Annotated in this window: 47 protein-coding genes and 1 pseudogene (1 of these 48 running past the window's edge); 24 read left to right on the top strand and 24 right to left on the bottom strand. The window is 62.8% G+C overall.

The annotated features are described in order from the left end of the window. The 3 genes in view from ACCAA_RS13190 to ACCAA_RS13180 are tightly spaced (at most 37 nt apart) and all read right to left on the bottom strand, a layout consistent with a single transcriptional unit that may run on beyond the window. A protein-coding gene (locus ACCAA_RS13190; protein WP_186407709.1) for an alpha/beta fold hydrolase crosses the window boundary here: on the bottom strand, positions 1–139 show its start. 698 nt of this gene lie to the left of the window's left edge; 139 of the gene's 837 nt are visible here — the first part of the coding sequence; it begins with the start codon at positions 137–139; its stop codon lies off the left edge, out of view. A 37-nt stretch (positions 140–176) separates the two neighbouring features. After that, a complete protein-coding gene (locus tag ACCAA_RS13185) occupies positions 177–386 on the bottom strand; it encodes a DUF465 domain-containing protein (RefSeq protein WP_186407708.1) in 210 nt (69 codons plus the stop codon). Between the two features lie 32 nt (positions 387–418). Next, positions 419–577, bottom strand: a complete 159-nt coding sequence (locus ACCAA_RS13180) for an AzlD domain-containing protein (protein ID WP_186407707.1) — start codon at positions 575–577, stop codon at positions 419–421. A gap of 168 nt (positions 578–745) precedes the next feature. Here ACCAA_RS13180 and ACCAA_RS13175 point away from each other — a divergent pair, with 168 nt between their 5' ends. The 6 genes from ACCAA_RS13175 to ACCAA_RS13150 all read left to right on the top strand — a co-directional run bounded on the left by ACCAA_RS13175 (position 746) and on the right by ACCAA_RS13150 (position 5,798). Beyond that, complete coding sequence (locus ACCAA_RS13175) at positions 746–1,066, top strand: hypothetical protein (RefSeq protein WP_186407706.1); 321 nt, start codon at positions 746–748, stop codon at positions 1,064–1,066. Positions 1,067–1,088: 22 nt separating this feature from the next. Further along, positions 1,089–1,637, top strand: coding sequence for a transcription elongation factor GreB (greB, locus tag ACCAA_RS13170; RefSeq protein WP_245754568.1), 549 nt, complete (start codon positions 1,089–1,091; stop codon positions 1,635–1,637). A gap of 99 nt (positions 1,638–1,736) precedes the next feature. After that, positions 1,737–3,656, top strand: a complete 1,920-nt coding sequence (gene htpG, locus ACCAA_RS13165) for a molecular chaperone HtpG (RefSeq protein ID WP_186407705.1) — start codon at positions 1,737–1,739, stop codon at positions 3,654–3,656. Beyond that, a complete protein-coding gene (locus ACCAA_RS13160) occupies positions 3,656–4,147 on the top strand; it encodes a DNA-deoxyinosine glycosylase (RefSeq protein WP_245754567.1) in 492 nt (163 codons plus the stop codon). Before htpG ends, ACCAA_RS13160 begins: the two co-directional genes overlap by 1 nt. A 125-nt stretch (positions 4,148–4,272) precedes the next feature. Next, positions 4,273–4,623 carry a PEP-CTERM sorting domain-containing protein gene (locus ACCAA_RS13155; RefSeq protein WP_186407704.1) on the top strand — a complete coding sequence of 117 codons (351 nt, stop codon included), beginning with the start codon at positions 4,273–4,275 and terminating at the stop codon, positions 4,621–4,623. Then, positions 4,620–5,798, top strand: a complete 1,179-nt coding sequence (locus tag ACCAA_RS13150) for a cation:proton antiporter domain-containing protein (RefSeq protein ID WP_186407703.1) — start codon at positions 4,620–4,622, stop codon at positions 5,796–5,798. The genes ACCAA_RS13155 and ACCAA_RS13150 overlap by 4 nt, the downstream gene beginning before the upstream one ends. A 128-nt stretch (positions 5,799–5,926) precedes the next feature. Here ACCAA_RS13150 and ACCAA_RS13145 read toward each other — a convergent pair whose 3' ends face one another. Beyond that, entirely contained in the window at positions 5,927–6,451 is a 525-nt protein-coding gene (locus tag ACCAA_RS13145; RefSeq protein ID WP_186407702.1) for a MarR family winged helix-turn-helix transcriptional regulator, read from the bottom strand. Between the two features lie 93 nt (positions 6,452–6,544). Between ACCAA_RS13145 and treS the strand changes: the two genes are divergently transcribed. Genes treS through tfpB form a run of 6 tightly spaced genes read left to right on the top strand, consistent with a single transcriptional unit; the run spans position 6,545 to position 22,151 of the window. Next, positions 6,545–9,898: a maltose alpha-D-glucosyltransferase gene (gene treS, locus ACCAA_RS13140; protein ID WP_186407715.1), complete on the top strand. Its 3,354-nt coding sequence runs from the start codon at positions 6,545–6,547 to the stop codon at positions 9,896–9,898. Between the two features lie 31 nt (positions 9,899–9,929). Continuing rightward, positions 9,930–11,153: a glucose-1-phosphate adenylyltransferase gene (locus tag ACCAA_RS13135; protein WP_186407701.1), complete on the top strand. Its 1,224-nt coding sequence runs from the start codon at positions 9,930–9,932 to the stop codon at positions 11,151–11,153. 9 nt (positions 11,154–11,162) lie between these two features. Beyond that, complete coding sequence (gene glgX, locus ACCAA_RS13130; protein ID WP_186407700.1) at positions 11,163–13,295, top strand: glycogen debranching protein GlgX; 2,133 nt, start codon at positions 11,163–11,165, stop codon at positions 13,293–13,295. Then, complete coding sequence (gene treZ, locus ACCAA_RS13125) at positions 13,292–15,127, top strand: malto-oligosyltrehalose trehalohydrolase (RefSeq protein ID WP_186407699.1); 1,836 nt, start codon at positions 13,292–13,294, stop codon at positions 15,125–15,127. The genes glgX and treZ overlap by 4 nt, the downstream gene beginning before the upstream one ends. Then, the gene (locus ACCAA_RS13120) at positions 15,124–20,328 is read left to right on the top strand and encodes a malto-oligosyltrehalose synthase (RefSeq protein ID WP_186407698.1); all 5,205 of its coding nucleotides are present in this window, start codon (positions 15,124–15,126) and stop codon (positions 20,326–20,328) included. Before treZ ends, ACCAA_RS13120 begins: the two co-directional genes overlap by 4 nt. 29 nt (positions 20,329–20,357) lie before the next feature. Beyond that, complete coding sequence (gene tfpB, locus ACCAA_RS13115; RefSeq protein ID WP_186407697.1) at positions 20,358–22,151, top strand: type IV pilus assembly ATPase TfpB; 1,794 nt, start codon at positions 20,358–20,360, stop codon at positions 22,149–22,151. A gap of 106 nt (positions 22,152–22,257) precedes the next feature. Here the strand turns inward: tfpB and ACCAA_RS13110 are convergent, their stop codons facing one another. The 5 genes from ACCAA_RS13110 to ACCAA_RS13090 form a co-directional block, all read right to left on the bottom strand. After that, on the bottom strand, positions 22,258–24,402 hold the full coding sequence (locus ACCAA_RS13110) for an FAD-dependent oxidoreductase (RefSeq protein ID WP_186407696.1): 2,145 nt from the start codon (positions 24,400–24,402) through the stop codon (positions 22,258–22,260). A 126-nt stretch (positions 24,403–24,528) separates the two neighbouring features. Then, entirely contained in the window at positions 24,529–25,029 is a 501-nt protein-coding gene (locus tag ACCAA_RS13105; RefSeq protein WP_186407695.1) for a tetratricopeptide repeat protein, read from the bottom strand. An 88-nt stretch (positions 25,030–25,117) separates the two neighbouring features. After that, the gene (locus ACCAA_RS13100; protein ID WP_186407694.1) at positions 25,118–26,563 is read right to left on the bottom strand and encodes a DegQ family serine endoprotease; all 1,446 of its coding nucleotides are present in this window, start codon (positions 26,561–26,563) and stop codon (positions 25,118–25,120) included. A gap of 97 nt (positions 26,564–26,660) precedes the next feature. Continuing rightward, on the bottom strand, positions 26,661–27,977 hold the full coding sequence (locus ACCAA_RS13095) for an ATP-binding protein (RefSeq protein ID WP_186407714.1): 1,317 nt from the start codon (positions 27,975–27,977) through the stop codon (positions 26,661–26,663). Continuing rightward, on the bottom strand, positions 27,977–28,636 hold the full coding sequence (locus ACCAA_RS13090) for a response regulator (protein ID WP_186407693.1): 660 nt from the start codon (positions 28,634–28,636) through the stop codon (positions 27,977–27,979). The genes ACCAA_RS13095 and ACCAA_RS13090 overlap by 1 nt, the downstream gene beginning before the upstream one ends. Positions 28,637–28,951: 315 nt before the next feature. On the opposite strand from ACCAA_RS13090, the gene ACCAA_RS13085 reads away from it, so the two are divergent. Together ACCAA_RS13085 and ACCAA_RS13080 are read left to right on the top strand one after the other, a co-directional pair. Continuing rightward, the gene (locus tag ACCAA_RS13085; RefSeq protein WP_186407692.1) at positions 28,952–30,154 is read left to right on the top strand and encodes a MalY/PatB family protein; all 1,203 of its coding nucleotides are present in this window, start codon (positions 28,952–28,954) and stop codon (positions 30,152–30,154) included. A gap of 52 nt (positions 30,155–30,206) precedes the next feature. Then, a complete protein-coding gene (locus ACCAA_RS13080) occupies positions 30,207–31,484 on the top strand; it encodes a TAXI family TRAP transporter solute-binding subunit (protein WP_186407691.1) in 1,278 nt (425 codons plus the stop codon). A 78-nt stretch (positions 31,485–31,562) separates the two neighbouring features. Here the strand turns inward: ACCAA_RS13080 and otnI are convergent, their stop codons facing one another. Continuing rightward, complete coding sequence (otnI, locus tag ACCAA_RS13075; RefSeq protein ID WP_186407690.1) at positions 31,563–32,351, bottom strand: 2-oxo-tetronate isomerase; 789 nt, start codon at positions 32,349–32,351, stop codon at positions 31,563–31,565. A 439-nt stretch (positions 32,352–32,790) separates the two neighbouring features. On the opposite strand from otnI, the gene ACCAA_RS13065 reads away from it, so the two are divergent. The 3 genes from ACCAA_RS13065 to ACCAA_RS13055 all read left to right on the top strand — a co-directional run bounded on the left by ACCAA_RS13065 (position 32,791) and on the right by ACCAA_RS13055 (position 34,969). Further along, entirely contained in the window at positions 32,791–33,234 is a 444-nt protein-coding gene (locus ACCAA_RS13065) for a PilZ domain-containing protein (protein WP_186407688.1), read from the top strand. 135 nt (positions 33,235–33,369) lie between these two features. Beyond that, the gene (locus tag ACCAA_RS13060; RefSeq protein WP_186407687.1) at positions 33,370–34,410 is read left to right on the top strand and encodes a phospholipase D-like domain-containing protein; all 1,041 of its coding nucleotides are present in this window, start codon (positions 33,370–33,372) and stop codon (positions 34,408–34,410) included. Positions 34,411–34,441: 31 nt separating this feature from the next. Further along, positions 34,442–34,969, top strand: a complete 528-nt coding sequence (locus ACCAA_RS13055) for a hypothetical protein (RefSeq protein ID WP_186407686.1) — start codon at positions 34,442–34,444, stop codon at positions 34,967–34,969. A gap of 59 nt (positions 34,970–35,028) precedes the next feature. Here the strand turns inward: ACCAA_RS13055 and ACCAA_RS13050 are convergent, their stop codons facing one another. The 3 genes from ACCAA_RS13050 to ACCAA_RS13040 form a co-directional block, all read right to left on the bottom strand. Then, the gene (locus ACCAA_RS13050; RefSeq protein WP_186407685.1) at positions 35,029–37,347 is read right to left on the bottom strand and encodes a mechanosensitive ion channel domain-containing protein; all 2,319 of its coding nucleotides are present in this window, start codon (positions 37,345–37,347) and stop codon (positions 35,029–35,031) included. Between the two features lie 70 nt (positions 37,348–37,417). Then, positions 37,418–38,350, bottom strand: coding sequence for a 2-dehydropantoate 2-reductase (gene panE / locus ACCAA_RS13045; RefSeq protein ID WP_186407684.1), 933 nt, complete (start codon positions 38,348–38,350; stop codon positions 37,418–37,420). Between the two features lie 307 nt (positions 38,351–38,657). Next, positions 38,658–39,776 (bottom strand): SGNH/GDSL hydrolase family protein, encoded by a 1,119-nt coding sequence (locus ACCAA_RS13040; protein WP_186407683.1) that lies wholly within the window; start codon positions 39,774–39,776, stop codon positions 38,658–38,660. 699 nt (positions 39,777–40,475) lie between these two features. On the opposite strand from ACCAA_RS13040, the gene ACCAA_RS22085 reads away from it, so the two are divergent. Then, entirely contained in the window at positions 40,476–41,159 is a 684-nt protein-coding gene (locus tag ACCAA_RS22085; protein WP_245754566.1) for a PEP-CTERM sorting domain-containing protein, read from the top strand. A 104-nt stretch (positions 41,160–41,263) separates the two neighbouring features. On the opposite strand, the gene ACCAA_RS13030 is transcribed toward ACCAA_RS22085, so the two are convergent. From ACCAA_RS13030 to ACCAA_RS13000, 7 genes are read right to left on the bottom strand one after another with little or no spacing between them, the layout of a single operon-like run. Next, positions 41,264–42,187, bottom strand: a complete 924-nt coding sequence (locus tag ACCAA_RS13030) for a polysaccharide deacetylase family protein (RefSeq protein WP_186407682.1) — start codon at positions 42,185–42,187, stop codon at positions 41,264–41,266. Between the two features lie 13 nt (positions 42,188–42,200). After that, a complete protein-coding gene (locus tag ACCAA_RS13025; protein ID WP_186407681.1) occupies positions 42,201–43,244 on the bottom strand; it encodes a bifunctional UDP-4-keto-pentose/UDP-xylose synthase in 1,044 nt (347 codons plus the stop codon). Further along, positions 43,241–44,182 carry a formyltransferase gene (locus ACCAA_RS13020; RefSeq protein ID WP_186407680.1) on the bottom strand — a complete coding sequence of 314 codons (942 nt, stop codon included), beginning with the start codon at positions 44,180–44,182 and terminating at the stop codon, positions 43,241–43,243. Before ACCAA_RS13020 ends, ACCAA_RS13025 begins: the two co-directional genes overlap by 4 nt. Further along, the gene (locus ACCAA_RS13015) at positions 44,179–45,117 is read right to left on the bottom strand and encodes a glycosyltransferase (RefSeq protein ID WP_186407679.1); all 939 of its coding nucleotides are present in this window, start codon (positions 45,115–45,117) and stop codon (positions 44,179–44,181) included. Before ACCAA_RS13015 ends, ACCAA_RS13020 begins: the two co-directional genes overlap by 4 nt. Positions 45,118–45,120: 3 nt before the next feature. After that, positions 45,121–46,257: a DegT/DnrJ/EryC1/StrS family aminotransferase gene (locus ACCAA_RS13010; RefSeq protein ID WP_186407678.1), complete on the bottom strand. Its 1,137-nt coding sequence runs from the start codon at positions 46,255–46,257 to the stop codon at positions 45,121–45,123. Further along, positions 46,254–46,625: an SMR family transporter gene (locus ACCAA_RS13005; protein ID WP_186407677.1), complete on the bottom strand. Its 372-nt coding sequence runs from the start codon at positions 46,623–46,625 to the stop codon at positions 46,254–46,256. Before ACCAA_RS13005 ends, ACCAA_RS13010 begins: the two co-directional genes overlap by 4 nt. A gap of 1 nt (position 46,626) precedes the next feature. Beyond that, positions 46,627–48,285 carry an ArnT family glycosyltransferase gene (locus ACCAA_RS13000; protein ID WP_186407676.1) on the bottom strand — a complete coding sequence of 553 codons (1,659 nt, stop codon included), beginning with the start codon at positions 48,283–48,285 and terminating at the stop codon, positions 46,627–46,629. Positions 48,286–48,588: 303 nt separating this feature from the next. On the opposite strand from ACCAA_RS13000, the gene ACCAA_RS12995 reads away from it, so the two are divergent. Together ACCAA_RS12995 and ugpQ are read left to right on the top strand one after the other, a co-directional pair. After that, entirely contained in the window at positions 48,589–49,848 is a 1,260-nt protein-coding gene (locus ACCAA_RS12995) for an extracellular solute-binding protein (RefSeq protein WP_186407675.1), read from the top strand. Continuing rightward, positions 49,845–50,609: a glycerophosphodiester phosphodiesterase gene (gene ugpQ, locus ACCAA_RS12990; RefSeq protein WP_186407674.1), complete on the top strand. Its 765-nt coding sequence runs from the start codon at positions 49,845–49,847 to the stop codon at positions 50,607–50,609. Before ACCAA_RS12995 ends, ugpQ begins: the two co-directional genes overlap by 4 nt. 27 nt (positions 50,610–50,636) lie before the next feature. Here the strand turns inward: ugpQ and ACCAA_RS12985 are convergent, their stop codons facing one another. Genes ACCAA_RS12985 through yiaA form a run of 3 tightly spaced genes read right to left on the bottom strand, consistent with a single transcriptional unit; the run spans position 50,637 to position 54,346 of the window. Next, positions 50,637–53,099, bottom strand: a complete 2,463-nt coding sequence (locus ACCAA_RS12985) for a bifunctional acetate--CoA ligase family protein/GNAT family N-acetyltransferase (RefSeq protein WP_186407673.1) — start codon at positions 53,097–53,099, stop codon at positions 50,637–50,639. Between the two features lie 17 nt (positions 53,100–53,116). Continuing rightward, entirely contained in the window at positions 53,117–53,884 is a 768-nt protein-coding gene (locus ACCAA_RS12980) for a metallophosphoesterase (protein WP_186407672.1), read from the bottom strand. A 24-nt stretch (positions 53,885–53,908) separates the two neighbouring features. After that, on the bottom strand, positions 53,909–54,346 hold the full coding sequence (gene yiaA, locus ACCAA_RS12975; RefSeq protein WP_186407671.1) for an inner membrane protein YiaA: 438 nt from the start codon (positions 54,344–54,346) through the stop codon (positions 53,909–53,911). Positions 54,347–54,578: 232 nt separating this feature from the next. Here yiaA and ACCAA_RS12970 point away from each other — a divergent pair, with 232 nt between their 5' ends. Beyond that, a complete protein-coding gene (locus ACCAA_RS12970; RefSeq protein ID WP_186407670.1) occupies positions 54,579–55,286 on the top strand; it encodes an SOS response-associated peptidase in 708 nt (235 codons plus the stop codon). Here ACCAA_RS12970 and ACCAA_RS22730 read toward each other — a convergent pair. Then, positions 55,283–55,637 (bottom strand): annotated as a pseudogene (locus ACCAA_RS22730) (transposase); the annotation flags it as partial. The gene ACCAA_RS12970 and the pseudogene ACCAA_RS22730 sit on opposite strands and share 4 nt — an antisense overlap. Before the next feature lie 241 nt (positions 55,638–55,878). On the opposite strand from ACCAA_RS22730, the gene ACCAA_RS12960 reads away from it, so the two are divergent. From ACCAA_RS12960 to ACCAA_RS12950, 3 genes are all read left to right on the top strand, one after another. Next, positions 55,879–56,214 (top strand): PepSY domain-containing protein, encoded by a 336-nt coding sequence (locus ACCAA_RS12960; RefSeq protein ID WP_186407713.1) that lies wholly within the window; start codon positions 55,879–55,881, stop codon positions 56,212–56,214. A gap of 152 nt (positions 56,215–56,366) precedes the next feature. Then, positions 56,367–57,164: a COG4705 family protein gene (locus ACCAA_RS12955; protein ID WP_186407669.1), complete on the top strand. Its 798-nt coding sequence runs from the start codon at positions 56,367–56,369 to the stop codon at positions 57,162–57,164. A 14-nt stretch (positions 57,165–57,178) separates the two neighbouring features. Next, a complete protein-coding gene (locus ACCAA_RS12950; protein ID WP_186407668.1) occupies positions 57,179–57,622 on the top strand; it encodes a hypothetical protein in 444 nt (147 codons plus the stop codon). Positions 57,623–57,671 lie beyond the last annotated feature (49 nt).

Raw genomic sequence — 57,671 nt, 5'->3', positions numbered from 1 at the left:
CGGCGACCGCGTGCCAGGCATCGCGGTCATTGGCAGCACCGTGGATCAGGAGCCATGGCGGCCACGGCGAACGGCTGGGGTCGAAGGGCTGGCCACCGGTGGCAATGCGGCAGCGGTGCCCGGCAACGATCAATTCCATGCCCTGTTCCGCGGCCGGTCGGCGCCAGTGGCCGTGGTCAGGCGAGAACGTCCGGCGTCAACATCTGCTCAAGGTGCGTGATGCGGTCCTTGAGCAGCAGCTTGCGTTTTTTCAGCCGCCGGATGAGGAGTTCGTCGGGCGGCTGGCTGAGCAGCAGGTGATCGATCACCAGATCGAGGTCGCGATGCTCGATATGCAGTTCATTAAGGGTGGCGCGGGTTTCAATCATCTGTTCTTCGGTGAGCATGGTCGGCGTTTATCCCCAGGTTCGTGATTCGGTTAGCCGAGCAGGGCTTGCGGCCCCCACCAGGCAAGCATGGCAAGAACGACGGTCAACAAGGCGCTGCGCGTCGGCCAGGCGATGAGGGCCGCGAGTACGGCAGCGGTGGTGCGCGGCAGGTCTGGAGATATGGTAGGCGCGCCACCGACAAAAAACAACGGCGGCGAAAGGAATGATGCTCATGCTCATCGGAGCGAAGGCACGGGCGCCGGCGATAAACTCGGCGCGCGCGCGTGCGGGACTTGCGGCATGAGGCGCTTTTGCGAATAGAATAGAGGGTGGAATTATAGTCTTGGTAACCTTGAGACACCGCCGGAAGGAGGCAGATGGTTTATCACATAATTGTCGCGTTTGCGCGGGACAGGCAGTATGACTTCAAGTTTTCCCCCGCCGAACTTGCTGCAGGCTCTCCCGAGGAAGCGCGTCGCTGGTTCGAGAAAGAGTTCGCGGACCTCGAGTGCGAACCCAGCAACCCGATGGGCAAGGTGCTGATTATCGACAAGATTCTCAATGTCGCCCGCTACGGCGGTGAGCAGCGCTTCATCGAGGGGAAGGATTGGGCGATACGCTTTGCCCGCTACACGGCGTTGGCGCTGGGGCGCGATACGGTACGCATTGACGTGGCGGCGTTCAATATCGGCTATTGACGAGAAAGGCATCCCCAGCGAAGTGGCGAGTGATGACGACGATGAGCACGATGGGGCTCTCGATCCCGCCTTCAGGCTGCCGCCGGGAACCCGCAACTACATCACGCCCGGCGGGCACGCGCGGATCAAGGAGGAACTCGAGCACCTGCTGCGCGTCGAGCGGCCGCAGGTAGTCGGTGTCGTCCAGTGGGCGGCATCGAACGGCGACCGTTCCGAGAATGCCGACTACATTTACGGCAAGCGCCGGTTGCGCGAGATCGACCGGAGAATCCGCTTCCTGACCAGGCGCCTGGATCTGGCAGAGATTGTCGATCCGGCGCGGCGTGAGGACAGCGAACAGGTATTTTTCGGGGCGACGGTGACCCTCTGCGACGAGCAGGGGGCGGAAAGCACCTATCAGATTGTCGGCGTCGACGAGACCGACTCTGCGCGCGCACGCATCAGTTGGGTTTCGCCGCTGGCGCGGGCACTGCTCAAGTCACGGCCGGGCGATACGGTGCGTTTTCAGAGTCCGGCCGGCTGGCGTCAGGTCGAGGTGCTGGCCGTCGAGTACCTGCGCATCGAGACTTGAAATGCCATCGACCGCCCCCATTTCCTACCCCATTGTGTGCTGCGCACGCTATCGCCTGGTTTGATTCCCTTTTCATCAACGCTTTTCACGGAGTTCTCAATGGGTGCCCAAAAGGAAACACTTGGTTTTCAGGCAGAAGTCAAACAACTGCTAAACCTGATGATCCACTCGCTGTACAGCAACAAGGAGATTTTTCTGCGCGAGCTGATCTCCAACGCTTCCGACGCGTGCGACAGGCTGCGCTTCGAGGCGCTGAACAACACCGCGCTCTACGGTGACGACGGCGACCTGAAAATCCGCGTCGCCTTCGACAAGGAGGCACGGACGCTCTCGATCACCGACAACGGCATCGGCCTGTCGCGTGACGAGGCGATCGAGCATCTCGGAACAATCGCCAAGTCGGGCACCCGCGAGTTCTTCTCGGCACTGACCGGCGATCAGGCCAAGGACGCGCACCTGATCGGCCAGTTCGGTGTCGGCTTCTATTCGTCGTACATCGTCGCCGACAAGGTGACCGTGATCTCGCGTCGAGCCGGCCTCGAAGCCAGCCAGGCGATCCGCTGGGAGTCGGCCGGGGAGGGCGACTTCACCATCGAGATGGTTGACCGGGCCGAGCGCGGCAGCGAAGTGATCCTGCACCTGCGCGACGGCGAGGACGAGTTCCTGTCGAGCTGGAAGGTCCGTCAGACGATTCGCAAGTACTCCGACCACATCACGCTTCCGATCGTGATGAAGAAGGAAGAATGGAGCGAGGAAAAGAAGGAACAGGTGGTCAGCGACGAAGACGAGACCGTCAACCAGGCGTCGGCCCTGTGGACTCGCCCCAAATCGGAGATCACCGACGAACAGTACAACGAGTTCTACAAGCACGTGGCGCATGATTTCGAGGACCCGCTGGCGCACATCCATGCCCGCGTCGAAGGCAAGCAGGAATACACGCAACTGCTTTACATTCCATCGAAAGCGCCGTTCGACCTCTTCGAGCGCACTTCGCGCCACGGCATCAAGCTCTACGTCCGCCGCGTCTTCATCATGGACGATGCCGAGCAACTGATGCCGCTCTACCTGCGCTTCGTGCGCGGCGTGGTCGACTCCAGCGACCTGCCGCTCAACGTCTCGCGTGAAATCCTGCAGCAGTCACGCGATATCGAAACGATTCGTGGCGGCTGCGTGAAGAAGGTCCTCGGCATGCTCGAAGGCCTCGCCGACAGTGACGACGCCGCCGACAAGGAAAAGTACGCGACCTTCTGGAAGGAGTTCGGCCGTGTGCTCAAGGAAGGCGCCGGCGAGGACTTCGCCAACAAGGAGCGGATCGCCAAGCTGCTGCGTTTTGCCTCGACGCATGCCGATACGCCGGAGGAAAATGTTTCGCTGGCTGACTACGTGGCGCGGATGAAGGAAGGGCAGGAGAAGATCTACTATGTCACCGCGGAAACCTTCACCTCTGCCAAGAACAGCCCGCACCTCGAAATCTTCCGCAAGAAGGGGATCGAAGTGCTGTTGCTCTCGGACCGGGTCGACGAGTGGGTGTCCGGTCATCTGACCGAGTTTGACGGCAAGCCGCTGCAGTCGGTAGCCAAGGGCGGGCTCGACCTCGGCAAGCTCGAGGATGCGGCCGAAAAGGAGGAGGCGGAAAAAGCCGCCGACGAGTACAAGGATCTGCTCGACAAGGTCAAGAAGACGCTGGGTGACAAGGTCAAAGACGTTCGCGTCACGCACCGTCTGACCGATTCGCCTTCGTGCATCGTCGCCGACGAGTACGACATCGGCGGCAACCTGCAGCGAATCCTCAAGGCCGCCGGCCAGCAGGCACCGGCCAACAAGCCGATCCTCGAGATCAATCCCAAGCATCCGGCGGTACAGCGGCTGAAGTATGAAGAAACGCGCTTCGACGACTGGGCCAACCTGCTGCTCGAACAGGCAACACTGGCCGAAGGTGGATCGCTCGATGATCCGGCAGGCTTCGTCAAGCGGATCAACGACCTGATGCTGGCCCTGTCGCTGGGCAGTAGCCGCTGATGAGCGGTGGCAGGCCGGAGCTGCTTTTCGGTCTGCCACCGATTCTCGATGCCGGCGTCAGCACCCTGATTCTCGGCAGCTTCCCGTCGCCGGCATCGCTCGCCGCGCAGCAGTACTACGCGCACCGCCAGAATCAGTTCTGGCGCTTGCTCGGCGCACTCCTCGGTGAGCCCCTCGCTGAACTCGACTACACCGAAAAGCAGCGCTGTCTGCTGCACCATGGCATCGGCGTGTGGGATGTCTATCGCCAGTGTCAGCGGCAGGGCGCGCTCGACTCGGCGATTCAGGCGCCACAGGTCAATGATTTCTCCCGCCTGCGGAGTGAAGCGCCGCAGCTCGCGCGCGTCTGCTTCAATGGCCAGACGGCCGGCAAGTTCGTCGCCTGGTTTGCGCAGAACGGCTACGAGGCCCTGGTGCTGCCGTCGAGCAGCCCGGCCTACACGCTGGCCTTCGAAAAGAAGCTCGCGCTCTGGCGGGCAACTGGGCTGTAGGCTGGGGTGAGAAACGAACCCCAACGAGCTCCAGGGCTGCTCTCACGGCAAGGTTCTTTACCCAAGTCAGGCGACAAGATAAGGTAGTGTCTTCAGAGGCGAATGAACAGGAAGGAGACAGAAATATGGAAGCCGTGCGCAAACCCTCGGTTCAGGTATTTTTGCGGGCCGTTCTGGCAGGAGCGGCTCTCTCGTCCAGCGCGGCATCAGTTTGGGCGCTGCCACAGCCAGACCATGTGGTCATCGTCGTCGAGGAAAATATGTGCGGGCTTGACTATCTCGGTGGTACGGCCAGCGTGCTCCCCATATCCGCTGTTTTCGGGGTTCCCGAACCCTCCTCAATCATCTTGGTTCTCTCTGTCCTCTTGTGTTTCCGCCGTTCGGTATCGTCGTGTCTGGTCGCGCATCCCCTGTTGCTCATCGCCGATCAGAAGTGGAAGTCGCGGCGCGAGCCGCATCATTCGGATATTTCATGACCTATCAAGCCATTTTCGTTGCCTCCGTATTCCTGCTGCTCGCCTTCGGCATGGAGCGGATGAGTCGTATCGTAGGCGTTCCCTCGGTCGTTGTGCTGATCGCCACCGGGTTGATCGGCAAACCGGTGCTCGCGGCACTCGATGTCTCCCTTGCCGGTATTGACGAGGCGGTCCCCGTCCTCGGTACCGTTGGCTTGGTGCTCATCGTTCTGGAGGGCGCGCTGGACATCGAGTTACGCCGCGAGCGGCTGCGAGCCGCGGCTGGTGCGTTCGTGATGGCCACTGCAGGTTTCGTCGTCTGTACTGCCGCGTTTGCATCTCTTGTTGCTTTTGTCTTGCCGCTGTCGATATTCCAGGCCACGATCCTGGCGGTACCCTTCGCCGTGATCAGCAGTGCCGTCGCCATTCCCAGCAGCGGCTTTCTGCCGCAGCACGGGCGCGAATTCGTACTCTACGAAAGCTCTGTGTCGGACATCCTGGGCGTCATGTTTTTTTTCGCACTGCTGCATTCCGACGGTTCGGCCATTGGCATCCTGACTGCGCTGGCCGGCGGTGGCATCATCTCTCTCGTGCTGGCGGTGCTGTGTGCCATCGGCCTGACCTTGATCATGTTGCGCATCGACGGCCATATCCGCTTTATCCCCTTGCTGGCAGGGATGTTCGGTCTCTATGCGGCTGGAAAACTACTGCACCTGTCGCCCCTGATCATGATCGTGCTGCTTGGTCTCGCTCTCAACAATCCGACTCTGATCACCCGGCTCCGTCCTTTCAGGCACCTGCTCGATGACCGCTATGAAGCGACCCTGGACGAATTCAAGCTGCTTACCAAGGAATTGACCTTCGCCGTGCGAGGCTTTTTCTTCATTCTGCTGGGTTGCTGGACCGACCTGTCGACCTTGATTTCCATCGAAGCCTGGGTGGCGGCTGGCGTGGTGCTGCTGGTAATCTATGTCAGTCGCTATGTCATATTGCGGCTGGCCTGCCTTGAGCTGATCGATCGGCTCATCTGGTTGGCCCCTCGCGGACTGATCACCGTGCTGCTTTTTCTTCCCGCCAAGGAGGCGATGAGTCTGCCTGCCTACGTTGATGGCGCCGTCATGCTGGTAGTGTTGATTTCATCGAGCCTGACTACCGTTGGTCGGCTACGTTGGGACAGGTTATCAACTGCGGGCTGACACTCAACACGCCTCGGCCACGTCGCAGCCCGATTTGACGACTGCCGAGTAATGACCGTTCCGACGAAGGCAAAGCCAACCTGACGAGCCGGCAAGAAACGATTCGTGAATCTTTGCCTTGCGCCTCGTCATGGCGTCTCTGGTCGGTCACTCACGAGATCAAGCAAAGACGCCAAGCCCGCGCGCAAGTTTGCCAAGAGCGGGGCGGGCATGCTGGCCAATGCGCCACGCAAGCGGCCATGCAGCGGGCCCGGGATGTCCATCATCTGCTTGCGGCCCGCCTGAGTCAGATGCAAACAGACAACGCGCGTGTCCTCGCCGTGCCTTTCGCGGCGAACCAACTGACGAACTTCGAGTTTGTCCAGGAGGTTGCTGGCGGTAGAAGGTTTGACGTGTAGTGCCTTGGCCAGCTCCGCAACGCGCACGCCAGGCTGCGCCGAAATTTGCCATAATGCCAATAGCTGCGCGCCACTCAGGCCATGACTGTCGTCAATGCTTTGCATGCCTTTTTGAACCACCCGCACAAGTTGCAGAATCTGGCCAAAGGTCTCGTCGGCAGCTTCAGAATTTTCCGCGCTTACCTCGGCGCGGCGGGTGCGATCATCGCCAGTCATCACCTGAGAATCGGCCAGCTTGGTAGTTTGGTTGTTCACCGGGCGAGCTCCCCGTTGTCAGTTAAATACATTTGTGCAATACTATTAGCCAGAAAACTGTTAGGCAAGTATTTTCTTTCCATGGAGGCCATGATGCAGCAGACCCACAACAGCTTCGCAACAGTCGCCCCGTCGGCCGACATCGAGTGGCAAAGCGATCCGCTTTGGTACAAGGATGCGATCATCTACGAGCTGCACGTCAAGGCCTTTTTCGATAGCAACGGCGACGGCATGGGCGACTTCAGGGGACTGACCGAGAAGCTCGACTACTTGCAGGATCTCGGCGTCAACACCCTGTGGCTACTGCCGTTCTATCCCTCGCCGTTCCGCGACGACGGCTACGACATTTCCGACTATCACAACGTCCACCCCGAATATGGTACCCGCGCCGACGTTCGCAACTTCATTCGAGAAGCGCATAGGCGCGGACTGAAGGTGATCACCGAACTGGTCATCAACCATACTTCCGACCAGCATCCCTGGTTTCAGGCGGCGCGCCGCGCACCGGCCGGGTCGTCGAAACGGGACTTCTACCTGTGGTCGGACACCGACAAGAAGTTTCCCGAAACGCGGATCATCTTCACCGATACGGAGAAATCCAACTGGGCCTGGGACGAGGTCGCCGGCGCTTACTACTGGCATCGCTTCTTCTCGCACCAGCCAGACCTGAACCACAACAATCCGGCGGTAGTACGCGCCGTGATCCGCATCATGCGCTTCTGGCTGGACCTCGGCGTCGATGGGCTGCGCCTGGACGCCATCCCCTACCTGTGCGTACGCGAGGGAACGGCCAACGAGAACCTGCCCGAGACCCACCACGTGATCAAGCAGATGCGTTCAGTGATCGACGCCCACTACCAGAATCGGATGTTGCTGGCCGAGGCCAACCAGTGGCCTGAAGACGTGCGCGAGTACTTCGGCGACGGTGACGAATGCCATATGGCGTACAACTTCCCGGTGATGCCGCGAATCTTCATGGCCGTCGCGCAGGAGGAGCGCCATCCGATCATCGAGATAATGAACCAGACACCGGAGATCCCCGATACCTGCCAGTGGGCGATCTTCCTGCGCAATCACGACGAACTGACGCTGGAAATGGTCACCCAGCGCGAACGCGACTACATGTACCAGATGTACGCCGCCGACCCGCGCATGCGGGTGAACGTCGGTATCCGCCGCCGCCTGGCTCCGCTGATGGAGAACAACCGCCACAAGATCGAGCTGGTAACCTTCCTGATCCTGACGCTGCCCGGGTCGCCGGTCCTCTACTACGGCGACGAAATCGGCATGGGCGACAACATCTATCTCGGCGACCGCAACGGCGTGCGCACACCGATGCAGTGGAGCCCCGACCGCAACGCTGGTTTTTCGAAAGCCGACCCGCAGCGGCTCTTTCTGCCGCCCAACATGGACCCGATCTACGGCTACGAAGCGATCAACGTCGAAGCGCAGGCGCGCAACCCGTCGTCGCTGCTGCACTGGACCAGGCGCCTGATCGCCGCGCGCAAGAGCTACAAGGCCTTCGGCCGCGGCAGCATCAGGTTTCTCGAACCCGGCAACCGCAAGATTCTCGCCTACGTCCGCGAGTATGAGGACGAGACCTTGCTCTGCGTCGTGAACCTGTCGCGCAATGCCCAACCCGTTGAACTCGACCTGGCCGCCTTCAAGGCGCGGGTACCTGTTGAACTACTCGGGCGCGCTGCCTTTCCGCCGATCGGCGAGCTGCCTTATCTGCTGACCCTGGCTGGCCACGGCACCTACTGCTTCCGCCTGGCGACCAACGTCGAGGTACCCTTCTGGCACGAGGAGCGCCTGGCACGGCCGGAATTGCCGGTGCTCGTACTCACCGAGGGTTGGCTCACTTTTTCCGGAGGCCGGGCCAGCGCCACCACCGTGCGCCGCGCGATCACGGCGACTACTCGCGAACAGTTCCAGAGCAAGGTGCTCGTGCCCTATCTGGAGACCAAACGCTGGTTCGCCGCCAAGGGCCACCAGATCAATCGCGTCAAGCTCCTGGAGCAGGCCGCGTGGGACACCGCCAGGGGTAGCTGGCTGCTCACCGTCGTCGAGGTGCAATGCGCCGGGCTGCCGTCGCAACTCTACTTCCTGCCGCTGGCCATTGGTTGGGACGAAGAAACCGCCGAGGAACAGCGTACAGCGCTGGCGGCATGGACTCTGGCACGAGTGAGACAAAAGGACCGGACCGGCCTCCTCTATGGAGCCTTCGGTGACGATGCCTTCTGCCGCGCCCTGGTCGACGGCATCGGCCAGAACCTGTCGCTTCCGTTTGGCCGCGGCCGCCTCGAATTTCGCGCGACCCCCGCCTTCGCCGGACTCGCCGGCAGCATCGAGGCGCCGGTGCGCCATCCGGCGGTGGAGCAGAGCAATACCGCGGTGTACTTCGGCAACCAGTTGTTCCTCAAAGGCTATCGTCGTCTCCAGTCGGGAGGCAACCCCGAAGTCGAACTGGGCCGCTTCCTGACCGAGCAGTCACCATTCGAACACATCGCGCCGCTCGCCGGATCCATCTATTTCCGGCGTGGCGACGGACAGGTAATGACCTTGGCGCTCCTCCAGGGCTACGTCGAAAATCAGGGTGACTGCTGGACGTTCGCCGTGGACTACCTCGAGCGCTTCCTGGCCGAACCCGAAGCTGGCTCCGACGCTCTCGCCGCCAATCCCCACAGCTACTTCTTCACCCTGATGCAGTTGCTGGGCCGCCGCACCGGGGAGCTGCATCAGGCGTTCGGCCGCTCGACCGGCGACCCCGCTTTCGAACCCGAGCCAATCACAGCGGCGGATCTCGCCGGTTGGGCGCGCGCGCTGCAGACAGAGGCTGTGGCGACGCTCGACGAACTCGAAAGGCGCCGCGATAGCCTGTCCGACGACTTGCGCATCGCCAGCAACCGCATCTCCTCACTTAGGCCAGCGCTGCTCGACCGCATTTCGCCGCAGGCACTGGCGGGAATTTCCGCCTTCAAGATGCGTCATCACGGCGATTACCACCTCGGCCAGGTGCTGAGGGTAGACAACGATTTCGTGATCACCGATTTCGAAGGCGAGCCAGCGCGTTCGCTCGACGAGCGCGGCCGCAAGCATTCGCCACTGCGTGACGTAGCCGGCATGCTGCGTTCGTTGAGCTATGCCGCGGCGGTTGCGTGCAGGCACGCCACCGCCGAAAGTCCTGCCGACCGCCAGCGTGTCGGCGTTCTCGTCGAGAACTGGGAAAACGGCGCGGGCGAAGCGTTCCTCGCGGGGTACCGCAAGGCTATACCAGGTTGTCCGGCCTGGCCTGCGGAGCCTGACGCCGCGGAACGGCTGATCGACTTTTTCCTGATCGACAAGGTGCTCTACGAGTTGCGCTACGAAATGGGCAACCGGCCGGACTGGCTGTCGATCCCGCTATTCAGCCTGCTAAGAACCTTGGGTCGCCAGGACGCGACCTGAACATGATGCAAACAACAACAGGAGGCCAGACATGAAAGTTCTCGCTATGGTCCTTGCCGGTGGCCAGGGCTCGCGACTGCATCCGCTGACGGCAGAGCGGTCGAAACCTGCGGTACCCTTCGGCGGCCGCTACCGGATCGCCGATTTTGTGCTGAGCAGTCTCACCAACTCCGGGATACAAGCCATCTATATCCTGGTGCAGTACAAGTCGCAGTCGCTGATCGAACACGTCAACAAGGCCTGGACGCGAGCCCCCGGGGTCGCCGGCCAGTTCATCACCATTGTGCCCCCACAGATGCGCGAGGGCCCGGAGTGGTTCCAGGGAACATCCGACGCCATTTTCCAGAACATCAATCTCATTCAGCGCCACAAACCCGACATGATTGCCGTTTTTGGCGCGGACCACATCTACCGCATGGACGTGCGGCAGATGATCGATTTCCACCGTCAGCACTCAGCCGACGCGTCGGTGGCTGCGCTTCCCGTTCCCTTGGCCGAAGCCTCCGGCTTCGGCGTTATTGACGCCGACGATCAAGGTCGCATCCGCGGCTTCCTCGAAAAACCGCAAAATCCCCCGCCAATGCCCGGCGACCCGGGCCGCGCCTACGCCTCCATGGGCAACTACCTGTTCGACACCGAGGTGCTGCTGACCGCCTTGCGCGAAGCGAACGAGAACGGCGAACACGATTTCGGGCATCACGTCTTGCCGCGGCTGATTCGCACTCACCGCGTGTTTGCCTACAACTTTGCCGACAACCGCGTTCCCGGTGTCGCCGACTACGAGGAGCAGGCCTATTGGCGCGACGTCGGCACCATCGACACCTTCTATGCTGCCCACTACGACCTGCTTGGCGTCGAGCCGCGCTTCAACCTCTTCAATCCACAGTGGTTCATCAATTCCAGTCCCTACCAGGGGCCGTCGCCACGCATCATCGCGGGCGAGATCGTGGACAGCGTGATCAGCGCCGGGTCGCTGATCAACGGTGGGCGCATCGACCACTCGATTCTACGACGCGAGGTGATCGTCGAAGAGGACGTGGAGATCGAGGACTGCATCGTCATGGACTACGCAGTCATCCGTAAGGGCGCACGCCTGAGACGCACCATTGTCGACCGCTACAACGAGATCGCGCCGAACACGCGCGTTGGTTTCGACGCCGCGGCAGACCGCCAACGCTACGTGGTCAGCGAGGGCGGTGTGGTGGTGCTGGGCAAGCGTCAATACGTACCCGATGTTACCCGCTATGCTACGTAGGGGAACGACATGAATCTGCCCTTCACCGCCATCTGGCCCGGCACACCTGCTCCACGCGGCGCGAGCTGGGATGGCGAAGGTGTCAACTTCGCACTTTTCTCGGAACACGCCGAGCGCGTCGAACTCTGCCTGTTCGATGCCAGCGGACGCCACGAAGTGCAGCGCATCGAAATGCGCGAACAGACCGATCTGATCTGGCACTGCTACCTGCCCGAGGCGCGCCCCGACCTGCTCTACGGCTATCGTGTGCACGGCCCGTACGACCCTGCGCGTGGCCATCGCTTCAACGCCCACAAGCTGCTGATCGAACCCTACGCCAAGGACATCGTCGGTCAGGTGATCTGGAGTGACGCTCACTTTGGCTACCGCGTCGGCGACCCCCGTCAGGACCTCTCCTTCGACAGCCGCGACAACCACCGCGGAATGCCCAAATGCCGGGTCATCGATCCGGCCTTCACCTGGGGCGGCGACCGAGCGCCGAGAATTCCCTGGTCGGACATGGTCATCTATGAGCTGCACGTGCGTGGCTTCACGATGAAGCATCCGGAAGTACCGCCGTCCTTGCGCGGCACCTATGCCGGGCTGGTCGCGGCGCCGGTGATCGACTACCTCAAACGCCTGGGAATCACTTCGGTCGAGCTCTTGCCGATCCACGCCTTTGTCATCGACCGCCACCTGGTCGAGCACGGGCTCAGCAACTACTGGGGCTACAACTCGATCGGTTTCTTCGCGCCGGACCACCGCTACAGTTCGTCGGGTTCGATCAGCGAATTCAAGACGATGGTCAAGGTCTTTCACTCGCACGGTATCGAGGTCATCCTCGACGTCGTCTACAATCACACCGCCGAAGGCAGCGAGCTCGGGCCAACGCTCTCGCTTCGCGGCATCGACAACGCTACCTACTACCGGCTGGTCGGCGACAATCCTCGCTACTACATGGACTATACGGGCTGCGGCAACACCCTGAACCTGCAGCAGCCACGGATGCTGCAACTGATCATGGACTCGCTGCGCTACTGGGTACTGGAGATGCACGTCGACGGCTTCCGTTTCGACCTGGCCTCGGCTCTGGCCCGCGAACTCCACGAAGTGAGCAAACTGGGCGCCTTCTTCGACATCCTGCTGCAGGATCCGGTGCTGTCGCAGGTCAAGCTCATCGCCGAACCCTGGGATCTTGGTGAAGGCGGTTACCAGGTGGGCAACTTTCCCGTCGGCTGGACCGAATGGAACGACCGCTACCGTGACACCATGCGCGCTTACTGGAAGGGCGACGGTGGCCTGATCGGCGACTTTGCCCGCCGGCTGACGGGTTCCAGCGATTTTTACGAGCACAGCGGCCGCAAGCCATACGCCAGCATCAACCTCATTACTGCCCACGACGGTTTCACGCTGCACGACCTGGTTAGCTACAACAACAAGCACAACGAAGCCAACGGTGAAGACAACCGCGACGGTTCCGACAATAACAACTCCTGGAATTGCGGCGCCGAAGGCCCGACCGATGATGCGCAAATCAACGAGCTGCGCGCGCGCCAGAAGCGCAACCTGCTGGCCACGCTCTTCTTCTCGCAGGGCGTTCCGATGCTGCTGGCCGGCGATGAGACGGGGCGCACGCAGAACGGCAACAACAACGCCTATTGCCAGGACAACGAGATGAGTTGGGTAAACTGGGATCTCTCGGCAGCCGACCGCGATTTGCTGACCTTCGTACAGCGCATCATCGCGCTACGCCGCGAGCATCCCGTTTTCCGGCGCCGCAAGTTCTTCCAGGGTCGCGCGATCCGCGGGTCGGAAGTCAAGGACCTGCATTGGTTCAAGCCCGACGGCAAGGAGATGGACGACGACGAATGGGACCACGATTTCGTGCGTTGTCTTGGCGTTTATCTGGATGGCGAAGGAATGGACGACCACGACGGGCGGGGCCGCCCGATCCGCGACGACAATTTCCTGCTGCTGATCAACGGCCACCACGAGGGCGTCGACTTCCGTCTGCCGGTAGTGCGGCCGGGGGACGAGTGGCACAGGGTTCTTGACACTCACGTCGAGGGCGGCTTGCTGGCCGGCGCTCGTTTCCAGGGTGGCGACACGGTGTTTCTGGAGAGCCGGTCGCTGGCGGTACTGAGCGAGGGCAAGCAGACATGAAGCGGTGGCAGCGCATGCCCTTCGGCGCCGAGCCGGTCGACACGGGAGGCGTGCGATTTCGTCTATGGGCGCCAGACGTAGACGCCGTCTGGTTGCAACTCGACGGAGGACAGGATCTGCCGATGGTCGCCGCGTCAGAGGGTTGGTTCGAACTGATGGTCCCGTCAGCGCGCGCCGGCAGCCGCTACCTCTATCGGTTGCCAAACGGGCTACGCGTTCCCGACCCCGCCTCACGCTTCAATCCGGATGACGTCCATGGCGCTTCCGAGGTCATCGCGCCGACGGCATTCGATTGGCCTGATGGCGACTGGCGCGGCCGGCCCTGGGAAACGGCGGTGGTGTACGAAATACACCTTGGCAGCTTCACGCCGGCGGGGAACTTCACCGGCGCCATCGAGCGGCTCGACTACCTCGTCCGGCTCGGCGTTACGGCCATCGAAATCATGCCCGTAGCCGATTTTCCCGGGCGCTGCAACTGGGGTTACGATGGAGTTCTGCCGTTCGCTCCGGACGCCGCCTACGGCCGGCCGGAGGACTTCAAACGGCTGATCGCCGCGGCACACAAGCGGGGGCTGATAGTTCTGCTCGATGTGGTCTACAACCACTTCGGACCCGAAGGCAACTATCTGCACGCGTACGCCCCGGACTTTTTCAATCCGCGCCATGCCACGCCCTGGGGCGCGGCAATCAACTTTGAAGCGGGCAACTGCCGTACGGTACGTGACTACTTCGTCGCCAACGCCCTGTACTGGCTGAACGAGTTCCATCTCGACGGCCTGCGCCTGGATGCCATCCATGCGATCTGTGACGACAGTTCGCCGGAGATCATCGAGGAAATCGCCGACGCCATCCGTTCGGGTCCGGGACGCGCGCGGCACGTACACCTGGTGCTGGAAAACGAGCGCAATCAGGCACGCTACCTGGGCCGCGACGACAGCAACCGGCCCACGCTGGCCACCGCACAATGGAACGATGACCTTCACCACACCCTGCATGTGCTGGCTACCGGCGAGACCGACGGCTACTATGCCGATTACGCTGCCCAACCGGCAAGACTGCTCGGGCGCTGTCTGAGCGAAGGCTTCGCCTATCAGGGCGAAGCCTCGGCGTTCGCGCACGGAGAACCGCGCGGCTACGCCAGCGGCCACCTGCCGCCGGCGGCGTTCATCAATTTCCTGCAGAACCACGACCAGATCGGCAACCGTGCCTTCGGCGAGCGCCTGTGCCACCTCGCCTCGCCGGCGGCGATGGAAGCGCTAACCGCGCTGCTGCTACTGGCGCCGCAGCCGCCGTTGTTGTTCATGGGTGAGGAATTTGCCGCCAGCCAACCTTTTCTCTTCTTCTGCGACTTCGGCCCGGAGTTGGCGCAAGCGGTCACCGAAGGCCGACGGCGAGAGTTCTCCCGCTTCGCGCGATTCGCCGACCCAGCGGTACGCGAAAGCATCCCCGATCCAAACGCCGCGGCGAGCTTCGAGGCCTGCGTGCTCGACTGGAGCGCCATCGAGCGCGTGCCGCATCGCGCGACGCTCGAACTCCACCGGCAATTGCTCACCCTGCGCCGGCAGTCGATCGTGCCGCGCCTGACGGGCATGGGTAACGGCGATCCGCACCTTTGCCTGTTGTCGGCGCACGCCCTGGCCATCGACTGGCGGCTCGGCGACGGTAGCCGACTGGCACTGCTCGCCAATCTCGGCGACGAGGCAACCGAAGCGATACCACCAATCGGAACCGCGATCTTCGCCACGGCCAACCTCGACGCTGCCACGCTGGCCAAGGGGCGGCTGCCGCCGTGGTCGGTGGCCTGGCATTTGCAGGAAGGAGACAGCACATGACCCATGCTGCCGGCAAGAGCCTCGATGCGCTGGCTCGACTCGCCGCCCATTACGGGATCGCCACCGCTTACGACGACGCCTGGGGAAAATCACATGCCACCTCTGCGCCGACTCTCCGCGCCCTGCTCGCCGCCATGCGCCTGCCTGCGGAAACTGACCCGCTGGCACAGCTCCAGGCGATCGAGGAAAGTGAGTGGCGGCGACCGCTGCCGCCGGTCAAGGTCTTGGTCACCGGCGCGACGCCAGGCATCCCTGTCTCGCTGGCTGCCGATCTCGGCAGCCAGCCGCACCGCTGGATCCTGACACAGGAGGATGGGACATCCAGTAGCGGCGAATTCCAGCCGTCCGAACTGACGCGACTGGGCGAAACGCGCCTCGGCAGTAGCGAATTCATACGTGGCGAGCTGCGCCTGCCCGCACTGAGCACGCCGGGCTACTACCGTCTCGAGGTCGAGCAGCCTGGGCGCAGCGGCATGTCGCTGGTGGCAATGACGCTGATCGTCGTCCCACCGAGGTGTTTCCAACCCGACGCCGTGCTCGGCGAGGGTCGTGTCTGGGGTCCGACGGTCCAGCTTTACGGGCTGCGCTCGCGGCGTAACTGGGGAATCGGCGACTTCGGCGACCTGCGCACCCTGGTCGATCTGTCGGCGGCAGCCGGCGGCGGTGTCATCGGGGTCAGTCCGCTGCACGCGCTGTTTCCGGACGACGCCATGCGGATCAGCCCCTACAGCCCGTCCAGCCGCTGCTTTGTCAACGTCATGTATGTCGACGTGGAAGCGATTCCGGAGTTCGCCGAGTGCGCAGCAGTGCGAAACCTGGTTGCCGCAGAGCGCTTCCAGAGCCGCCTCCGCCCCCTGCGGGCGGCCGAACAGGTGAACTACGAGGCGGTGTCGGCGGCCAAGCACGAGGTGCTGGCCACGCTCTACCGCCACTTCCGCGATCAGCACCTGGCCAATGACAGTCACCGGGCCCGCGCCTTCCGCCGTTTCCGTAGCGAGCAGGGGCAGGCGCTCGAATGGCACGCGCGCTTCGAGGCCTTGCAGGAACACTTCCGGCAAGACGACCCGAGTGTCTGGGGCTGGCCAGCCTGGCCCGAGGAATACCGCCGACCACAGGCGCCAGCAGTCGCTGCCTTCGCCAGCGAGCAGCCTGAGGCCGTCGAGTATTTTTCCTGGCTGCAGTGGCTCGCCGACGAGCAACTCACCGTTCTCCGCCAGCAGGCGTCCCGTCGCGGTCTCGGTGTTGGGCTCTACCAGGATCTTGCCGTGGGCGTGAATCCTGGCGGATCGGAGTCCTGGTCCTGGCAGGACGTTCTTGCCGACGGCGCCTACATCGGTGCGCCCCCCGACGAGCTCAATCCGGCTGGCCAGGACTGGGGGCTGCCGCCCTGGCTCCCGTATCGCCTTCGGGAAGCCGCCTACGCTCCGTTCATCGCCGTGCTGCGGGCCAACATGCGCCACTGCGGGGCGCTGCGAATCGACCATGTGATGGGGCTGATGCGTCTGTTCTGGGTTCCGGCCGGCCTACCGGCCAGCCAGGGCGCGTACGTCAGCTACCCGTTTGAAGACCTGCTCGGCATCGTCGCGCTGGAGAGCCAGCGCAACCGCTGCATGCTCATCGGCGAAGAACTGGGCACCGTTCCCGACGGTTTTCGGCCCCGCCTGGCCGCCGCCGGTGTGCTCGCCTACCGGACCTTCCTTTGCGAGCGCAACGCAGAGGGCAACTTCAAGCCACCAGCCGAATATCCGCGCCAGGCTCTGGTTGCGCTGAGCACTCACGACCTGCCGACCTTGCGCGGCTTCTGGTCAGCTCACGACCTCGACGCGCGGCATGCGCTGCAACTGTTTCGCTCGGAGGATCAGTACGACCTGATGGTCGTGGAACGTGCCCAGGATCGTGCCCGCTTCCTGATGGCGCTGAAGCACGCGCAGTTACTTCCGGAGGGAGCCAGCGGCCACCCGGTTTCGGTACCCGAGATGACGCAGGACTTCGTGGTCGGCGTGCACGCCTTCCTGGCACGGACGCCGGCACAGTTGCTGGTGGTTCAACCCGAAGACATCCTCGGTGTCCTCGAACAGGCCAACCTGCCGGGCAGCCGCGACGACCGCTATGCCAACTGGCGGCGGCGCTTGCCGCTGGACCTCGAGGACTGGCCGAACGACGGCCGCTTTGCTGCCGTCGGTGAAGCCCTGATCCGGGAGCGCGGCACCGCCGTCGTAGCGCGCGAAGAACCACCCCAGCCGCTGCGTGTCGCGGTGATTCCGCGCGCCACTTACCGTATGCAGTTCAACCGCGACTTCACCTTCGCGCAGGCCGCTGCGCTGGCACCCTATCTCGCGGCCCTGGGAGTGAGTCATTGCTACGCTTCGCCCTACCTCACAGCACGCCCAGGCAGCACGCACGGCTACGACATCGTCGACCACACAGCGTTGAATCCGGAAATCGGAACGCCGCAAGAATACGAGGATTTTGCCGCCGCGCTGAGGGCCAGCAGCCTGGGCCAGGTGATCGATGTCGTCCCCAACCACATGGGTGTCATGGGGTCAGACAATGCCTGGTGGCTGGACGTGCTGGAGAACGGGCCGGCGTCGGCCTGGGGCGCGTTCTTCGACATCGACTGGGAGCCGCTCAACCCGGAGCTCAAGGGCAAGGTGCTCCTGCCACTGCTGGGCGATCACTACGGCCGGGTCCTCAAACGGGGTGAACTGCGTCTGGAGTACGACGCGGTACGCGGAGAGTTCAGCATCTTCTACTACGAGCACCGGCTGCCGGTAGACCCGGCGAGCTATCCGCGCATCCTCGGCCACCGTCGAGAACGCCTGGCGGCGGTGCTCGGTGAAGGTCACCATCGCTACGGCGAAATGGAGACCCTGCTTACCGCTTTCGACCACCTGCCAGCCCGCACCACCGGCAAACCAGCGCGCATGACCGAACGTCAGCGGGACAAGGAGGTACATAAACGTCAGCTCGCGGAGCTGACGGCAGCCAGCGACGACATCGCTCATCATATCGCCGAGAATCTGGTGGAGTTCAACGGCCGGCCGGGCGAAGCCGCCAGCTTCGACCTGTTGCACGACTTGATCCAGGTCCAGTCTTACCGCCTGGCGTATTGGCGCGTCGCCTCCGACGAGATCAACTATCGGCGCTTTTTCGACATCAACGATCTGGCCGCACTGCGCATGGAAGACCCGGCGGTGTTCGAAGCCACACACCGTTTCATTCTCGATCTGGTTGCCCAGGGCAAGATCGATGGCTTCCGCGTCGACCATCCCGATGGGCTTTACGATCCGGGCGGGTATTTCCGCATGCTTCAACAGGCGGTAGGTGGCCGGCCGACCGCTGCCGGCGAACCGCTACCGATCTATCTGGTGATCGAAAAGATTCTCGCCGACCACGAGCGCTTGCCCGACGACTGGCCGATCCACGGGGCAACCGGCTACCGCTTCGCCAACCTGGTCAACAACCTGTTCGTCGACAGCTCGGCCGAGCGACGAATGACGCGCATCTATCGCGACTTCAGCGGTGTCGCCAGCGACTTCGAAGAACTCGCCTACGATGCCAAGAAGCTGATCATGCACACCTCGCTGTCGAGCGAATTCACGGTTCTGGGCAACCGCCTGGCGCGTATTGCCGCCGCCAGCCGCGATACCTGCGACTTCACCCTCAATGGCTTGCGCGAAGCGCTGGTGGAAGTCGTGGCGTGTTTCCCGATCTATCGAACCTATGTTGCCGACGGCGAGATATCCGCCGACGATCGCCGCCACATCGCCTGGGCCGTGGCGGTGGCCAAGAAGCGCAGCCCGGTCGCCGATACTGGCATCTACGATTTCGTCGAGAGCGTGCTGACCACAGATCTCGCGCGTGGCCGCAGCGCGTCGTTTCGTGAACCCGTTCAGGCTTTCGCCATGAAGTTCCAGCAGGTCTCGTCGCCGGTGATGGCCAAGGGCGTCGAGGACACGGCGTTCTATCGCTACCACCGCCTGATCTCGCTCAACGACGTCGGCGGCGAACCACGGCGCTTCGGCATGTCGGTGGCCGCCTTTCACGCCGCGACGCGCGCCCGCGCCCTCCGCTGGCCGCACAACATGCTGGCGACTTCGACGCACGACAGCAAGCGCTCCGAGGACACGCGCGCGCGAATCAATGTCCTCTCCGAGATCCCGGCGGCGTGGAAACTGATGCTCAAGCGCTGGCGCCGTCTGAATCGCGGACGCAAGCGCCTGCTCGACGGCGTAGACGCACCGTCGAGCAACGACGAGTACATGCTCTACCAGACGCTCGTCGGGACCTGGCCGCTGACGCCGCCTGATGACGCGGCTCTCGACGACTTCCGGGAGCGCATCGACGCCTACATGATCAAGGCGCTGCGTGAAGCCAAGGAGCATAGCTCCTGGATCCAGGTCAATGCCGATTACGAGGGTGCGGTCAGCAGTTTTGTAGGGGCACTGCTGGCGCCGGGTGGCAAGAACCTGTTCCTGGCCGATTTCGTGCCCCTGGTGCAAGCCATCATCCACCATGGGCTGATCAACGCGCTCGCCCAGGTACTGATCAAGATCACCTCACCGGGAGTACCCGACATCTACCAGGGCTGCGAGTTGTGGCAGTTCAACCTGGTCGACCCGGATAATCGTCGCCCCGTGGACTACGCACAGCGCGGCCAGTTTCTCGTCGAACTGCGGGCGATGGTCGACGCGCCTCCCGAGCAATGGCCGCAGCGTCTGCTACCGCTGACCAGCGACATGACCGACGGGCGCATCAAGCTGTACACTCTTTGGCAGGGCCTCGCGCTGCGCGCACACTGGGCGAACGTCTTCGCGTATGGCGAGTACCTGCCGTTGAAGGTGAGGGGGGCACACGCCGTACACGTTTGCGCCTATGCCCGAAGACACGGCCGTCGCGCCGTAATCACGCTCGTACCACGCTTGCCGGCACGTCTACTCGGCAACCGCTGTGTACTGCCCTTGGGCCTGGACGTCTGGGCCGACACCTTGCTCGAGTTGCCCGAGCAACTGGCCGCCAATACATGGCGCAATCGTTTCACCGGCGAAGTTCACCCGGCGGCCCGTCGGCTGGCCGTGGGAACCCTTCTGGCCTTCTTCCCGGTCGCTCTGCTGGTCTCTGATGCACCGCCCTCCGGCCAGGATGCACCGCCCACAGAGCCGGCTGCCGGCATTGAGCCAAGCGGACCTTGTCCGGTATAGTGCTCCATTCCCTTCCTGGAAGACTGCAGATGGCCGAAGCCGTGGTGAACACCGTTCACGATCATCGCCTGACCCTGGCCGAGGTCCTCGGCTGGCTGGTCGACGACGAAATGGTCAGCGCGCCAGACGCCGAGGTCCTGCTGAAGGAGAGCCGTCTCAAGCGTCTGGTGGCGCATCCCCTGTCGCTCATCGCCGATCAGAAGTGGAAGTCGCGGCGCGAGCCGCATCGGCCCTTGACGCTCGACGATCTGGGCGAGTGGCTGGCCGCCAGAGTCGGCCTCGACTATCAGCACATCGATCCGCTGAAGGTCGACTTCACCGCCGTCACCGAGGTGATGTCGAGTGCCTACGCGACACGCTTTGGCATTCTGGCAGTTCAGGTCACCGCGCGCGAGGTCGTCGTCGCCACCACGCAGCCTTTTCTGCGAGACTGGGAAAAGGAGATGCGGCCGATCATCAAGAAGGACATTCGACGGGTGATGGCCAACCCGGTCGACGTGGCGCGCTATCTGGTCGAGTTCTACAATCTCGCGCGCTCGGTCAAGAAAGCGGCTCAACTCGGTGGTCCGAGCGGCAATCTCTCGTCGTTCGAGCAGTTGGTCGAACTCGGCCGGACCAATCGCCAGTTCGACGCCAACGATCAGCACATCGTCAATATCGTCGACTGGCTCTGGCAGTACGCCTTCGAGCAACGCGCCAGCGATATCCATATCGAACCCCGGCGTGAACTCGGCATCGTCCGTTTCCGGATCGACGGCGTGCTGCATCAGGTGTACCAGATTCCGATGAGCGTCATGGCGGCGATGGTCAGCCGCGTCAAGATTCTTGGCCGCATGGACCTGGTCGAGAAGCGTCGACCACAGGACGGCCGAATAAAGACCCGCACGGCTGACGGGCAGGAAGCCGAAATGCGCCTATCGACCTTGCCCACGGCTTTCGGCGAGAAGCTCGTGATGCGCATCTTCGACCCGGAAGTGCTGGTCCGCAGTTTCGCCGATCTCGGCTTCACCGACGATGATCAGGCACGTTGGAAAGAGATGTCGGAACGGCCGAACGGCATCATCCTGGTCACCGGCCCCACGGGTTCGGGGAAGACGACGACGCTGTATTCAACGCTCCGGCAACTGGCCACACCGGCGGTCAACGTGTGTACCATCGAAGACCCGATCGAAATGGTCGAGCCGGCGTTCAACCAGATGCAGGTGCAGAACGTCATCGACCTCGGTTTTGCGCAAGGCGTGCGCGCCCTGATGCGGCAGGATCCGGACATCATCATGATCGGCGAAATCCGCGACCTCGCAACCGCTGAGGTGGCGATTCAGGCGGCACTCACCGGCCACTTGGTGCTGTCGACCCTGCATACCAACGACGCCCCGTCAGCGGTCACCCGGATGCTCGATCTCGGCGTTCCACCGTATCTGCTCGGTGCGACCATGCTCGGTGTCATGGCCCAGCGACTGGTGCGCATCCTCTGTCCGAACTGCAAGCAGGTTCACGAAGCCAGCCCGCTCGAAGAGACGATGTGGGATCAGTTGGTCGCCCCCTGGAAAGCCAATCGTCCATCGCGGTTCTACCGCCCGGTCGGCTGTCTCGATTGCCGCATGACCGGCTACCTCGGACGCGTTGGCCTGTACGAGATTCTGATGCTCTCTCCGGACATCAAGCTGGCGATCAGCGAACACAAGGATATTGCCAAGATTCGCGATCTCTCTTTCCGTGAAGGCATGAAACCATTGCGAATATCCGGGGCGATGAAAGTCGCCGCCGGTGTGACGACGCTGGCGGAGGTATTCAAGGTCGCCCCGCCAATCGAGCATAGCTGACTCCGATCAGCCCTGTCGACCCGTAGGGTGCAATAGGCGAAGCGCATTGCACCGCATCCCCCGCATCCCCGTCCTCCCTGTCCGCCGCCTTCGGTCGAACTCGCTTCTAACCGAGCCGCCAGGCGTGGAAGCGGGCGACCCAGGCGAGCAGTTTCTGCGGCGCATGGGCTTTCTTCCAGTTGCCGGCAACGTACTTGTTGGCTTCGGCGAGTGTCGGATAGATGTGGATGGTGCCAAGAATCCGGTTCAGGCCGATACCCGCCCGCATGGCCAGCACGAATTCGGCAATCAGATCGCCGGCGTGCTCGCCGACGATGGTGACCCCGAGGATCTTGTCCTTGCCCGGAACGGTCAGGACCTTGATGAACCCATGCGCTTCGCTGTCGGCGATCGCCCGGTCGAGATCGTCGATGCCGTAGACCGTCACTTCGTACGCGATCTGGCGCTCGCGCGCCTCTATCTCGTTGATGCCGACGCGTGCTACCTCGGGTTCGACGAAGGTGCACCAGGGGATCACCGAGTAATCGGCGCGGAACTTCCGGAAGGGGTCGAAGAGCGCGTTGACCGCCGCGTACCAGGCTTGATGCGCAGCGGTGTGCGTGAACTGGAAGGGCCCGGCGACGTCGCCGGCGGCGTAGATGTTCGGATACTTCGTCTGCAGGAAGTCGTTCGTTTCTATCGTGCGGCCCGCAGCGATGCCCAGTTCTTCGAGGCCGTAACCGGCGATGTTGCCCACCCGGCCGACGGCCACCAGTAGCGCGTCGAAGGGAATTCGCACCTTCTCGCCCTGATGTTCGGCAATCAGCAGTTTCTCCCCGTCCTCGATGACGAACTCCCGTGCCTCATGATTGACGAGCACGGCAATTCCTTCGGCACGAAAACGCTGCATGACCAGTTCCGACACTTCCGGGTCCTCGCGAACCATGATCCGGGACCCGTGCTGCACCTGCGTCACGCTGGCGCCGCAACGCGCGAAGGCCTGCGTCAGCTCGCAACCGATTGGGCCCCCGCCGAGAACCAGCAGCCGGCGTGGCAGTTGGCGCAGCTCCCAGACGGTATCGGAGGTCAAGTAGCCGACCTCGTCGATTCCCGGGATCGGCGGCACGAAGGGGCGGGCACCGGTGGCGATGACGATGCTGCGCGCGCTGAGGCGCTCGCGCTCGCCGCCGTTGCGGACGATCTCCACTTCCCAGGGGGAAACAATCTTCGCGCTGCCTGCGATCACCTCGACGCCCAGTCCGGTATAGCGTTCGGCCGAATCGTGCGGTTCGACGGTCCTGATCACCCGCTGTACACGTTCCATCACTTCGGCAAAGTCGAACTCTGCGTGCGCGCTGCGAATTCCGAATTCCGGCGCGCGCTGGATGTGTGACAGGAGCTTGGCCGAGCGGATCAGCGCCTTCGAGGGCACGCAGCCGGTATTCAGGCAGTCGCCGCCAAGCTTGTGCTTTTCGATCAGCGTCACCCTGGCTTTGACCGCCGCCGCAATGTAAGCGGTGACCAGCCCAGCCGAGCCAGCGCCGATGACAAGGAGGTTGCGGTCATAGCGCACCGGTTTCTGCCATCCCGAGTAGACCTTCCTGGCGGCCAGACCCTCGACAACCTTCTTGGCGATCAGCGGAAAGATGCCGAGCAGAACGAAGGATCCGAGCAGGCCCGGCGAGAGAATCCCGGCCAGCGAAGCGACCTTCGCCAACTGCGTGCCGGCATTCACATAGACCAGTGTCCCGGCGAGCATGCCGATCTGGCTCACCGAGTAGAAGGTTCGCGTTCTGATCGGCGTCAGGCCCATCAGCAGGTTGATGACGAAGAAGGGAAAAACCGGCACCAGACGCAAGGTGAACAGATAGAAGCCACCTTCCTTCTCGATGCCCGTGTTGATCGCCCGCAAGCGGTCGCCAAAGCGCTTCTGAACCCAGTCGCGCAGCAGGAAGCGCGAAGCCAGGAAGGCCAGCGTGGCGCCGATGGAAGAGGCAAAAGAGACCAGAGCCAGGCCCCAGAAGAGGCCGAAAACCGCGCCCCCGACGAGGGTCATCACGGCAGCACCGGGGAGCGAAAGCCCAGTCACCGCCACGTAAACGACGAAGAAGACCAGCGCCGCCCTGATCGGTTGCGCGGCCCGCGACGCCTCGATCGCTGCCTGCTGGCTCTTGAAATAGTCGAGGCTCAGGAAGCGCCCGAGGTCAAGTCCGAAAAAAGCCAGCAGCAGAGCAGCCAGAGCAGCAATCAGCAGGAGTCGTCGAGTATTCATGGCCGGGGCTTCCAATCGTGGGTGAGTCGTACAGCACTATGTCGCTCGCCGGGTCTCCATCCTTATATCCACGCCACCCCTGAGGATACCGTGACGCGGCTTACCCTGACTCAGTTGCCCTGGGCATCAGTGGGCATCAGTGGGCAGCCGATGCTGCGTGTGCTCCGGTCCAGTCGGACGCAAGCCATCCCGGCGGCAACGCTGTGCAACTCGCGCCAGCGCGCGCTGAGCGAGCGGAAAATCGGGCCGGGCGGAAAGTGCCGCCTGCAAGGCGTCTATCGCCGGCTGACAATGGCCCAGGCGGAACAGCAACACGCCCAGGTCGTACCACGCGCCAGCCAGTGTCGATCCTCGCCCGCTCGCCGCGCGCAGGCACTGTGCCGACGCCTGCAGGCTGTCATCGTCCTGGTCGGCAGGCCGACAAAGCTGTCGCTGGCCATCGGCGGTGCTGAACGCCTGCATGGCCTCGTGATGACGCTGGGTCCGATAATAGAGCAGACCGAGAAACTGCAGCGAGACGATGTCATCGGGGATCGCCTGCATGATGCTGCGCGCGATCCACTCGGCCTGCTCCAGACTTCCACTTTGATAGAAAACACCAAGAAGGTCGAACAGGGCGTCGATCATTGCTGCGCCTCCATCATTTTCTGGGAAAAAGCGGCCGCGCCTGGCGCCGCGCTCGCCGGAACTGGAACCGGCGAGCGACGAGCAGCGATCAACCGAGTTCCACCGGAACGAAGATCCTCGCGTTGTCACGCTCGATGAGCAGCGCCACACTCTTGCCGGCTTTATCGAGCAGGGCGCGCAGTTGCGACACATCGCGCACCGGCTGGCCATTGAGCGAGACGATGATGTCGCCAGGCTGGATGCCGGCCCGCGCCGCGGGTCCGGTGGCGCTTTCAACCAGCAGACCATCCGGATTCTCGGCTTGTCCGCGCTCTTGCGGGGTCAACGAACGCAGAGCGAGACCGAGACGAGACTTGTCGGCTTCGCCACTGCGACTTGAGGCGAGCCTGGCGGCTGGAATCTCGCCGACCGAAAGCGCGACTTCCTGACTCGCTCCCTTGCGCCATATCTGCAGCTTGACCTTCGTTCCCGGCTTCATGGCAGCGATCATCGGCGGCAGGTCGGACGAGCGCCCGATCTCGGTATCGTTCAGCTTCAGGATGATGTCACCCGCTTCGAGACCGGCTGCCGCCGCCGGGCTGCCCTTTTCAACCGAGCTGATCAGTGCACCAGCCGAGCCCTTTAGTCCGAACGACGCGGCCAGCGACTGTGAGACCTCCTGAATGGTGACTCCCAGGCGACCGTGGCTGACCTTGCCGTGCTGAACCAACTGCTCCTGTACGTTGATCGCCACGTCGATCGGGATGGCGAACGAGACACCCTGGTAACCACCACTGCGGCTGTAGATTTGCGAGTTGATACCGATCGCCTCGCCGTCCATGTTGAGCAGGGGACCACCCGAATTTCCGGGATTGACCGCCACATCGGTCTGGATGAAAGGGACGTAGCTGTCGCTGGCCAGCGACCGCGACTTGGCCGAGACGATTCCCGCCGTGACGCTGTTCTCGAAGCCAAATGGCGAGCCGATGGCGAGGACCCATTCACCGACGCGTGCCCGCGACGGGTCGCCCAGGCGAACGACCGGCAGATTGGTCGCCTGGATGCGCAGGACGGCGACATCGGTCACCTTGTCGAGCCCGACTACCTTGGCTTTGAATTCACGCTTGTCGGTCAGCTTGACGGTGACTTCGTCGGCACCGTCGACCACATGGGCGTTGGTCAGGATCAGCCCGTCTTCGCTGACGATGAAGCCCGACCCCATGCCGTGTGCCGGTGCCCCGTCGCGCGGTGACGGTATCCCGAAGTGACGGAAGAATTCGAAGCGGGGGTCGTTCGGGTCGATCGACGTCGCTGTCTTCGATGGGCCGCTAACGCTGATATTGACCACCGCCGGACCGGCGCGCTCGACGATGGCGCTGAAGTCGGGCAGCACGGTTGGTGCTCTGACCGTGGGTGCGGCCAGAGCGGGCGCGGCGACGGCGGCGACCGCGTCGGCAGGGCTGATCGCTGACCCGCCGAACTTCGCGTAGCCGACACCCAGAGCAGCGACCGCGGCTACGGCGAGCAGACTGCTTTTGAAAGCGTTTCCTGGCATGACTATCTCCTCTTTCGTTCCAGAACGGAAGCCCTTGACTTCCCAGCGCAGTACGATACACAACCGTGACTTAAACCTGACTTAAACAGCCAGCGATTCAAGGCCGAGGTGGACGGCCGAACTGGACTCGAGCCCGCAGGCCGCCAAGGCCGGCGTCGCCGAGCAGGACACGCGCCTGATGACGTTCGGCGATCGTCTTGACGATCGCCAGACCGAGTCCGCTGCCCGGTTCGTCGCTTTGTGCTCGGCGATAGAAGCGGTCGAAGACGCGTTCCCGCTCTTCGAGGGGAATTCCGGGGCCTGAATCGCAAACTTCGACGAACGGTGCTGCATTGTCCTCGCCGATCGCGACATCGATCTTTCCTCCCGGCGGTGTATAGCGAACGGCATTGCTGACCAGGTTGGCAAGCAGGATGCGCAGCGCGTCCTGGTCACCGTCGACGACCGCAAGCTGACCTGTTGGCACCATACCGAGGTCGATCCGCCTGGCTTCTGCGAGTGGCTGATGGTCGACGATGACGCTGGCCACCAGATCGTCAAGCCTGACCGGCATCGTCGGCCGGTCACCGCCGCCCGGTTCCTGGCGCGCCAGGGTCAGGAGTTGCTGCACGGCGTGCGTGGCACGTTCGACCCCGCGCTTCAGCTCGGCAAAAGCGTCGGCACGGGATAAGGCATCGGGTGCACGTTCGGCGAGCTGGAGTTGCAGGCTGAGCGCCGCCAGCGGTGTCCGTAGTTCGTGTGCGGCGTCGGCAATAAATTCGCGCTGCGCATCGAGCGCGCGCTTGAGTCGGGCCAGCAGGTCGTTCAGCGACAGGACCAGCGGCACAACCTCGGCAGGAACGCGGTTATCGGGCAGTGGATCGAGTGCCACGGCTGTGCGCGTCGTCACCGCTCGCGCCACTGCGGCCAGAGGTCGTAGCCCGCGGCCGACCATCACCCAGATCAGTACTCCGAGCATCGGCAGCATGAGGAGGAAGGGCGCCACGGTGCGCAAAGCGGCAGCCAGCGCCAAGTGGTCGCGGACCTGCACCAATTGCGCCACCTGGATCGTCTGACCTCCCTGCTGCAAGCCGAATACACGCCACTTGCCGTGGTCGGTGTTCACCGTCGCAAAGCCGATAGGTGCCTGGTGTGGGAGCTCCCTGCGCGGATGCGAGAGGTAGATCCGCGTTCCATCCGGCCGCCAGATCTGGATCGAGAAATCCTGCGCATCTTCGTCGATGGTCACTTCCCGCCTGCGCACATCCTGGACCTGCTGATCGCGGAACGACAGCGCCAGTTGGCGCAACTGATAGTCGAACATCGCGGTCGCCTCGTCGCGCGCCGTCTTGTAGGTGGCCAGCGCACCGAGCAGCGTGGTCAGGGTCATCGCCGACAACAAAGCGACCAGCAACTGCCGCCGGATCGATTTCATCACGCTACGGGCACCAGGTAGCCGACACCGCGGATGTTCTTGATACGCTCGGCGCCAAGCTTTCGCCGCAAGGAATGGATGTAGACCTCGACCGCGTTGCTCTCGATCTCCCCACCCCAGCCGTAGAGTATTTCCTCGAGTCTGGCGCGCGACAGCGGCACACCCGGATGTTCGAGAAAGGCCTGCAGCAGCGCAAACTCGCGCGCCGAGAGCACCACCGGGCGACCGTTCTGGGTCAGCTCATGGGTGGCCGGATTCATTCTCAAGTCGCCATGTTCGATGACCGGGTCGGCGCGGCCGGCATGACGCCGCTGTACCGCCCGCATGCGGGCAGACAGTTCGTCGAGGTCGAACGGCTTCAGCACGTAGTCGTCAGCGCCGGCATCGAGACCCCTGATTCGATCAGCGATGGCATCGCGCGCCGTAATGATGAGAACCGGAATGCGGTTGGCCGACCGTCGCAGGCTGGCGAGAACGTCGATGCCGGACTTGCCGGGCAGTCCAATGTCGAGCAGGAGCATCTCGTAGAGAGTGTTCGCCAGAGCCAGTTCGGCGCCCTGACCATCGCGCACCCAGTCGACCGTGTAGCCATCCTGGCGCAAGGCCTGCTGAACACTCCTGCCGATCATCGGGTCGTCTTCGACGAGTAACACACGCATGGCATTTTGTTGGCGAGAAGGAACGACCGGGTGGTCAGGCCACGGCAGCCGTTTCCTGAGCACACCAGGGACCTGACGCAGGATAATGCGCCCACGAATCCGTTGTCAATCCGTTGTCAATCGGCTCTCACTGCGCACCGGCCGCCACCGTCCCCGGGCCGCCGGCACAAAATCGCGGATTGACGGCGGTTGACCCGGCCAAATATACTGTGGGAGGTGTCCTTGCATTTCTTGTCCTCGGGCGATGCGCGTCATGAGGAATTGGCTGAGTCCGGGGATCTGCTCCATTCTCTCGCTAGGCTTGAATTGAGTGCGTTGAATCAGAACCTTGCGGCGACCTTCGATACCCCTCTTGACCGCCTGCGCTGGTCGGCGACCAAGTGGGAAAAGTATCGTGGCCGCGATGTGATTCCGTTATGGATCGCCGACATGGATTTCCCCGTGGCGCCGGCGATAGAGCGGGCCGTGATGGCGCATGTGCAGCATGGCAACTACGGCTACACGTCGCCACCCGCCGATCTCGCGGGTGATCTGATTGCCCACCACGCGCAGCACTACGACTGGCAGATCGAACCCGAGTGGATCGTCTGGCTGTCCGGTCTGGTGCTCGGGATCAATCTTGCGGTCAAGGCCTGCTGTGGTGAAGGCGGGTCGGTGCTGACCTTTTCTCCGGTCTATCCTCCCTTTCTGAGTGCAGCGCCGATGCAGGGGAGACGCACGCTGGAAGTGCCCCTGACCATCGACGAAGCCGCCCTTGCGCGCGGCGACCTGCGCTACCACATCGACTTCGCTCGCCTCGAAGCGGCCTGCTTGCCGGACACGCGCCTGTTGCTGCTCTGTCACCCGCATAATCCCGTGGGCAGCTTGTTCACCCGTGCCGACCTCGATGCGCTGGCCGATTTCTGTGTTCACCACGATCTTTGCGTTTGTTCGGATGAGGTCCATTGCGACCTCATCCTCGACGGCAGCACGCCGCATGTGCCCTTCGCGCGCGTCCTCGCCGAGCGTTCACCGGCTGATCTGGCGCGCAGCATCACCCTGCATGGGCCAGGAAAAGTCTTCAACCTTGCCGGGTTGGGAATCGCCTGGGCGATCATTCCGGACGCCGCCTTGCGCCGTCGCTTCCGCGCCGTGATGCAGCGCCTGGTGCCCGCTCCCTGCTGCTTCGGTTTCACGGCGCTGCAGGCCGCTCTGCGCGACGGGGAGCCGTGGCGGCAGGCGCTGCTGGCCAGGCTGCGCAGCCAACGGGACCAGGTTTCGGCGGCGCTCGACGCAATGTCCCTGCCGCACAGTCATCCCGAGGCCACTTACCTGACCTGGATCGACGGGCGCCGTTTGACCGCCAAGGTCGGCAACGCGGCGCACTGGTTCGAGCAGCACGGCGTCGGCCTGTCGGACGGCGCGGATTTTGGCGCCCCCGGTTTCGTTCGCCTGAATTTCGCCGCCACCCCCAGCGTCCTCGACGAGGCCCTGCGGCGCATGCTGGAGGCCGTATACCGGTTCGATGCCGGCCGCTGAGAGGCTGCCTCGTGAACTCAACAAGCGATGCCAATGAAGATTGACTCCCAGGATGGTTAGAACCATCGCAATTGCCGGCTTCCTGCTCCTCGCCGCCGGAGCGACCGCGGTCGCCTGGGCCTGGTACCCCTGGGTGTTCTCGGCCAGCTATACGATCCGCGTGGCGACCGGTCCCATCGGGAGTGACTGGCAGAAGTTCCTGGAAGCATTCAAACACGAGATGGAGCAAGAACGCCCCCGCCTGCGCCTGGCCCTGGAGGAGACCGTCAGCCTGCAGAAAAGCGCTGAGGCCCTCCAGAACGGAGACGTCGACCTCGCCATCGTCAGAAGCGATGACCCCGCCGCGGCGAGCGGCGGAACGATCGTCATCGTCAGACGGATTCCGCTGGTGATCATGGTTCCCGCCCAGTCGTCGGTCAAGGCAATGAACGATCTGGTGGGCAAGAGGATTGCCGTTCTTGAGGGTACCTCAGAGGGAGATCCGCTCCTCACGACGGTCATGGAACTCTATGGTCTCGAGCCGAGCAATATGGTCAAGACATCGGCGGCAGAGGTCGGTGCACTGCTACGGGACAAGCGAGTAGCGGCGGTCTTTGCGATGGCGCCAGACGGACCAGGGGCGATTACCGAGGCTGTGAAAGCCATCGCCAAGGCGACCAGGAAACCGCCCAGGTTCCTGGATCTGGAGGAAGCCAAAGCGATTGCCGCGCGAAATCCTGTTTATGAGGAGGTGGATATCCCGCAGGGCGCGTTTGTCGTGGCGCCCGCCATTCCCGGCGAAGAGGTGACCACGGTAGGGGTCACGGTTCGTCTGGTAGCGAGAAGTTCGATGCTGAACTATGTCGCGGGGGAGATTACGCGCCTGCTGTTGGCGACCCGGGCCAAGCTTGCCGCCACGGTGCCGACCGCCGGTGAGATTGAAGCGCCGGATACGGACAAGAAAGGCGTCCTGCCAGTCCATCCAGGTGCAGCAGCCTACCTTGACGGTGCGCAGGAGAGCCTTTTTGAACAGGCGATGACCCAGCTTTTCAATATTTCGATCATCGGCGGTATTCTTGGCTCCATGGCTTTCGGGGTAAGCACGCTTTGGCGCCGACATCGTGCCGAGGAGACACAAAAAATGGTCGCCCGCCTGCCGGCGATGTTGCGCGAGGCAAAATCGGTTCCCCTCGGCCGCCTCGACGAGATGGAGGACGAGCTCGATACGCTCTCGGGATGGCTGCTCGACCGCTTCGTGCAGGAGCACATCCCGCCGGAACGGATCAGCGGCGTGTCGGCGATCATCTCGGAGATTCGTCTGGCCATCGAGCGTCGGCGGAAAGTGGCTTGACTCCTGCCAGGCGAACATGCTCGCAAGCAAAAAACCACTTTTCCATCAGGAGGCGTGCAAGCTGCGCTGGCGGGCAACCTACAGCCAGGGCTTGAGCCACGCCAATCCTTCCGACGTGCCGGCACGCGGACGATATTCGCAGCCCACCCAGCCCTGATAACCGAGCCTGTCGATCACCTCGAACAGATAAGGATAGTTGACCTCGCCGACATCCGGTTCGTGCCGGTCGGGTACCCCGGCAATCTGAATGTGGCCAATACCAGCATGCGGGCGGGCCATATCGCGCTTCAGTTTCGTCGCCAGATCTCCTTCGACGATCTGGCAGTGATAAAGATCAAACTGTACCTGCAGGTTGTCGGTGGCGACCTCGGCACAGATCGCTTGCGCTTCATCCTGTCGGTTGAGAAAGAAGCCGGGAATGTCGCGGGTGTTGATCGGCTCGATGACGATGGTAATGCCGTCGGCAAGGGCGAGACGCGCCGCGTAGGCCAGATTTTCGAGGTACACGGCGCGGTGCCGGGCTCGATCCTGCTCCGGCCCGACAAGACCGGCCATGACGTGCAGTTTCCGGTTGCCGAGCACGCAGGCGTATTCCAGAGCACTGTCGATCGAGCGCTTGAACTCGTCCTCACGCCCAGGCAAGGAAGTCAGGCCTCGCTCGCCGGCCCCCCAATCCCCTGGCGGAGCGTTGAACAGCGCCTGGGTCAGTGCGTTGTCGGCGAGCAGTGACTGCAGGTGGAACGCTTCATACTCATACGGGAACAGGAATTCCACCGCTTTGAAGCCGTCCTTCGCCGCCGCCGCAAAACGGTCGGTGAAAGCGTGTTCGGTATACATCATGGTGAGATTGGCAGCGAAACGACACATGGCGAATCCTTGCGCAACAAATAGCAAATGATCAGATCCTTGCTGATGAGTGCGGAGAACGGGTGCCACTCGGTCAGGTAGAGGAAGTTTCAGGGCTATCATACAAGCCGTCACCCCATCGCACAGGGCCCATGGAGTATGGCGTTCTGCAAGACACAGATGTTCTATAATTGCTCGACATGGCTCATTCTTTTTTTTCCCCGGGATCTCCGCCGGTGCCGCGTAGCCCAGACTTCGAGGTCGACCGATCGACAGTCCGCAGGCGTGAGGCGCTGTCCCGGATCACATCGGACGGACTAGCGGAATCGCGTCAGGAAACCGGTGTCTTCGTGCGGAACGCGATGCTGGCGAGGACGTTCAGCAGCCACTCGGAGTGATTGACAATGGCATCATCCTGTCTCGTTGGATCAAGATTACGGGGGCAAGAATGGGAGGGCACATGGAATCTGCACAGACTGGCGGAAGGTCTTTCCTGCGGCATCCGGTCGACATACCGATCGAGATCGAGGCGGAAGACGTGCGTCAGCGCGAGCCGCGGCGGCTGAAGGACGTCAGCCTTGGCGGTCTGGCGTGTCGCTCCGAGCGCCCGCTGACGATCGGTGCCGGTGTCGTGGTGACCATTCCGCTGGTGACGCCGGTCTTCCATGCCCCGTGTTCGGTGGTCTGGTGCCGTCGGCATGGTTCGCACTACGAGGTGGGTATCCGTTTCACACAAGTAGAGGACATCTTTGCCGCCCGCATGGTCGAGCAAGTCTGCCAGATCGAGCACTATCGTCAGGAAGTGCTGCGCCACGAAGGGCGGGCCCTGGATGGCGAAACGGCGGCGCAAGAGTGGATCGCGCGTTACGCAGCGGACTTCCCGGCGCTGGACAGCAGGCACTGAGGAGCTGATTGCTGGGACTCATGGCCAGCGCCGACGAATTCATCGCCCGCATGGCGCACGGATACGATACGATGATCGGTGCGCAGCCCACTTCCAACTGCCTCTCTTTTCCACTTTGCCACGGAGTTCCTTCGCATGCACCGTTCCCTCATTGTCCTGCCTGACGATACCGGCCAGCCCTTCGTCGATGCCATCGCCGCAGCGAAGCAATCGCTGCGCATCAAGATTTTTCTGTTCTCGGACCCCAGCCTGCTGGCGGCGGTGATCGACGCCCAACGCCGAGGAGTAACGGTGCGGGTAATGCTCAACCCGGCCCGGCGCAGCGGCGAGGCCGAGAACCAGGCAACCCGCGGGGCGCTCGAGGCCGCCGGTGTCGAAGTGCTGGATAGCAACCCGGCCTTCGACATCACGCACGAGAAATCGCTGGTCGTGGACGGCGAGACGGCCTTCATCCAGTCGCTCAACTGGGAGACGAAGAATCTCACCGAAACGCGTGATTTCGCCGTCGTCACCTCGCACCGGCATGAGGTCGACGAGGTCGTGCAGTGCTTCGATGCCGACTGGAATCGCGAGAAGTTCGATCCGGGCGAGGACTCACATCTGATCTGGTGCAACATCAACGGGCGCAATCGGGTGGCGCGCTTCATCGACGCCGCGCAGGAATCCCTTTTCCTCCAGAACGAACGCTACCAGGACGAAGTGATCATCGAGCGTCTGGTGCGCGCTACGCGCCGCGGCGTCAAGCTGCAGGTGCTGGCACGCCCAGCTCATTTTCTCAAGAAGGGCAAGCTGGTTGAAGGCGTCGAGGGGCTGCGCATCCTGCAGGATCTCGGTGCCAAGGTGCACCGGCTACACGGGCTCAAGCTTCATGCCAAGGTGATGCTGGCCGACAGCAAGCGGGTGATCATCGGGTCGATCAACCTTGCTCCTGGCAGCTTCGACACGCGCCGCGAACTGGCGATCGAAGTCAGCGACGAAGCGGTGATCAAGCGCATGCAGGGGGTGGCCCACCACGACTGGGAAAACTCGCATCCCCTCGACCTCTCCGATGAAGGACTGCTCAAGGACCTCGAGAAGAACGAACCCGATGTGGCCGAGATGCTGGCCCTGGACGATCACCAAGGGAACCATGGTAATCACGGGCATAGTGGTCATAACGGCCATCACGGGCGCTGAGCGTTGCTTCGCTGGCGGGGGATAATGCGTGATGAGAACGATTCCCTTCTTGCTTCTGGCGATGTGGGTCGCCACGACCGCCACAGGGCAGGCGGTCTACCAATCTCGGGACCAGGCGGGGCCCGTCTTCTCGGACCTGCCGAGCCAGGGAGCGCGCGAGGTGCCCTTGCCTCCGCTCAACATCATGTCATCTCCACCCGCCCCGCCGACGGAGCCCGCCCCGGTGGCGGCGCCAGTGGCCTATACGGCGCTCAGCATCATCCAGCCGCAAGACGGCGGCACCATTCACTCGAATACCGGTCGCATTGCCGTCCAGGTGGCCATTGAACCAGCGCTGCGCGTCAGGCACGGCGATGCGCTTGCCGTCCGACTGGACAACACGGTTCTGCCCACTGTCCGCTCGTCACTGCAGTTCGCGATCAGCCCGAAGGAGTGGCACAACGCTGCCGCGGACACGGTTGAGCATCAACTCGAAGTGGCTGTGGTAGGCCGCTCGGGACAGACGTTGATCACCTCCTCGCCGATACACTTCTACGTGCATCGAGCAACCCGGCGGTAGAGCCGCTTGGCCACGACGAACGATCCACCTACCGAGTAGCGAGTCGCTCGTAACGCCCTTCAGGCCGCGTCGTCCTTAGCCCGCGTGAGGCGTACGGCCAGAGGTCGAGATGGGTCAAAGTGCAGGTCGCGCTGCGGAAACGGAATCGGAATCCCCGCCGTTGCCAGGCGCTTCTCCATCGCGTAGCGCAGATCGCTGTCGACGCGGCGCGAAACCAGATTCGGCCCCAGTTCAACCCAGAAGACCAAGACCATGAGCAAGGAGCTGTCGCCGAAGTCCTCGAAGAAGACCTCGGGCGGCGGGTCTTTCAGGATCTCTCCGTGGTCGTTGGCGCAGCCAGCAATGATTTCGGCCGCCTGGTGGACGGGTGCTCCGTAGGCGATGCCGATCCTCACTTCGCGCCGGATGCGCGGGTTCGAATAGGTCCAGTTGACGACCTGGTTTTCGAGAAAGCTGGAATTCGGCACCAGCGCCTCGACGCCGTCGAAACCCCGCACCGTCGAGGCCCGCAGGTCGACGGCGGTGACATGGCCGGTCATTCCGCCCAGGGCGATGATGTCACCGACGCGAATTTTGCGTTCGAAGAGAATGATGATGCCGCTGATCACGTTCTTGATGATCGTCTGGGTGCCGAAGCCGATGCCGATGGCCAGCGCACCGCCCAGGAAGGCGAAGACGGTCAGCGGAATGCGCGCCAGATTGAGAATGAAAATGACCAGCACCACGGCCAGCGAGATCATCGCCCAGCGGCGAATCACGCTGGCCATCTGTTCGTTGACCCCGAAGCGGCTGACCATGATCTTTTGCAGCCGCCGTGAGAGTAGCGAGAACAGCCCGTAACCGACGACGAATAGAAGCAGCGCTCCGATGCTCTTGCCGACCGTAACACCGTAGGTGACGGTGACCGTCTTGCCGTCGACGACCGTCGCTTCCTCTACGGCAAACATCTCGAAATCCCAGACGTGCTTCAGCGTCTGGCCCAATTGCAGGGCGCCGAGCTGCCAGTTTTCGCTGCTCGCGGTCTTGCCCTCGAAGCCAAAATCGTCGAGCCAGCGCTGGAGTTGGCGCTCCAGCCGCGTGCTGGCCACGTCCACGCGCTGCAATCCTTGCAGGCGTTGCTTCAGCGCCTCCAGGACGGCGGCTTCGTGCGCGGAGAGATCGGTATCGAGCGAAGCGGCGTCGACGCGCAACTCCTGCTGCCTGACCAACACTCGCCCTGCCTTCTGCAGTTCATGCACCAGTTGCTTGCGACTTTCCAGCTCCATCCTTGTCCGGCTCAGCGCCAAGATCACTGTTTGGCGGGTCTTGGGATCTTCGGAATGGAAGGCAACGTAGCGCTGCGCCCAGGCGTCGCCCGCAGCCTGAAGCAGCGTCTGCAACCAGGTCAAGGTCATCATGGCGATACGATCAGTTTCCAGCCTGTCGTCTAGCAGTTGCAGCCGCCGAGCCTGGTCAGCGCTGCTGCTGCCGCCGGGCGACGCCAGCTTGGTCGACCTGGCCAGCTTGGCCAGTCGTTCGCGCTCCACCGTACGCCGCGTGTTGTCAGCCACTAGGCGATCGATTTCTGCCGACACCTTGGCCAGACTGTTTTGCAGCAGGGCTTGTTGCTGCTCGAAGTCTTCCTTGCTCAGACGCTGTTCTGGCAGGACCCGGGCCAGCAAGCGTTGCAGCTCGTCGTTGGTCGTCCGCAAGCCATTCATTTCCAGACGAACTTTTTCCAGTCCGAGGTCGATCGTGGTCAGTTCCGCGCCGGCCAGTTGCACGCGCAGCGCTGCCAGATCCCGGTTCAGACGCTCTGGCTCGCCTTTGCCGCGAGCGAGTTTGTCCTCGGCCAGACGGACCCCCTCGCTGGCCCGCCGCTGCGTGTCGAGCACAGTCGCCTTCTGTGACTCCAGCGCGCGCTCGGCCAAAATCAGGGCCTGCAGACGATCGCTAGTTGCATCCTGCTGGTCGCGCAGCAGATCAACGCGCAGCGCAGAATACGGCGGCGGGCCGGCGAAGTCGGCCGTCAGTGCCGGCTGAATCGAACTCTCGGACCGCGACTGCTTCAGCTTTTCCAGTTCGTCGAGAACTTGCAGGCGATCGCTGTAGGCGACGACGAGACGACCGAGGAGACGCTGGCGATCGCTGGCCGGCACGCCATCGGCTAGCGAACTGGCGCCACTTTCCAGCAGTCCTTCTTCCTGCTTGCGACGTGCCTCGGCGAGCTGTGCCTCGGCCTGCGCGCGCGCCTCATCAGCGACCGGTGCGGTCGCTGTGGCCACCACGGCTTCCGGCTTGACCACTCCGGTCAGTTGTTTGGGGAGTGAAATCTGTCCTTGGACAAACGGTGCCAGCGTCATCAAGAGAAGGGCGAGAAGCCATCGCCTGGCGATCATCGACTATCGCCCCGCGAGTTGGCCGCCGCGCGGCCGACAGCACCCCATGGGGGTACGGCCTTGACGGGCGTCAGTTCGATGACCACGCCCTGCGGCGAAAGTCGTAGGCTTGCAGATGCGAATAGGCGAGCTCGAGAAGTGGTACATTGATGCCCTCAGCGTTCGCGTGGCAAACCATGTCGCCGAGAATGTGATCCGCCTCGGTGGCACCGCCGCGCTCGATGTCGCGCAGCATTGACGCCATCAGCGCCGACCCCTTTTCGGTCAATGGCTTGCGATAGGCAGCCAACTGCGTTTCGGCCACCGGATGACCAAAGGCCGCCGCCACCGCGGCACATTCCGCCAACAGGCCAGTAATGAACGCCTCGCCAGCCACCGTCTGCAGAATGTCGCCAATACTGGCGCGCAGGGTGCACGTCGAGCCGGCCAGGGTGGACAAGAAAACGATCTTGTCCCACATTGCCTGTTCAATGTCGTCGGTCAGCGCAAAGTCGATCGCCGACGAGGCGAGCAGTTGCGCCAGCGGCTGCAGCCATTGCGAGGGCTGTGGCGTACGAGAACCAGTGATCAGCCGGTGCAGCTTGTTGAGGTGTTGAATCTCGCCGGTCGGCGCCAGCATGACCGAGATGAACGCCACCCCACCAAGCACTCGCTCCGGGCCGAAGCGGGCAGCCAGCGTATCTATGTGCAGGACGCCGTTCAATAGAGGCAGGATAATGCTCTGCTGGTTCATGGCCGGCGCGATGGCTGCCATCGCCGAGTCCAGATCATAGGACTTGCACGACAGCATGATGACGTCGAAGGGATCGCCCTGTTCGCCCTGTGTCACGACTTTGGGACTTATCTGCGTATCGCCACAGGGGCTGAAAACCTTCAGCCCGTTGGTGCGCAACTGCGCCGCCCTGGCCGGACGCGTCAGAAAGGTCACGTCGCCGCCCGCATCGTGAATCCTGGCACCAAAATAGCCACCGATCCCACCCGCTCCGAGTACAAGAATGCGCATCGTTGACCTCCCAGGACTCATCGAAAAACCGCTCACCGTGCGTTACTTTACTCCCTTCACGTTGCCGCCCGCTAGGGCATGAAAAGTGTATGCCACGACGTCCGCCAAGAACAGCATGCCCATCGAGCAGTGGCTCAGCTTCGCCGACGCCATGGATTCTACGCGTCTGCTCTCACTGGAGCGCGCCGAGGCCTGCCGTGTGCCCTCGCTGCCCGCTCGACCAACCGGGGTCGCTCGAACCATGGCCGGAGATCTTGCTTGCGCCGACGGAGAGGAATCGTTTCGACGCCTGGTTAGCGCAGCTTCGTCAGTTGGTCAGCGAGTAGGCTGTCCTGGACGGCGCGACCGCGTGAAACGGTGTTTGGCGCCTGCGTGTGGTCGCCACGCCGAACAGGCCGAGCGCCAGCAGGACAACGGTAGCCGGTTCGGGGACCAGCGAAATCATCGCATTGGCAAGAAGCCGATGGCCTGCTGCAGTCGGATGGATGCCGTCCCAGAAGAAGTACTGGTATCCGCTTGCTGCGCACGCAGCGATATTGGCCGCCGCCGAGCAGGCGTTCGCCGCGTCCACCAGGCCGTACGCACCCGGATCGTTGCTGATACTGGTGCTGACGCCATAGGCATCAAAAATCTTCACTCCGTCGAAGATGTCGTCGGCAAGAGCGGCGAGCAGGAAGGCGTTCATGGTCTGCGCAACGAGCGTCCCCAGGTTCTTGGCGCCGGCAGCGATGATCGCCGGCCCGGTACCCGCGTTCGGTGTGTTCCATACGACGATGTCTCTCGCGCCGGCCGCCTCCAGTTGCTCGACCATTGCATCCACGGCAGCCGCGTAAGCGATGGCACCCGCCTCGATGATCGCCGCAGCGTCCGCTGGCGCCTTGGCTGCGGCCTCGATGATGTCGCGCGCATCATTTCCGCCGCCCTCGATGACGTAGAGCGCGCTGGCTGGCGCCACGCCTCCGGTCTTTGCGAGAAAGCCGCCAAGCTGGGCAGAAAGGCTGGGCGGAAATCCGCTGGGTGGTGTGATCCCGACGCGTGCGCCACCGAATGCGAAGTTTGTTCCACCAAGCTCGGAGGCCACTGCACTGAGGCCGAAAGCCGGTGCAAAAGTCTCGGCCCACACTTTCCCGTTCGAATAGCGGCCGCTGAGGGGAAGAGCGGGACTGGGGTAAGCGTAGGGGTACGCTGGGATGAACGAATTATCTGGTGTTGGCACCGGCGTTCGCAGGGTGCCCGGAGGCAGAGGTCCATCGGGGGGTGGGACCGCCGGGCCGATAACATAGTCGAATACGGCAGCGTTGTTGCCACTGTCGGAAAGACTGTCGCCAAAAAGGAACAAATTTGAGTAACTTGCTTCAGCACTCGTTGCTGCGGCCACGGCGATGATGGCCAGGGGCCAACTCAGCGGTGTACGCCTCAAGGTCATCCCTGCGGATTTTCCTTGCCCAAACCCACGCAGACAACGCGCTGCGCGCGACACGAGTGAAGCGGCGTCACGACGCCAAGCACTTCTTTTCATCGCCTGTTGCTCCCTATGTTGATAACAGCAATCGAACCACACCGCCTGCCATCATTCGACGGCCGCACTCGTCCCAACTTCTCTCCGGCGGAGTACAAAACCGCTTGCCGGAACCGCTGGTCCGGTAAGCAAGAATCATACTATACTGGCCACGACATTGATTTATAAGTACCTCTATATTTTCTCGGCAAGCGACCATCCTCCTTGTGTAAAATTTTCCGACAACAGGAAGGCGGCGTCGGCGCCAGGGCGGCGGAGCAGGGCCACCAGGCGCGGCACGTCTGCTTGGCGCAAGCGTAGATCCAGATCTTGACTACTTGGCCGTCGGCGCAACGGGCAAAGGGCGCGGCCTCGTCTGTGTAGATCTGCGGCTGTCCGCCTGGACGACTGTCGAAAAACTTTACACTCACCCAGCAATGCAGCCCATCAATTTTCCTAAGTCATTGATCTGCTAACAACGCAACCAATAGGCATGTAACTTGCTTCACACAGTTCGCAGGCCACGCTGCCGCGGCCGCGAATGACGATCACCTTGGTTGGCACTCAGATCTCCAGATCATCGGCGAACGGGCCTTTTCTGTACCCATCTCTCGAAAGGGGAATGCGATGTTGCACAAAGTGAAATCTTGTCGGTTGGTGGTTGCAGCCTGCCTGGCGTTGACCGTACCGCTGGCTGCGAATGCAGGGACGTACAGCGTATCCGTAGGCTATGCGGACGGGTTGCGCGGGGTAGGCTTCTTTCCGAGTCCCTGGAGCGGTGACGCAGGCATTACTTTCTTCGGAATCACAGGACCAGGTGACGACTCCGGTGCGATCATGATTCGGAATACCGGTAGCAGCGCAATGACGGTCTATTCCACGAGCGTCGTCATCAATGGGACGAGCCTCGGCAACATATGGGCGGGGATGTTCGGGGCCGGGGTGAGCATTGGTGTTGGCGACGCGCTGATCCTGACCAATACCTTCTACTACGACTTCGACACCAGCGACGTTGCCATCATTACGGACGCTGCCCATCCTTGCCTCGGACTTGGGACCGATCCCGCGATTTGCGCGACCGTCTTCCCGACCGTGACGATCGACGTGGACAGCGTGCCAACGACGTTCGGTGACACGGGCCATGTTCTGGATACCGAAGGCTTCGACTACGCATCGGTGGGCAATGAGTCGTTTGCCTGGCGCCCCATCGGCAGCGTCGGCGGACCGGCGGGCATTCCTGAGCCGGCGTCGCTGGCGTTGATGGGTCTGGGCTTGGCGGCGTTCGGCTTTTCGCGTCGCCGCAAGAGCTGATCGGGCCAAACGCACCCGCAGGAACCCGGCCTCCCTGGCCTCTGTTTCGTTGATGGGCAGGTTCGCGCTGTCGAACTGAACACCAGCAGCAGGGCAGCGCGCTTTCAATCGGCGACAGCGACCAGGAATTCCGGCCCCTGCACCAGCAGTTCGCCGGAGCGGCCGGGAACGGTGCCCCAGAGGACTTCGTGACGCGGCAGCGTGTTCGGGTTAAGGCGCGCGCGCAGCGCGCGCAAACTGACCAAGGTATAACCTTGCTGCCGCCATCCGAGGAGCAGCTTTTCCAGTACCGGTGCCAGCTTGATTCCCTCCAGCTCGGCGTGCAGGGTGAATACATGGCCGGTGACAGGCGCTTGCCGGGTCAGGGCGAGCAGGCTTTCGTGCACCGTGCCCTCGTCGACGCCATCGACACCGATGAGTTCGTCAAGGGTTGGCAGGGTAGTGGGCAGTTGCGGGCAGTTCACCACTTCGGCGTTCCACACCGGGATGAAGGGTCGGCTGCCGCGGCAGTCGGAGGAGTGGCTGAAACCCTGTTGCTGTGTCAGGCGCAAAGCGTGCGCGTTCATCTGCCAGCCAGCGGCACCATGGACCGTCGCGGCGGTCTTGAAGATCTCGGCGTAGCGTTCGCCGGCCAGGAGCACCTGGCGCTCGGTCCACGCCATTTCGGCGCCGCGCACGCCGTCCTGCCAGGCGATGTGGTCCCAGCAGTGAATGCCGGTTTCGAAGCCGGCATCGCGGACGCCGCGAAGGACGTCGGCGCAGCGGCGGCCGATGTCCGGGCCTGGTAACAAGGTGCCGTACAGCAGCGTTTTCAAGCCGTAGTGTGCAAGCACCGAGGTTCGCGACACTTTGCTCAGGAAACCGGGGCGGAAGACGCGCTTGATGGCGCGGCCGGTGTGGTCGGGGCCCAGCGAGAACAGGAATGTCGCGTCGGCGCCATGGCGGCGGAATAGATCCACCAGGCGCGGCACGCCGATCAGAGTGCCGCGGTAAGTGTCGACGTCGACCTTGAGGACCAGTTGGCGCATCAGTCGCGAGGCCTCAGTCCACCAGATTGCGCGCTGCGCTGACGTCGCCCCGGTAGGCCTCGAAAATCGCGCGCAGAGCGTCCTCGAACGGCACCTTCGGCTCCCAGTCGAGGTCGTTCATCGTGTTGTCGATCTTGGGCACCCGGTGCTGGGTGTCCTGGTAGCCGGTGCCGTAGTACTCGCCGGAGGTGGTCTCGACGATCGTCACCCGGGCGGCCGAGTCGGCGTATTCCGGGTACTCCCTGGCCAGATCGAGCATCAGGGTGGCCAGTTCGCGGATCGAGTAGTTGTTCTTCGGGTTGCCGATATTGTAGATCTTGCCGTTGGCGACGCCGTCCTTGTTCTCGATGATCTTCATCAGGGCGTCGATGCCGTCGGAGACATAGGTGAAGGAACGCTTCTGGGCACCGCCATCGACCAGCTTGATCGGTTCGCCGCGAACGATATGGCCAAGGAACTGGGTGATGACGCGGGAAGAGCCTTCCTTGGGCGTATGGATCGAGTCCAGGCCCGGGCCGACCCAGTTGAAGGGGCGGATCAGCGTGTATTGCAGACCTTCCTGCTGCCCGTAGGCGTGGATCACGCGGTCCATCATCTGCTTGGCGCAAGCGTAGATCCAGCGCGGCTTGTTGATCGGGCCGTAGATCAGCGGCGAGTTCTCGGCGTCGAATTCCGGGTCCTGGCTCATCCCGTACACCTCGGAAGTGGAGGGAAAGATGACCCGTTTCCGGTACTTGACGGCCTGACGGATGATCGGCAGGTTGGCCTCGAAGTCCAGCTCGAAGACCCGCAGGGGTTCCTTGACGTAAGTGGCCGGGGTGGCGATGGCCACCAGCGGCAGGATCACGTCGCACTTCCTGACGTGATACTCGATCCACTCCTTGCTGATGGTAATGTCGCCCTCGAAGAAATGAAAGCGCGGATGGTCCATCAGGTCGGCGACCCGCTCGCTGTTGATGTCCATTCCGTAGACGTCCCAGTCGGTATGGGCGAGGATGCGTTGCGAGAGGTGGTGGCCGATAAAGCCGTTGACGCCGAGAACAAGAATTTTTTTCATGAGGGAAAGACCAGAGGAAGAGGATTGTGGCCCAGTCGGGCGGGTAAGGCGGCGGCAGCAATCGCCTCGCCGTCGAGTTCAAGCGACAGAATCTTGACTACCCCGCCGTCCGCGCAACGGGCAAATAGCTCGGCCTGGTCGGTGTAGAGTTGCGGCTGTCCGGCTGGCCCGCTCCAGCCAGGCTGGGAAAGGCTGCGGGTGATGACGATGCGGTGCCGGCCGAGGTCGAAGAACGCCCCAGGGTAGGGCGGGGCGACGGCCCGAATCAGATTGTGCACCACGGTCGCTGGCTGGGTCCAGTCGATGCGACCGTCCTCAGGCTTGCGTCCGCCGAAATAGCTCCCCGCCGCGAGATCAGGCATCACGTGTGCTGCCCGGCCAGCCAACAGCGCCGGCAGCACCCCGTCCAGCGCCAGCTCGGCGGCCACGGTCACCTTGTTGAAGACTTCGCTGGCCGTGTCGTCGGGCAGGATCGGTACCGCCTGCTGGGCGACGATCTCGCCGGCATCCGGCTTCTCCACCATACGGTGCAGGGTGGCTCCGGTTTCCTTTTCGCCGTGGATCAGCGCCCAGTTGACCGGCACCCGGCCGCGGTATCTGGGTAGCAGCGAACCGTGCATATTGTAGGCACCGCGCGTCGGGATGGCCAGAAGTGCGGGCTTGAGCATCAGGCGATAATAGAACGAGAAGAAGAAGTCAGGACGCAGGGCCTGCAACTGGCCGATGAATTCGGCTGTACCTGGGTCCGCGGGCGTCGCGACGGCGATGTCGTAGGCGTGCGCCAGCGCGGCCACGCGCTCGAACCAGATATTCTCGTTGAGCTCGTCCTCGTGGCTCACCACCAGAGCGACATCGACGCCGTGGGCCAGCAGCACGCGCAGGCAGCGCGCACCGACGTTGTGGTAGGCGAAGACCACCGCTCGCGGCGCGGCGCTCATTCTTGCTGCTCCAGGACAGCTTCGATCAGGTAGCGCGGGCGGTGGCGCACCTGCAGGTAGACCCGGCCGACGTATTCACCGAGCAGACCGATGCCGAACAGGGCCAGGCCGATGAGGAAAAAGGCCAGCGCGAAGAGGGTGAACAGACCCTCGGCCTCGGGGCCGAGCAGGATGCGGCGGACGATCAGCAGTACGAACAGCGCCGCCGAGCCCATGGAGACGACGATGCCAAGCATGGAGAACCATTGCAGCGGGACGAGCGAGAAAGCGGTCATCAGGTCGAAGTTGAGGCGGATCAGGCTGTAGAGAGAGTATTTCGATTCGCCGAGGGCGCGCTCTTCGTGTTCCACCACCACCTCAGTCGGGTTGCGGGCGAAAGTATAGGCCAGCGCCGGGATGAAGGTGCTGACCTCCCGGCAGGAATTGATGGCGTTGACCACGCTGCGCGAGTAGGCCCGCAGCATGTTGCCCTGGTCGGTGATCCTGATGCGGGTGGTACGCTCGCGCAGGCGATTCATGGCCTTCGAGGCCCAGTTGCGGAACAGGTTGTCGCGCCGCTGGCGGCGGATGCTGCCGACGTAGTCGTAGCCTTCGCGCATCTTGCTGATCAGCTTGCCGATCTCCTCCGGAGGGTTCTGCAGGTCGGCGTCGAGGGTGACGATGATCTGGCCGCGCGCGTTCTCGAAGGCAGCCATGATCGCCATGTGCTGGCCGGCGTTGGCGGCGAGGAGGATGGCACGGGTGACGTCGGGACGCCTCTGGTACTGTTCGCGCAAAATGGCCGCCGAACGATCGCGGCTGCCGTCGTTCACGAAGATGATTTCGTAGGACGGGCCGAGTTGGTCGAGGGCCGGGTAGAGGCGGTCGAAGAGGACCTGCAGGCCATCTTCCTCATTGTAGACGGGAATCACGACGGTGATTTCAGGGGTGTTCATGGCTCAATGCTTGAGTACTTTGGTCAGCGCGGTGCAGACGCGATCCACATCAGCATCGCTCATGGCGGGAAAAAGCGGCAGGGTCACGGTTCTCGCACCTACGTCTTCGGCGTGCGGGAACTGACCGGCAGTGAAGCCCAGACGGCGGTAGAGGGTGAACAGATGCAGCGCCGGGTAATGGACGCCGATGCCGATACCCAATTCCTTCATGGCGGCGATAAAGGCAGCACGGTCGCTGCCGGCGGGCAACAGCGGCTGGAACATGTGCCAGTTGGAATGGTTAAAGTCCGCCGGTGGCAGTTCCAGCCCGAGATCCGGGTCGAGTCGCTCGAAGTAGCGCGCGGCCAGGGCACGGCGCCGCGCGTCGAACTCATGTCGGCGCTTGAGCTGGCCCAGGCCAATCGCGGCAGCGACGTCGGTGAGGTTGAACTTGCCGCCGAGGACGTCGACGTCCATGCCGCCATCGGGAGAGCGTTGCACTCCCTGCAGGCGCAGGCGTTCGCAGAGACCCGCGTCGATGTCGGCCGGCAGCACGAGCGCGCCGCCCTCGCTGGTGGTCAGGTTCTTGTTGGCGTGGAAGCTGAAGGCGACGAAGTCGCCGCTGCTGCCTATGGCCTGGCCGTTCCAGGAGGCGCCGAAGGACTGTGCCGCATCTTCGACCACCCGCAGCCGGCCCAGGGCGGCGATGGCGTACAGCCGGTCACGGTCGACCGGCAGGCCGGCGAGGTCTACCGGGATCAGCGCTTTCGTCCGTGAGGTCATGGCGGCTTCGATGCGCTTCAGGTCGATGTTGCGCGTCGTCGGGTCGATGTCCACCAGAACGGGGCTGGCGCCCACTTCAAGGATCACATTGGCAGTGGCTACCCAGGTCAGGGGCGTGGTGATCACCTCGTCGCCGGGACCGACGCCGGCCAGCCGAAGGGCGACTTCCAGGGCGGCAGTTCCGGAGTTGAAGGCGCGCACGGTGCGCCCGCCGCAGATTTCGGCGAGGGCGGCTTCGAAGGCCTGCACCTTGGGGCCACTGGTGATCCAGCCCGAGCGCAGCACCTCGGCCACCGAGGCGATGGTTTCCTCGTCGATCGAGGGCCGGGTGAAGGGGAGGAAAGGAACGCTCAACAGGGTGTTCAAAGACCGACTCATGAGTTGGCTACCAGGACCAGACCGACAATGATGACGCCGATACCGACCATCTTCTGCACCATCAGTGGCTCACCGAACCAGTAGTAGGCGACGAAGGCATTGACCACATAACCGATCGACAGCATCGGGTAGGCGATGCTCACCGGCACGCGCGACAGCGCCATGATCCAGATCAGCACGCTCACCGCGTAGCAGGCCATACCGCCGATGATGAAGGGCTGGCCGGCGATCTTCATGCCGATCGGAATGACGTTGCCGAGCTGGAAGTCGAAGTGGCCGATGGCATTGGTACCAGCCTTGAGCAGCAACTGGGCTGCGGCGTTGAGCAGCACGCCGGTCAGGATCAGGGTGAACGCGATAGGACTCATGTCAGTTTTTTTCCACAATGACGTAGCGCCGGTCGCGAGCGATCTCGGTCATCGGCAGACCGTCGGCGACCAGGGTCTCGAATGCGTCGATCTTCATCACGGCGTAAGCCTGCCGATCGTCGTGCCAACGCTGTTTGAACTCCTCGACGGCAGGAATCCATTTTTCAGGCTCCTGTTCGAGACCGAAGCGCATCTCGTTCTGGTTCTCGACCTGGGTCAGCGTGCGCTTGAGGTAGAAGGGCAGCGTCTGCTCGTAAGAGAGCACGCTGTAGAAGGGCAGTCCGCGCTTCATCCGGGGCAGTGCCTGGGCAGCCAGGCTCCTGGCTGAATTGTAGGACGCCAGTTGGTCGTGGCCCTGGAGGCCAATGATCGTGCTCAGCAACCCGGCGACGGCCAGCACGGTGACCGCAGTGGCAGGGCGGTACGACCACACCAGCACCGCCGCGGCCAGGACGCCGGCCAGGAAGACGCCGGCAGCGCCGGCCAGCCAGGTGGCGAGGCCCTGCAGCATGGCCAGCGAATAGCCTTCGCCGGCCAGCTCCTGCACGCGGTCGACCGAAGCCAGGGCAGCGCAAGACAGCACGGCCAGCAGCCCCAGGTGGAGCAGCCAGGTGCGTCGCGACAGCTCGGCGATATGGCGTCCGCCGAGCAACGCCAGGGCCGGGAAGATGGGTAGCAGATAGGGCGCCATTTTCGAACCGGAGACGCTGAAAAAGGCGAAAGTGCCCAGTATCCAGAGCAGCAGGAAGCGCTGTGGGCTGAAGGTACCCGCACCAGGCTGGCCGCGCTGACCCCAGGCCCGGGCCAGGGCGTGCAGCAGGAGCAGGCTCCAGGGCAGGGCACCGAGCGCGTAGACAGCGACGAAATACCAACTCGGCTCGTCGCGGCGATGAGCCGTGGTGAGGAAGCGCTCGACGTGCTCGTGAACGAAAAAGAAATGCGGGAATTCGGGATTGGCCAGGGAAACCGCGGCGAACCAGGGTACGGCAATGGTCAGGAAGAGCGCCAGCCCAGCCAGCGGCGAGAGCCGCTTCCACGGCGACAGGTCCCGGTTGAGCGCGGTGTAGCCGACCAGGGCTGCGCCGATCAGGACCAGGGCCACGATGCCCTTGGACAATACCGCCAGTGCCAGTCCTGCCCAGGCGACCAGCATCCAGCGCCGGCCGGTGCGACTGTCCTCCTGCTGGGCAAAGAGGAACCCGGTCCACGCTACCTGCAGAAAAAAGGACAGACCCATATCCAGGGTAAGGAGGTGGCCCATGACCGCGAAAAGCAGTGAACTGGCCAGAATGGCGGCCGCCAGGTGGCCTGCCGGCGGTCCCCACAAGCGCTGCCCGGTCCATCCAGCCAGCACGATGCTGAGGAAGCCGGTCAGAGCCGGCCAGAGCCGGGCCGTCCACTCGCTCTCGCCGAAAATCTTGAAGCCGATGGCCGTTGCCCAGTACTGCAGGGCGGGCTTTTCAAAATACTTGAGGTCATTGAGGCGCGGCGTCAGCCAGTCGCCGGTGGCGATCATTTCGCGCGGGATCTCTGCATAACGTCCCTCGTCGGGACGTAACAAGGCACGTTGGCCAAGGGTGCCGAACCAGACTGCCGCAAGGGCGATCCAGAGGAGCCACATCAGACGGCCGCTCACCTGGCCGCTTGCTTGCCCGCTCACTGGCTTATCGATGGACGCAACAGCGGTCGCCAAAAGGCGACTGGCCTTGGCCACCGGCGGCGATGGGGAACAGGCCGCTGCTGTCGTCGGGGTGAAGTCTCATTTGGGAAGAACGGCTGCCAGGAAAGGGGAGGGAAGACGCGCATTGCGCCACGCATTCGGGCGGTATTATACACTTTCGTCGGCGCCACCCCGGAGGCCGGAAAGCGTCTCAGCAGCGAGCAGACCTGGCGGCGGTCGGGATTCGCGCCTGCTGAGTCTATAATGGCGCTCTTTTTTTGTTCCCCACTTCAGAGGATCGGTATGCGCTTACTCAAAATTCTTCCGGCCGCGATGGCGCTTGCTCTTGCCGCCCCCATTTCTGTCACCGCGATCGCCGCGCCAACGGAAATCGACCTGTCGCACCAACTCGACGAGGAGCGCGCCGAGCGGCTCGATAAGCTGGTCGAGCGTTTCAATGGGGCTCAGAAGGACTATCAAGTCAAACTTGTGCGCCGCGTTCAGGGCGATGGACCGAAAACACTCAACTTGGTGACGCGCGACGAGCAGGCCAAGTTCATGGTCTCGCGGACGCAGTTCAAACCGCTCTACGAGGTGATGAAGGATGCCAAAGAGCCCTTCGATGGCGGCAAACTGGCGCCTGAACTGCGCGTCGGTCTGGGTGACGCCAAGGGCAACCTCTTTGCCCTGCCAGTGGCCTTGTCCACCCCGGTTCTCTACATCAACAAGGAAGCCTTCCGCAAGGCTGGTCTCGACCCTGAGAAGCCGCCAAAGACCTGGGCTGAAGCGCAGAAAGCGGCGGACAAGCTGTTCGATGCCGGCAGCACCTGCCCCTACACGACCTCGTGGCCAGCCTGGGTGCATATCGACAACCTCAGTGCGTGGAACGGCGCCGAGGTAACCGACGCGAAGGGCAAGCTGAACTTCAACAGTCTGGTCCAGGTCAAGCACACCGCGATGATGACGACCTGGGCAAAGGCCCGCTTCTTCACCTATTTTGGTCGCCGCGATGAGGCAGACAGGCGTTTTGCCGCTGGCGACTGCGGCATGCTGACCAGTTCGTCGGCGCTCTTCGGGACGCTGCATGAAAGCCGCAAGGTCGAGACCGGCGTGTCGGCGCTGCCGTATCACGACGACGTGCAGGGCGCACCGCAGCAGACACTGGCTGCCGGAGCTTCGCTGTGGGTCGGGGCGGGCAGGAAACCCGCCGAGTACAAGGGTGTGGCGAGCTTTGTCAGCTTCCTGCTGAAACCCGAACTGCAGGTCGAGGTCAGCGCCGCGGAAGGCTTCCTGCCGATGACCGCTGCCGCCCGTGCTGCGGCCGGCAGCAAGCTGCTGAAAAGCGACGTCGCCGCCCTGACGGTGGCTTCCGGCCAGTTGCAGGGACCGGCTGCCCTGCGCGTGTTGCGGGTTTCGGAGATCGAGCCGGTGCGGATCATCGTCGAAGAGGAACTGGAAGCTGCCTGGTCAGGCAAGACGCCGGCCAAACTGGCGCTCGACAACGCCGTTCAGCGCGGCAACGCAGTCATGCCGGCGGCGCTCAAGGCGTATCTGGTGAAGTGATTTCTCCGCGGCTCGGCTGGCCCTTGCCGCGCGTCTTCGCGCACCGTTGCGGCGGTGCGCTGGCACCGGAGAACACGCTGGCCGGCCTGCGCATTGCGGCGCGGCTCGGTTTGCGGGCCGTCGAGTTCGACGTCATGCTGTCGGCCGACGGAACGCCATGGCTGATTCACGACGAGACTCTCGAGCGCACGACCAACGGCTTTGGCCGGGTGTGCGAGTCCGCCGACACGCGGCTGCGCGTTGTCGACGCAGGCGTGTGCCGGCACCCGGCGTTTGCCGGCGAACTCCTGCCCACGCTCGCGTCGGCCGCGAGCCTCTGTCGGCAACTCGGCCTGCGGGTTAACGTCGAAATGAAGCCGGCCGCGGGCTTCGAGGCGCTTACCGGCGAAGTGGTCGCCCGGCAAGTCCGCAGGCTATGGGCGACTGGGGAACTGCCGCTGGTTTCCTCGTTCTCCGAAACGGCGCTGGCAGCAGCACGGGCGGCGGTACCCGAATTGCCACTCGGCTGCCTCCATCAGCGTCCGCCGGTCGATTGGCTGGTACGCGTCAGGGAACTTGCGGCATGGAGCCTGCACTGTGCTCCCACCAGCGTTGACGACGACCTGCTGCGTACGGCGAGCGCAGCCGGCATCCCGCTGCTCTGCTACACGGTCAACGATCCACTCACCGCGGCAGCACTCTTCCAGCGCGGCGTGGCAGCCGTTTTCAGCGATCGCATCGACTGCCTGGGCGAGAACCAGCCGCGCATGATCGAAACGTGAAGGAGGCCATGGAATCGATACCGGCTGCTAGAGCCGACGACTGACGTCCAGCAGTTGCGCCTCATCGGTCATGCCGACGCTGAAACCCAGGGACTCCATCAACGCCTGCATGTTGTCGTTGTCGCTGAGCACCTGGCCGACGATGCGCGTCAGGCCACGCCGGCGTGCAGCTTCCATCAACTGTTGCAGGATTCGCGTGCCGATGCCCTGGCCGGCGAACGAGTCGGCGACGGCGACGCCGAATTCGCAGGTGCTGTCGTCAGGCAAGACGCTGTAGTCGGCTTCGGCGACGATTTCTTCTTGCTCGTCGGCGGTCGTCAGAACCGCGATCAGCAGCATTTCGCGGTCATAGTCGATTTGCGTGCGTATGGATAATTCTCGCGGCGTCAGTTCCTGTGCCGCGCTGAAGAAGCGGCAGTAGCGCGAGCGGTTTGACAGGCGACGGATGAACATTTGAAACGCGGTCGCGTCCTCATGGAGAATCGGTCGGATGCGGTACGACGTTCCGGCGCGAGTGATGAAAGAGGATTCGAGCGCCAGCGGGTACGGACAGATCGCCATGTGGCCGTAGCGCCAGGTGGCAACTCCGGCAGGGCGTAGCGTGATACGCACGCTCTCGGCGTACAACTGCCCGCCGTCACCGCACAGCGGGTTGATCTCCAGATTGTCGATGCACGGCATCTCGCAAGCCAGCTCTGATACGCGCTGCAGCACCTGGCTCAGCAGCGGCGGCGAGATCGCCGGACTTGCCATACGCGCTTCGAACAGCCGCGTCACCGCGGGCTGCCGGAACAGGTCGATGATCAAGCGGTGGTTCAGCGGCGGCAGGACTACCGCACCGGCGTGGGCGATGTCGGCTGCGCTGCCGCCTTCACCGACAATGATGACCGGGCCGAAGCCGGGATCGTTCTTTAGTGCGACGCGTATTTCGCGCAGCTTGCCGCCGAGCTTCCGGCTTGCACTGGCGAGCGGAATGTGGAACGCGGCAAGCAAGCGTTCGCCCTCGGCTGTATCGAGTTCGACCCGTCCATGCCGGAGCGCCTGATCGACGATTGCGCGCGCCGTAGTGACATCGGCCGCACGGTGCGACATCTGTGCAGGCGGTGTCTCGAGCAGCAATTCCTGGTGACGGACAAAGTCCACCATGAAGGCAAACGCCGCCACCGCGCTCTCCGGTGTGCGGAACGTTGGCACACCGGCTGCGGCCAGTACTTGCCGCGCTTCGCGCACCGAGCCTTCGCCGATCACGCAGGCGAGCAGTGGTTTGGGCTCGGTCAGTGCCAGTTGCACAATGGCCTGCGCAACCGCCGGCGGATCGAAAAAAGCGCTGGGTGAAATGATGACCAGGGTGCCGTCGATCCCGTCGTCCGCACTGCACAGCTCGATCGCCAGGCGGAAACGCTCCGGATCAGCGTCGAAAAGGATATCGACCGGATTGTCCATCGACCACGAGGCCGGCAACCGCACCGCCAATGCGGCACAAGTATCGGCTCCCAGCCTGGCCAGGTGGATCCCCCGTTCGGCGGCCTCGTCCGCGGCAGCGACTGCCGGACCGCCACCGTTGGTGACCACTGCCAGCCGATTGCCGCGCGGCCGTTGCCGCGAAGTCAGCGCGCGTGCCGCCGAAAACAGGTCGCCGATCGAGCGCACGCGCAGTGCGCCAGCGCGCCGCAGTGCCGCGTCGAAGACCTCGTCGTCGCCGACCACCACGCCGATGTGCGCTCCGGCGACGCGTGCCGACAACGGGTGGCGGCCACTCTTGACGACCACCACCGGCTTCATGCGCGCCGCGGCGCGCAGCGCGCTCATGAATCGACGCCGGTCGCGCGGGCCTTCGAGGTATAACAGAATGCTCTGTGTTTCGACGTCGCGGGCCAGGAAGTCGAGGAACTCGGGCAGATCGAGATCGCAGCCATTGCCGGGAGCGAACAGGGCCGACAAGGCAAAGTCGTCGGCGAACACCCAGTCGAGGATTCCCGTACACACGGCGCCAGACTGCGAAACGAAAGCCAGATTGCCGGCTGCGAAAGCACGCTGGAAAGGAACTGCGTTGACGCCTAGATGGGGCCGCAAGAAGCCTACGGCGCGTGGTCCGAGCAGCCGGATGTGGTGGCGGTCGGCAATCTCCTTCAATTCAGCTTCGCGCTGCTGACCGCGTTCGCCGGTTTCCGAAAATCCCGCCGAGTAGATCACCGCTGCCTTGACGCGAGCGGCGCCGCACTGTTCCAGGATTTCGCCGACGCTCTCCGCCGGCGTCGCGATCAGCGCCAGATCGACCTGACAGCCAACGGCGGCCAGATTGGTGTGGCACGTCTGCTTACCGACTTGCCGGTACTTGGGGTTAACCAGGTGCACAGCGCCGCTGTAGCTGCCGCCAATCAGGTTGTCAGTCAGTACCCCGCCCATGCTGCGACGGTCGGGGCTGGCTCCGAAGATGACGATAGACTTCGGTGTCGCCAGTGCTGCGAGCGGTGATCTGCTACTGGCCAATTGACGCCTCCTGAAAGTCAGCTATCAACTTCGAGGACCAGATTCGGATCGAAGCGGGGATTTTCGCTGACTCCGTTTCTGGCGTAGCCGCGCGGATTGCAGACCACGCGCGTGCCGTTCACGACATAGTCGAAGCTGTCGTGAGTATGGCCATGTATCCACAGGGCAACACGTCTTCCGTCGATCAGTCGTTCGCCATTGGAGACGAAGCAAGCGTTCAAGGGTGAGTCGGCAAATCTCGGATGAATGCTTCCAGGCGACGGCGCATGGTGCGTGATGACCACGGTTTGGCCTGGAAAAGGCTCGGCCAACTTGCTTTCAAGCCAGCTCGCGTGGCGGCTGAAAAGCACTGCGGAATCGGTGGGCGTGAACATCGCTGTCGACACGTCGTCCATTCGGATCCTGACGAAATCACGCATGAAGCCCAATGCTTCGTGGATCGCCAGATCTCGTTTCTCGCCTTCGCCAAATAGCAGGAAGTCGGTCCACAGCGTCGTGCCGAGAAAACGTACGCCACCGATCACTACAGCGTCGTTGTCGAGCACGCGAATATTGCTCGGGGCGCCCAACTGCTTCAACTCATGGACCGTCGAGGCCATGCTGCCGCCGTAGAACTCGTGATTGCCAGGCACGTAGAGAACGGGCTGGGTAAACGAGCTTGCCCAAGCCATGGCTTCCTTGGGTCGGGCGATATCCCCGGCAAGAATCACGACATCTGCATTCGTTTTCGGCGCATCGAATGAAGCGACGCTCAAGTGCAGGTCGGAAAGCACATGCAGCTTCATGTGTTTCGTCTTCCAGCGTTGCGGTCAGGCGCCATTTTGCCCGGCCTCCTGCGGCTGAGGCTCGTCCTTGAAAAGCGCCAGGTCACGAATGTTCTTCTGTACGGCGACCGCGCCGAAGAGGCTCAGCAGGAACGACATGGCGTAGAAACCCTTCTCGCTCGGACTCAGCGTTGCATTCCACAGACCGACGGTGAGCAGGACTACGGCAATTCCCAAGGACAGCCAACAGAGGCCGTAGTAGATGCCCGTGACAGGTATTCCCTCCAGGCGGTCGCGAACCGACTTCTGTAGCGAAACGGCCGAAAACAGGCCGTACATCAGTATCGTGAAGTAGTATCCTTTCTCGTTAAGTTCCATCGATCCGTTCCACAGCCCAACCAGGTAGACCAGCGCCCCGACCAACATGGCCGCCCAGGAGGCGCCAACGAAAGCGCCCGTCGGGCGCTGCATTTGCGGTGCCATAGCTACCTTTCTGTCTTCTTGTTGAAGCTGCCGATTCTGCCTGCCTGGAACCTGCGTGACTCTGGTCTCGTCTCTGTCCGCTCCAGGCTCCTGTGCATCCGGTCGGATGCCGTCACGGTCTTCATTGGACAACTATTGCTGCCATCTTTCAAGTCCCGGTCCGAAAAGCCACGCGAAATCATCCGTGCCCGGTGGCGTCGTCGGCAAGCAACCGTCGCGAAGCAAGCTTGAGATGTGCGGTCGATATGCTCTCTACGGCCCGGCGTCCCGCATTCGCGAGCAGTTCGATCTCGATGGAGAGTTCGACTTCACGCCGCGCCATAACATTGCGCCGACGACGCCTGCATTGATCGTTTGCCCAGGATCAGACGGCAGCAGAGTGGGCCTCCTTTGTCGCTGGGGACTGATTCCGCGGTGGGCCAGGGACGTCAACACCGGAACGACGTTGATCAACGCTCGTGGCGAAACCGTCGCCGAAAAGCCCGCTTTCCGCACGGCCTTTCGTCGCGGCAGATGCCTGGTACCTGCCAACGGTTTTTACGAGTGGAAAGCCGTCCAGGAAGGCGGTCGCCTCATAAAGCAGCCGTACTACGTTCGTGCACCGGATGAGCGTAATCTGTTCGCGTTTGCCGGCCTCAGCGAACGATGGGTATCGGCCGCGGGCGACGAAATCCACTCGTGCTGCATCATCACCACCGCCGCCAACGCCTTGATGGCGCCCATCCACGACCGGATGCCCGTGATCGTGGGCGCCAACGACTATGCTGCCTGGCTGGACCCGAGCAATACCGACGCGGATGGCTTGCGCGCCTTGCTTCGCCCCGCAGAATCCGGCGACATGATCGCCTACCCGGTAAGCCGCGCGGTCAATTCTTCGCGCAGCGATTCACCCACTTTCGTGCAACCCGCATGGACCCGTACTTGCGGCCCGGGGTCGTAGGCGGTTTTGTGGGACGCGCCCAGGTTCACGGCCCATCTGCAGCGCGGACATACCCTTCACGGCGTTGGCAAACAGGATCACCGCCGCCAGGTGCAGGTGCAGGGGTAGCCTGTGGAAGGCGAAAATCGTTCCGGACGTGACCTAGAAATCTTCCTGGCAGCCTGCACAGCGCCAAACCTCGCGCGTCGGCCGGGAGTGCTGCCGGTGCACCGTGCCGCAGTGCGGGCAGACCACTTCGTCCCCATCGCCCCAGCGCACGCGCCGGAACGGGGTAAAAGCGTCATCGTCGCTCATGCCCAGGACCTCCACCAGGGACAGCGTACGTGCTTCGGCTTTCAGCCGGAAATACAGACTTGTCGCGCGGGCTCACGGGTGTATGTCATGCGTACCAGCGTATCCGTGGATGGGCTCATAGAATGCGCCTGACGAAAACAAATCGTCGGCGCCGGGACGGCCGCCAGGGAATTGGGGCGGCTGCTCCATAATGCCGCAATAAAACACGCTATTCTGGAGCGGCTAAGTGCCAGCTAAGTCACCTTCCGTAGTCTCTCCATTGCGCAAATACCTGCGTTTTCTTTTTTGGGAAATCACTATGAATCGCTACAGCAAACTCTACGTCCTGGCTGCCGTCATCGCCACCGCGGGCACCGTTGCCTACGCCGCCCAAGGCGGCATGGAAAACGATGCCATGGCCATCACCAAGGCCAAAATTCCGCTTGCTCAGGCCGTCACAACGGCCGAACAGCATGCCAACGGCAAGGCGTCACGCGCCGAGTACGAAAACTCGAAACACGGCTGGATCTACGACGTGGAAGTCGTCAGTGGGGCCAAGGTCTTCGATATCAAGGTCGATGCTGACCAGGGCACGGTCATTTCGTCCGCCGAAGACAAAGCGGATCGCGATGACGACCACGACAAACAAGACTGACTACACGCCACAAGGCCGGGTCGCCCCAGTTGGGTGATTCGGCCCCGGAGACCTCATGGAAGAGCACAATCACACTATTTTTCTCCTACTCAATGCACCGGAGCACGTCGGACTTGGGTCAAGAACAACCCGCCTTGGCCGGAGATAACTCAATGAATACGCAGACAACCCCTTGCGCATCAAGCTGGCTTAACAAAGTTCCCGAAGTGACGCTCTCGTTCTGGGTCATCAAGATCATGTCCACGACGGTTGGAGAAACCGGAGCCGACTTTCTGGCTGTCAATGCAGGCTTCGGCCAAGGCATGACTCGTACCGTGATGGGCGCGCTGTTGGCTGCTGCCTTGTTCATGCAGTTGCGCACGCGACGCTATATCCCATGGATTTACTGGCTGACGGTCGTACTGGTCAGCGTGGTCGGCACCCAGATCACTGACCTGCTCACCGATGGACTGGGCGTGAGCCTCTATGTCAGTACGTCAGCATTTGCCGTGGCGCTCGCCGGAATTTTTGCGGTTTGGTTTTGGGTGGAACGTAGCTTGTCCATCCATGAGATTGTCTCGCGCCGCAGAGAGTGGTTCTACTGGTCGGCCATCCTTTGCACGTTTGCGTTGGGTACGGCATCAGGTGACTTGGCGACGGAAGCACTTGGAATTGGCTTCACATGGGGAGCGGTGGCATTTGGCACACTGATCGCTATCAGCTATGCGGCATGGCGCATGGGCGGCAACGCCGTGCTGACCTTCTGGATTGGCTACATCCTGACGCGCCCCTTCGGCGCCGCGCTCGGCGACATGCTGACACAAGCCAAGACCTATGGAGGCCTTGGAATGGGTGCCATGTGGACCAGTGCTCTATTCCTGACGGTGATCGTGATGCTGGTCGCCGTTGCGCAGTTCAGCGTTGGCAACCGTAGGAATATACAAGCCTCCGAAATAAGTCCTATCCAATAACTCAAGGAAAAATCATGCGCCATCTTCATTCGCTGCTCCGCCCAGTTGCCGCTGTGTCGGTCATCGCTCTGCTGGCCTTGGCCACCGGATGTTCCAAGCCTACCGATGCGAGTACGGCTGGAACAGCCCCTGCAACCACGGGTCAACGAAGTTCTGCGACGCAGGCCAATGCGCCATCCAAGCTGGGCGATCTATCTGCGTTGCGGACCATTGCCGCAGACGTTGCCGCGATCGTGGATAAGGGCGACTTACCAGCAGCCAAAGCACGGATCAAGGACTTGGAGCTTACATGGGATTCGGCGGAGGCAGGCTTGAAGCCCCGTGCGGCGGATGATTGGCACGCGCTCGACAAGTCCATTGACCATGCGCTCAGCGCGTTACGTGCAGACGCACCCAATCAAACTGACTGCAAGAAGGCCATGGCTGACGTGTTGACCACATTCGACGTAATCGTTTAGCCCCCCGCTCGCCGGCACCGCCCCTCAATCAGGCGGCAGCCGGTAGCGG

Source organism: Candidatus Accumulibacter aalborgensis, from assembly GCF_900089955.1.
Taxonomy (GTDB): domain Bacteria; phylum Pseudomonadota; class Gammaproteobacteria; order Burkholderiales; family Rhodocyclaceae; genus Accumulibacter; species Accumulibacter aalborgensis.
Note: the sequence above shows the minus strand (reverse complement) of the source record. Positions and strands in the feature narration are given on the sequence as shown.

Coding starts and splice junctions, on each gene's coding strand:
- ACCAA_RS13010 (WP_186407678.1), bottom strand. CDS start 46,257: ATGAGTCGGTCTTTGAACACCCTGTTGAGCGTTCCTTTCCTCCCCTTC.
- ACCAA_RS13175 (WP_186407706.1), top strand. CDS start 746: ATGGTTTATCACATAATTGTCGCGTTTGCGCGGGACAGGCAGTATGAC.
- ACCAA_RS13185 (WP_186407708.1), bottom strand. CDS start 386: ATGCTCACCGAAGAACAGATGATTGAAACCCGCGCCACCCTTAATGAA.
- panE (WP_186407684.1), bottom strand. CDS start 38,350: ATGCGCATTCTTGTACTCGGAGCGGGTGGGATCGGTGGCTATTTTGGT.
- ACCAA_RS12955 (WP_186407669.1), top strand. CDS start 56,367: ATGAATACGCAGACAACCCCTTGCGCATCAAGCTGGCTTAACAAAGTT.
- ACCAA_RS13060 (WP_186407687.1), top strand. CDS start 33,370: ATGCACCGTTCCCTCATTGTCCTGCCTGACGATACCGGCCAGCCCTTC.
- tfpB (WP_186407697.1), top strand. CDS start 20,358: ATGGCCGAAGCCGTGGTGAACACCGTTCACGATCATCGCCTGACCCTG.
- treS (WP_186407715.1), top strand. CDS start 6,545: ATGCAGCAGACCCACAACAGCTTCGCAACAGTCGCCCCGTCGGCCGAC.
- ACCAA_RS13120 (WP_186407698.1), top strand. CDS start 15,124: ATGACCCATGCTGCCGGCAAGAGCCTCGATGCGCTGGCTCGACTCGCC.
- htpG (WP_186407705.1), top strand. CDS start 1,737: ATGGGTGCCCAAAAGGAAACACTTGGTTTTCAGGCAGAAGTCAAACAA.
- ACCAA_RS12970 (WP_186407670.1), top strand. CDS start 54,579: ATGTGCGGTCGATATGCTCTCTACGGCCCGGCGTCCCGCATTCGCGAG.
- ACCAA_RS13110 (WP_186407696.1), bottom strand. CDS start 24,402: ATGAATACTCGACGACTCCTGCTGATTGCTGCTCTGGCTGCTCTGCTG.
- ACCAA_RS13080 (WP_186407691.1), top strand. CDS start 30,207: ATGGTTAGAACCATCGCAATTGCCGGCTTCCTGCTCCTCGCCGCCGGA.
- ACCAA_RS22085 (WP_245754566.1), top strand. CDS start 40,476: ATGTTGCACAAAGTGAAATCTTGTCGGTTGGTGGTTGCAGCCTGCCTG.
- ACCAA_RS13005 (WP_186407677.1), bottom strand. CDS start 46,625: ATGAGTCCTATCGCGTTCACCCTGATCCTGACCGGCGTGCTGCTCAAC.
- ACCAA_RS13025 (WP_186407681.1), bottom strand. CDS start 43,244: ATGAAAAAAATTCTTGTTCTCGGCGTCAACGGCTTTATCGGCCACCAC.
- ACCAA_RS13160 (WP_245754567.1), top strand. CDS start 3,656: ATGAGCGGTGGCAGGCCGGAGCTGCTTTTCGGTCTGCCACCGATTCTC.
- ACCAA_RS13040 (WP_186407683.1), bottom strand. CDS start 39,776: ATGACCTTGAGGCGTACACCGCTGAGTTGGCCCCTGGCCATCATCGCC.
- ACCAA_RS13095 (WP_186407714.1), bottom strand. CDS start 27,977: ATGAAATCGATCCGGCGGCAGTTGCTGGTCGCTTTGTTGTCGGCGATG.
- ACCAA_RS13065 (WP_186407688.1), top strand. CDS start 32,791: ATGGAATCTGCACAGACTGGCGGAAGGTCTTTCCTGCGGCATCCGGTC.
- ACCAA_RS13150 (WP_186407703.1), top strand. CDS start 4,620: ATGACCTATCAAGCCATTTTCGTTGCCTCCGTATTCCTGCTGCTCGCC.
- ACCAA_RS13105 (WP_186407695.1), bottom strand. CDS start 25,029: ATGATCGACGCCCTGTTCGACCTTCTTGGTGTTTTCTATCAAAGTGGA.
- ACCAA_RS12995 (WP_186407675.1), top strand. CDS start 48,589: ATGCGCTTACTCAAAATTCTTCCGGCCGCGATGGCGCTTGCTCTTGCC.
- ACCAA_RS12960 (WP_186407713.1), top strand. CDS start 55,879: ATGAATCGCTACAGCAAACTCTACGTCCTGGCTGCCGTCATCGCCACC.
- ACCAA_RS13015 (WP_186407679.1), bottom strand. CDS start 45,117: ATGAACACCCCTGAAATCACCGTCGTGATTCCCGTCTACAATGAGGAA.
- ACCAA_RS13155 (WP_186407704.1), top strand. CDS start 4,273: ATGGAAGCCGTGCGCAAACCCTCGGTTCAGGTATTTTTGCGGGCCGTT.
- ACCAA_RS13050 (WP_186407685.1), bottom strand. CDS start 37,347: ATGATCGCCAGGCGATGGCTTCTCGCCCTTCTCTTGATGACGCTGGCA.
- ACCAA_RS13020 (WP_186407680.1), bottom strand. CDS start 44,182: ATGAGCGCCGCGCCGCGAGCGGTGGTCTTCGCCTACCACAACGTCGGT.
- ACCAA_RS13055 (WP_186407686.1), top strand. CDS start 34,442: ATGAGAACGATTCCCTTCTTGCTTCTGGCGATGTGGGTCGCCACGACC.
- ACCAA_RS12950 (WP_186407668.1), top strand. CDS start 57,179: ATGCGCCATCTTCATTCGCTGCTCCGCCCAGTTGCCGCTGTGTCGGTC.
- treZ (WP_186407699.1), top strand. CDS start 13,292: ATGAAGCGGTGGCAGCGCATGCCCTTCGGCGCCGAGCCGGTCGACACG.
- yiaA (WP_186407671.1), bottom strand. CDS start 54,346: ATGGCACCGCAAATGCAGCGCCCGACGGGCGCTTTCGTTGGCGCCTCC.
- otnI (WP_186407690.1), bottom strand. CDS start 32,351: ATGTGTCGTTTCGCTGCCAATCTCACCATGATGTATACCGAACACGCT.
- glgX (WP_186407700.1), top strand. CDS start 11,163: ATGAATCTGCCCTTCACCGCCATCTGGCCCGGCACACCTGCTCCACGC.
- ACCAA_RS13090 (WP_186407693.1), bottom strand. CDS start 28,636: ATGCGTGTGTTACTCGTCGAAGACGACCCGATGATCGGCAGGAGTGTT.
- ACCAA_RS13135 (WP_186407701.1), top strand. CDS start 9,930: ATGAAAGTTCTCGCTATGGTCCTTGCCGGTGGCCAGGGCTCGCGACTG.
- ACCAA_RS13100 (WP_186407694.1), bottom strand. CDS start 26,563: ATGCCAGGAAACGCTTTCAAAAGCAGTCTGCTCGCCGTAGCCGCGGTC.
- ACCAA_RS13030 (WP_186407682.1), bottom strand. CDS start 42,187: ATGCGCCAACTGGTCCTCAAGGTCGACGTCGACACTTACCGCGGCACT.
- ACCAA_RS12980 (WP_186407672.1), bottom strand. CDS start 53,884: ATGAAGCTGCATGTGCTTTCCGACCTGCACTTGAGCGTCGCTTCATTC.